We start from the raw sequence: 57,671 nt of genomic DNA on the forward strand, positions 1-57,671 counted from the left end.
CTCGACCTTCGAGAACTCGAAGCTCGACTGGGACGAGGTGGGCGAGGGCGACCACGCGCAGCTGCTCGGTCTGTACCGCGAGCTCGCGAAGATCCGCCGCGAGCGCCCCGAGCTCACCGACCCCTCGCGCGAGGGTCTGTCGGCCGCAGCCCGCGAGGCCGAGGGCGGGCGCGTGTACGAGCTGCGTCGCGGCGACCTCCTCGTCGTCGTGAACCTGTCGGATGCCGAGGCGTCGGCCTCCGCGGCATCCGGTGCCCGTGTGCTGCTGGCCACCGCCGAGGGCGTCGTGCTCGACGGCACCACGCTGACGGTGCCTGCCGGAGCGAGCGCGATCGTCGCACCGGCTCTCTAAGCGAGGCGGTTCTCCGAGGCCTCCAGGTCAGTCTTCCCGCAGAAGCAGCTCTCCCGCATATATGGGGCAGGCGTCGAGAAGCTCTCCGACTCGGCTGTTCTCGGTAAGCCACGACGCGAGACCGTCGTCCAGGTACCTGGCGATCTCGATGACTGACGCGTGGGCTGTTTCGAGGTCCAGGCGCACCGGCTCATCGGAGTGGTGGCGTTCACCCACGAGAGGTATGCCCCAGATGATGTGTTCGTGGTGAGCAATCCGGTTGCGGAGGACCTGAACTCTCCGCGCGACATTCTCCACACGCTGGCGTTCGACATCTCCTACGCCGGGGAAGGCTCGACGAACGGCGGCCTTCCAGATAGTCGTGTCATAGATCCGACGCTCACGAATGCCGTTGCGTTCGGCGAACTGCCCGCGGCCGAGCAACTTCACCCAGAAACCGAACATCAGGGAAGCGACGAGCTTGCCGTGCCGCAGTGAGGGGTCATCAGGGAGCTTGCTGAGGCGGATGCGTCCTTTCGCCTCCTCGACAAGTTCGGTCCCGTCCTCGTCCGGAAGTGACCGGTCGTCGTACCACTCCAGCCCGTACCGGTCGGCGAGCTCCCTCGCCATGGCCGAGCGCATGGCGACCTCGACGTGACCGAGATCCTCGAAAACAGCGAGCGCCACAGAGTTGGCCCAGCGATAGAGATCGACACCGTCGACGTCCTGATCGTGTCGGCATGCGTCGTCGTAGCGTTGCATGCGAACCGCGGGGATCGTTGCGCGAAGACGATGCATGAGACCTCATTGCCGACGGGATCTGTTCGAAGTAAAATATCGAACAGCCCCCGACGCAGCGCACCTCGTGTGACGGTCGGGGTTTCTCTTTCGGCTGCCGCAGATTGGCGTAGTCGCGTGCGGGGAACGGCGTCGTTCAGTCGCTGAGCGAGATGCGGCCCATCGCTGCCTGGATCGCCACCGCCGCGGCTCCCCGCGCCCAGGCGGAGAAGCCCGAGCGGTCGGGGTGGATCGAGACGGCGGATGCCGAGCGCTCGCGGCCGCGCGCGAGAGACGCCTCGACCCGGTCGCGCACCAGATCGAACGCCTCCACGCCTTCTCCGGCGAGCACGATGTCGGACTGCAGCGACAGGTTGGCGGCGAGGGCGCACAGGGTTCCGAGGGCGTCGCCTGCGGCTTCCATGACGGTGCGGGCGGCGGGCTCGCCGGCGCGGGCGAGCGAGAGGGCCTCGTCGTACCCGACCTGTCGGCCGAGGGTGTCGGAGACCCGAGCCGAGATCGCGGTCGTCGTCAGCAGGGCGGCGGCGCAGCCGCGGTGCCCCTCGGGGCAGGCGGGGCCGTCGGCCATGAGCGGGAGGTGGCCGACGGTGCCGACCCCGGCATCGGGGGTGCGCACGGTACGTCCGTCGATCACGAGGCCGAAGCCCACTCCCGCGCCGACGGTCACGATCGCGAAGCCCGGGAGGTCGCGACCCACTCCGAACCAGCGCTCGGCCTCGGCGAGGGCGACGACGTCGTTCTCGAGGGCGACCGGCACGTCGAGGCGCGCCGCGAGCGCATCGGCGAGGGCGACGTCACGCCAGCCGAGGAAGGGGGCGTCGACGGCGACCCCGTCGCGCACGGCGCCGCCCAGGCTCACGCCGATCCCGCGCACATCGCTCAGCCCGAGCGCCGCGACCGCGGTGGCGATCTCGTCGATCACGGCCTCCGGCGTCGAACCCGACAGGCGACGGTCGGAGCGCTCGCGCACCTCGGCCCGGATGTCGGTCGCGACGAGGTAGAGGTGATCGCCGGTGAGCTTGACGCCGACGAACGTCCCGGCCGTGGGCGAGATGTCGAGCGGCCGCGAGGGGCGCCCGACCGAACCGTCGACGTCGTCGTCGAGCTCGATCAGGATGCCGGCGTCCACCAGGGGGCGGGTCAGGCGGGTGAGGCTCGGCGGCGAAAGGTGCAGGCGCGCGGCGAGGGCGGTGCGCGACAGGGGGCCGTGGGTCAGCACGGCGCGGGCGACGGCGGCTTCGCTCTCGGTGAGCATCGCGCCTCCGTCCCGTTCGCCCACAGCAGGCGGGCATTTGTTTCGTGGTAGAAATAATGCCATGTCGCACACCGTCGTCGCACCCGAGACCCCTCCGGCGGCGCACCTCCGCGCAGGCGGCACCAGCGTCGTCATCGACCTCACCGCGCTGCCCGCGCCCGCCATCATCCACTGGGGGCCCGACCTCGGCGCCCTCGACGGGGATGCGCTCTCGTCGATGGTCGTGGCCGCGCGTCCGCAACGCGTCTCGGGCGGCATCGACCAGACGCCCCGCCTCACGATCGTGCCGACGGCCGCGGCCGGCTGGCCCGGCGCTCCCGGATACGAGGGAGGGCGCGGCGGCGTCGTGCAGGGAACGGTCTTCTCCCTGGCATCCGTCGACTCCACCCCCGACGCCGTGACGCTGCACCTCGTCGACGCCCAGCGCGCTCTGCGTCTGCGCGCGGATCTTCGGGTGGATGCCGCGGGCCTGTTCTCGCAGACGCTCACGGTGGTCAACGACGGGACCGACGACCTCGTCGTCTCGACCCTGCAGCCGAGCTTCCCGCTGCCGTGGGAGGCCACCGAGATTCTCGACACCACCGGCCGCCACCTGCGCGAGCGCTCGTCGCAGCGCCACGCCTTCACCTTCGGCACGCACCTGCGCGAGAGTCGCCGCGGTCGCCCCGGTGCCGACGCGACCCTGCTGCTCGCCGCCGGACGACCGGGCTTCGGGTTCGAGACGGGTCTGGTGCACGGCATCCACGTCGCGTGGAGCGGCAACCAGCGCGTGTTCGCCGAGCGGCTGCCGCTGGGCGAGGCGCTGCTCGCGGGCGGCGAGATGGCCGCGTGGGGCGAGATCGTGCTCGCACCGGGCGCCGAGGTCTCGTCGCCGCTCGTCTACGGGTCGTGGGGCGACGGTCTCGACGAGCTCGCCGCGCGATTCCACGACACCTGGCGCGCCCGGCCGCAGCACCCGGAGCGCCCGCGCCCGATCACCCTCAACACGTGGGAGGCCGTCTACTTCGACCACCGCCTGCCGAAGCTGCTGCAGCTGGCCGACGTCGCCGCCGAGATCGGCGTGGAGAGGTTCGTGCTCGACGACGGCTGGTTCCGCGGCCGCCGCGACGACACCGCCGGTCTCGGCGACTGGTTCGTCGACGAGGGCGTCTGGCCCGACGGACTGAGCCCGCTCGCCGACCACGTCACGGGCCTCGGCATGGAGTTCGGCCTGTGGTTCGAGCCCGAGATGCTCAACCCCGACAGCGACGTCGCCCGCGCGCACCCCGAGTGGATCCTGCGTGGCCGTGAGGAGCTGCCGCCCTCGGCGCGCCAGCAGCAGGTGCTGAACCTCGCGCACCCCGGCGCGTACGCGTACATCCTCGAGCGGATGACCGAGGTGCTGCGGGCCTACCCGATCGCCTACGTGAAGTGGGACCACAACCGCGATCTCGTGGATGCCGCGACCGGGCCCGGCGGCGGCTCGGCCGTGCACGCCCACACGCTCGCCGTGTACCGGCTGCTCGACGAGCTGAAGGAGAGCTTCCCGGGCCTCGAGATCGAGAGCTGCGCCTCGGGCGGGGCGCGCGTCGACCTCGGCATCCTGGACCGGACCGACCGTATCTGGACGAGCGACTGCCTCGATCCGGTCGAGCGGCTCGAGACGCAGCGCTACACCGCCCTGGTCGTGCCGCCCGAGATGATGGGCATGCACCTGACCACCCCGCACGTGCACTCGACCGGCCGCACGGTGTCTCTCGCCTTCAGCGGAGCCGTCGCGTTGTTCGGTCACTTCGGCATCGAGTGGGACCTGACCACGCTCGACGAGCGCGACCGTGCCGTCGTGGGGGAGTGGGTCGCCCTCGCGCGGCGGGTGCGTCCGCTGGTGGCGACGGGGCGTCTCGTGAACGTCGATGTCGCCGACCCAGGGCTCGACGTGCGCGGAGTCGTCTCGGCCGATCGCGACCAGGCGTTCTTCACCATCGCGCAGACGCAGACCCTGATCGCCTCACCCGCGGGACGCGTGCGTCTGCCGGGCCTCGATCCCGACCGCACCTACCGCGTGCGCCTGGTGACCCCGGGCGGCCTCGTGCAGGAGCCCGCGCAGTCGCCCTTGCCGTGGGCCCACCTCGACACCGAGCTCACCGGGCGCCAGCTGGCCGTGGCCGGCATTCGTCCGCCCGTGCAGAACCCCCAGCAGGCGGTGGTGGTGGAGCTGACGGCTCGCTGAGCCCCTCAGGCCGAGATGGCGAACAGACCGCCGATGCCCACGGCGTAGAGCACGAGGACGACGAACGAGTCGATGCCCATGCCGATCAGCCGTCGCTGCGGGCGGAAGATCAGGCCCACGACGTATACGAGCGTCAGCAGGGCGGCGAGAGCCGTCAGGTAGATGTCGGCGGCGTTGGCGCTGGGGAGCACCGCCGTCCCCGAGATCACCGTCGCCACGAGGAAGAGCGCCGGCAGGAAGGCGTTGCCGCCGAAGATGTCGCTGATCGCGAGGTTGTCGTCACCCTGGCGGATGGCCTGCAGCCCGGTCGAGATCTCGGGCAGCGAGGTCGCGAGGGCGAGCACCGTCGCGCCGAAGAGCACCCCCGACAGTCCGATCTGCGACGACGCCGCATCTCCCGCGCGCTCGAGCACCACGCCCGCCACGAGGGTGGCGAGTGCCGAGATCGAGAACACGACCGCGGCTTTCTTCGTGCTCATCGCCTTCGCCGGATCCTTCTTGTGCGGCTTCGGCGTGGCATCCGGTGCCCGACCGTCCTCGTGCCACGGCAGGTGCGATCCGGCGCGCTGCACGAGGATCAATCCCACGATCCACAGGGCCGCGATCAGCACGACGTCGGGGGTGAGCCGCAGCACCTCGAGTCCGCTCGGCAGCTGGCTTCCCGCGATGACGACGGCCAGGACGGCGACGACGACGAGGCCCTCCAGGACGAGGGTGAGGGATGCCGCGCGGTAGGTCAACGGCTTCACCCCGCGGCCCCGCTTGCCGAAGGCGTCGAGGATGACGAGCACGACCGTCTGCAGGGCGATCCCACCCAGGATGTTGCCCACCGCGACCTCGAGGTTGCCCGAGACGGCCGCCGACACCGTGATGGCGATCTCGGGGAGGTTGGTCGCCACCGCGAGCACGATGAGGCCTCCGAGCGCACTGCCCAGGTGCAGTCGGGCGTCGAGGACGTCGGTTGCTTTCGACAGCTGGATTCCGGCGACCCACACCACCGCCGCTGCGGCGACGAAGATCACGACGAGCAGGAAGAACGGCAGCGAGTCCACCGCCCGATTACACTCCCCGCGCCGTGTGCATCCGCCCCTCTTGCGGGACGGATGCAACGGGTCTAGTCGTCAGTCGACGCTCGGGCGGATCAGACGCAGCACCCGGACGATCACCGGCGGAAGCAGGACGACCGCGGCCACGACGAGAGCGGTCGCGCCGATCGGGCCGCTCTGCGGCTCGCCGGTGAAGCGCTCCACGGCGAGCCAGCTGAGGCCCCAGGCGAGGGCGATCGCGGGCGTCACGCGCCACGAGCTGCGCCAGGCGATCGCGAGTCCGATGAGGGCCACCACGATCAGGACCGCGATGCCGATGGCATCCGCCCCCTGCTCCCAGCTCGGCGGGACGATCGTCGTCAGCCATGCCGCGGTATTCGCGACGGTCGCCAGGGTGACCCAACCGAGGTGGAGGCCGGTGACGCCGTCGATGAGCACCGAGTCCAGGACGCCGCCCCGCGGCTCGCGGGTGGCGACCGCGACGCGGAACGTCCAGCCGAGCGCCGCGAGAAGCAGCACGATCACGACGACGGTGAGGAAGAGCGTCCCGAAGCGTGCGGCGACCAACCACAGTCCGTTGAGGGTCATCGTCAGCGCGATCAGCCAGCCGAGGGCGCGCTGGCGCGGGTTCGTGCGCTGGCGGGGGAGCGCCTGCCAGATCGAGTACGCGATCAGGCCGAGGCAGATGACCGACCAGATCGAGAACGCGGGACCGGCGGGCGCGAGGTACGAGCCGTCGGTGTTGAGCGCGCCCCCCTGCTGGTCCTGCACGGCGGAGTTTCCGAAGGCACCCGCGCCGATGACGGCCGCGATCAGCATGAACGACACGGCGGAGAGGACGACGATCTGGCGCGCGAGGTCCGAGCCCCGCCACTGAGCTGTTCCGTTCATATCTAGAACACTAGAAAAGCTAGGTAAATGGGGTGGTCGGGGTTGACATTGCCCAGTCCGGGGTGCCGTCGTGCGGACGGGGGAGGGGACACGCCGTGTGGCGACTCGTCGGGGCGGCGTGTCGTCGTCGGGATCCGCAGGACGGCACCTGCCGCGGGTTCAGGCGCCGTCGTGCGGACGGGGACTGTGACACGCCGGGTGGCTGGGCGTCGGGGCGGCGTGTCGTGCTCGGGATCCGCAGGACGGCACCTGCGTGAGGCGCCGCGCTCGGCCTCCTGCCAGGGCGGGCTCAGGCGGCGACGGCGCGGGCGGCGAACGACCGCAGCAGAAGCGTCGGCTGCTCGACCGTGGCGATGCGCACCTGCGCCGACACCTCGTCGAAGGCATTGGCGTCGAAGTAGCCGGCCTCGCGGTACACGCGCATGCGGGCGACGAACGCGTCGGCGGTCGGCTCGGGGTGGAACTGCGTCGCCCACAGAGCCGTCCCGGCGCGGTAGGCCTGCACGGGGCACGCGTCGTTCCACGCCAGCAGGGTGGCGCCGGGCGGGACCGCCGCGGTGCCCTCCTTGTGCGCGGTGTACGCCTGGAAGCGGGGGTCCAGGATGCCGAAGAGCTCGTCATCCCGCCCGGCTTCGGTCAGCGCGATCTCGGCGGGCCCGGTGTCTTCGGGGTGCTCCAGCGTCACGACTCCGCCCAGCAGGCGCGTGACCACGCCGATGCCGAAGCAGGTGAACATGACGTTCGTGCGGCCCTCGATGCCGGCCGCGGCCAGACGCTCGAGGTCGCGCTCGAGGCGCAGTTGCTCGTCGGTCTTGTCGGTGGCGGTGACGTTGAACGGGCTGCCGCCCACGACCACCGCGGCGTAGCGCTCGAGGTCGGCAGGGAGGGGCTGGCGGACGAGGTCGTGGTGCACGAGGTCGTCGCCTCGCACCCCCAGCCCGTCGCGGAACGAGGCCCACTCCGCCACGGCCGCATCGCGCTGCGGGCGGGCGCAGACGTAGAGCAGGGGCAGCGGAGTCACCCAGGGATTCTATGCGGCTCGCGCCCCCGCCGAGCAGGGCTGGAAACGCGGCGACACGTGCCGCGCGGAACGGCCCGGCGTTCATGCGCGGGGTGCCCGAGCCGGCGGGGCGGCGAGGGGGCGGATGCCGAGGGCTCGGGGCGTCAGCCGGCGACGGGCCGCGTGAGCACGGCGATGTCGTCGAGGCGCACGCGCACGCGAGCCCCGACCGCCAGCCCGAGGTCGGCGCCGTGCTGCACGTGCACGTGGGAGCCCTCGGCGGTCGCCACCAGCGAGCGGCGGATGCTGCCGAGGAACGTGGTCTGCTCCACAACGGCATCCGTCCCCTCCTCGCCCGCGCCGACGAGCCGAACGTTCTCGGGGCGCACGAACACCTCGCAGGGTCCCTCGTCGGCCGCGGCGAGCAGCGGGAGGCGTCGACCCCACACCTCGACCGTGGCGCCCGTGACGACACCGGGCACGAGGCTCGACGACCCGACGAAGGCGGCGACCTCGGCGTTCGCGGGGCGCGTGTAGAGCTCTTCGGGGCTGCCGACCTGCAGGATGCGGCCGGCGCCCATCACGGCGACGCGGTCGGACACGGCCAGCGCCTCCTCCTGGTCGTGCGTGACGAAGACGGTCGTGGTGCCCAGGCGCTGCTGGATGCGGCGGATCTCGTCGCGCAGCTGCACGCGCACCTTGGCGTCGAGCGCCGACAGCGGTTCGTCGAGCAGCAGCACGCGCGGCTCGGTCACCAGGGCCCGCGCGAGCGCCACGCGCTGCTGCTGACCGCCCGACATCTGATGCGCGTACCGATCGGCGAGGTGGCCGAGGCCCACGAGGTCGAGCGCGTCGCCCGCGCGGCGGCGGGCTTCTGCCGTGCCCACGCCACGACGACGGAGGCCGAACGCCGTGTTCTCGAGCGCGCGCAGGTGGGGGAACAGCGAGTATGACTGGAACACCATGCCGATGTCGCGCTTGTTCGTCGGCACACCCGAGACATCGCGACCGCCGATGCGCACCTCGCCCGCGCTGGCCTGCTCGAGCCCCGCGAGCACCCGCAGGGCCGTCGTCTTGCCGCAGCCCGAGGGCCCGAGCAGCGACACGAACTCGCCGGGCGCGACGTCGAGGTCGACGCCGTGCAGCACGCGCGTGGAGCCGTAGTCCTTCACGACCCCGCGCAGCTCGACGCCCGAGCTCGCGCTCGGCGCAAGCGCGGTCGCTGCGGTGTCGGGGAGGGCGCGGGCGGGGGTGTCGGCGGTGGTCATGAGGTCTTCCTTCCGGCACCGGCGCCGATGCGTCCGACGCGGCCGATGATGAGCAGCAGCACGAACGCGAACGCCAGTGCGAGCAGGGTGAAGATCGCCGCGACGTAGCCGTCCTGCTTGTTGACCACGACGAGCGCGGTCTGCAGCGTCTGGCGGTTCAGCAGCGAGGCGATCGTGAACTCGCCCAGCACGACCGCGACCGAGATGAGAACGGCCGCGAGCAGACCCTGCCGCAGGTTGGGCACGATGACGCGCAGCAGCACCGAGCCCCAGCCGGCGCCCAGCGTGCGGGCCGCTTCGGACAGGGTCGTGATGTCGATCGCGTCGATCGACGCCTGGATCGAGCGGTAGGCGAAGGGCAGCACCAGGATGCCGTAGGCGAAGGCGAGCGTCCACGCTCCGGTGCCGAGCGTGCGTCCGATCTGCAGATAGATCGGCGTGAGCCCCACCACCAGCACGATGGCGGGGATCGAGATCGGCAGGAGGGCGACGAACTCGAACACCCGCCGGAGCCGCGGGAAGGCCAGCGCGACGAGCACGAGGGTCGGGGTGAAGAGCCCGAGCACGAGGGCGACCGTGACTGCGGCGAGGATCAGGGAGTTGCCCAGCCCCGTCCAGATCGGGCGGTACTTCGCGGCGTTGGCCGGATCGAAGATGCCCGCCCAGCGATCGAACGACAGTCCCGAACCGCCGGGCAGCGGCGTGAGGGTGAACAGCGCGGTCGCGGCGAAAGGCACGGCGAAGGCGAGGCCGACGACGACCGCGATGATCCAGCGCGCGGTGCGCGGGGGAGCGAGCGGGTTCACGCCTGCCACCTCGCCGCACGGCGCTGGATGAGCGCGTAGACCACCATGACCCCGGCCACCACGACGATCATGCCGAGCGCGAGCGCCCCCGCGAGGTTCTCGCGCCCGAGCACGGTCTCGCTGGTCAGGGCGGTGCGGATCTGCAGGGGCACGATCTGCGACCCCTGGCTCGCGAGGGCCGCGGCGGTCGCGTACGACGAGAACGCGTTCGCGAACAGCAGCAGCAGGCTCGCGAGGAACGATGGGGCGAGCACGGGGATGCCGACGTGGCGCCAGAACCCGCCCTTCGTGCCGCCCAGCGTCAGGTGCGCCTCGACCCACTGCGGCTTGAGGGCGGCGAGGGCGGGCATGAACGTCAGCACCATGAGCGGGATCTGGAACACGAGGTAGGCCACGACGACCCCGGGCAGGTCGTAGAGCCACACGCCGTTCTCGTACAGCGAGATGCCGGTGAGCTGACGCAGCATCACCGTCACCACCCCCTGCGCACCGATCGCCGCGATGAGCACGAAGGCGAGCATCACGCCGCCGAATTGCGCGAGGACTCCGGATGCCGCGTCGACGGCGGTCCGCACGGCACCGGTCTCGGCGAGCCCGAGCAGGGCCCAGCACACCAGGGCCCCGACGACGGAGCCGATCACCGCGGTCACGAGCGACACCCACGCGGAGTTGGCGAACGTCGACAGCACGAGCGGATCGCCGAGCGCGGCGACGCTGTCGAGGGTGAAGGCGCCGCCTCGACCGACGAAGCCCGAGCCCACCGCGAGCACGGTGGGCAGGGCGAGGAAGAGCAGCACGTACGCGGCGAAGGGGACGAGCCCGAGCCACGCCCAGCTCCGACGCGCCGCGCCGCGCGGCGACGGAGCGGGCTGCTCCGACACCGCGGGGACGACGACCTGGTCGAGAACGGTCACTGGACCGCCGTCGCCCACTTCTGTCCGAGGGTCTCGCCGGCGGTGGTCGACTGAGCCTCGGTCGGCACGACAGTGTCGCTCGGCGCCGTGGGCAGTGCCGCGGCGAGCGTCTTGTCGATCGTGCCCGCCGAGGTCATGGCCTCCATGCGCGCGGGGCGGGCGCCGCCCTTGAGCCACAGGTTCTGAACCTCGTCGCTGTAGAGGAACTCCTGCCACAGGCGCGCGGCGGCCGGGTGCGGGGCGTCCTTGTTGATCGCCTGGTTGTAGTAGCCGGCGTATCCGGTGCCCGGCAGGACCACGGTCTTCCACGTCGGCACGGCCGACGCCTGCGCGGCGTTCAGGTAGTCCCAGTCGAAGACCACGGGGGTCTCACCGCTGGCGATCGTGGCGTCGGTGGGGTCGACCTTGAGGAAGTTGCCGGCCTTGTTGAGCTCGCCGAAGAACTCGATCCCGGGGGTGAAGTCGTCGAGCGTGCCGTCGTTCTGCACGGTCGCAAGGCCCACCGCGGCGAAGGCCGAACCCGCCTGCGTCGGGTCGCCGTTGATCGCCACGGCGCCCTTGTAGGCCGGCTTCAGCAGGTCGCTGAGCTGGGTGGGCGCGGGGAAGCGTGCGGAGTCGTAGCCGATCGACATGTACCCGCCGTAGTCGCCGACGAACAGACCCGACGACTCCTTCAGCGCATCGGGGATCTCGTCGAAGGTCTGCACCTTGTACGCGGCGAATGTGTCGGTGTTCTGCAGGGCCACGGCGAGGCCGAGGTCGAACACGTCGGGCGCGGTGTCGAGACCCTCGTTGGCGGTCGCGGCCTGGATCTCCTCGGCGCTCGAGACGTCGGGCGACTGCTCGTTGATCGTGATCTCGGGGTAGCGCTGGGCGAACAGGTCGAGGATCTCGCCGTAGTTGGCCCACGTGCGCGGCAGCGCAATCACGTTGAGCTGGCCCTCGGCCTTGGCCGCGGTCTCGAGGTCGGCGAGGGTGCCGAAGGCGGCGACGCTGGTCGCGGCCTTCGCGTCGACGCCGCCGTCGGCGGAGGAGTCGGCGCTGCCGCCCGCACAGCCGGCGAGCGTGAGCGCCGCGGCCGTGACGAGGGCGAGTCCGGCGACGGTGCGGCCGGCGGAAAGGCTCGGGAATGACATGGTTTCCTCTCGGGTCTCTCGGGAGGGGTGACCGGAACGGCCGACGTGAGACGGAGGAAAGCTACGAGCGCGGCGTGACCGGCGGGGACGCGACGGGTGAATTCGATTCGTCCTGCGGGCGAACGAATCCCGCCCCGGGGCGTTTTTCTGCGCGCAGGCGAAGCGTCAGCGCGACGAGCGCGCGGTGCGCCCGCGCACGATGCCCACGAACTCCTCGACGTCGGGCGTCGTCCGCTCGCGCAGCCAGGCGAGGGCGACGGTCGAGACCGGTCCGTCGCGGAGCACGCGGTACTCCACGTCGCGCCGCTGGTGAGCCCGGGCGAGCGACATCGGCACCACCGCGATTCCGACCCCCGCGGCGACGGTCGCGATCGCCTCGGCGGTATCGGCCGGCGGCGCGAAGCTCGGGGCCACGGCATCCGGAATCTCGAGATGCAGCACATCGTCGGCCGGAGTGATCTGGATCTCACCGGCCAGGTCGGCCAGATCCACCTCGTCGGCCGCGGTCAGGTGCGATTCCGTCGACATGACGACCACCGGCTGCTCCTCGTAGAGCGCGATGACGTGAAGATCGTCGGATGCCGCCAGCGGCAGACGAACCAGAGCGGCGTCGACCTCGTCGAGGGCGGCCACCTGCGTCTCGACCGCGATCTCGCGCAGTTCGAGGGCGACCCGCGGCATCCGCTCGCGCCACAGACCGATCCACTTGCCGGGAGTGGCGCCCGGGATCGCGCCGAGCACGAAGGTGCGCGGTGCTTCGCGCGGAGGCCTCGGGGCGGGCTTCGGCTTCGCCTTCGGGGCGGAAACCCGCTTCGCGGGTGCGGCTTTCGAACCCGGTGCCCGACGGGGGGTTCCGCCGCGACCTCGTGACCCGCTGCCGTTCGCCATGTCCCCAGGCTATCCGCGACGCTAACGTGGGGGCATGATCGGCACCCTGGCACTCGTCTTCGCCGGCCTCGCGGCCTTGCTCCACGTGTACATCTTCGTGCTCGAGAGCGTTCGATGGACTCAGCCCAAGACGTGGCGCACCTTCGGGATCGCCGACCAGCAGGCGGCCGACATCACCAAGCCGATGGCCTACAACCAGGGCTTCTACAACCTGTTCCTCGCCATCGGCGCGTTCGTCGGAATCGTGTTCTGGCTGGTGAACGGCATCGGCGACGTGGCCGGACGCACGCTGCTGATCTTCTCGCTGGGCTCGATGGTGGCCGCCGCGCTCGTGCTCGTGACCTCGGGCCGTAAGTACCTGCGCCCCGCATCGATCCAGGGCACGCTGCCGCTGATCGGACTCGTGCTGGCGATCTTCGCCTGACGCTGCGGGGTACCGCCTGCGCTCGCAGACTCGAGCGGGCACGGCGGGATCGCCTCTCGCGGGATCCGGGCAGGCGGCGACCCCGAACAAACGAAAACCCGCACGCTCCGAAGAGTCGTGCGGGTCGTTTGTGCCCGACGGGCGGTGCTCACGCCGCCAGGCGCAGGCCCCGTCGGTCGGTGGCGACGGCTTCCCCGTCGTTGATGATCTCGTCGTCGCCGATGAGCGAACCCATCGCGATGCGAGCGTTGTGACCCACCTGGGTGCGGACGCCGATGTGCGCGCCTGCGCCGATCACGGCACCCGCGCAGATGTGGGCGTGAGGCTCGATGCGCGCTTCCGGGCCGATGACGGCGTCGGATTCGATCCACGCGCCGCGACCGACACGAACACCCGCGGCGATCTGCACGCCGGGTTCGACGTAGGCGCCGTTCTCGACCAGCGCCGACGGGTGGACCTTCGCGCCGTGCGCGACGAGTCCGCGACCATTGACGTGCTTGCGGTAACGCAGCATCTCGCCGTGGTCGTTTTCGATGTCGATGTAGTTCTTTCCCACGATCCCCTCCGGTCGGCTCTCGGGTCCGCCGACATGTATGACAACGGGTCGGGAATGCCCTTCATTCCCTCTGACGGTTGTTCGTCGCCCCCTAGCCGATCGGTTTCCTCGATGTCGAGAGAACGTCGGCGTGGCCCGTTCGTGTCGTTGTCCCTACGTTCTCGCACGTCGCGCCGAGCGCGATGGACGGGTTGACACGGAGAGGCGGAAGACTCGTCGGCACGGGTCGTCGGCGCGGGGGAGAGGGGCGGTGCTCAACCGGGCTGGCAGGTGGGACACCAGAAGACGTTGCGTTCGCTGGTGGCCGAGGCCCCGAGCGTCGTGGCGCGGATCGGTGTGCCGCACCGACGGCATGGCGCCCCCTCGCGCCCGTAGACCCAGAAGCGGCGCCCCGGCCGGCTGTCACCGGTGAAGGTGCGTTCGGGTCGCGGCAGGTTCGCGCGGATCATGCGCTCGCCGAGGGCGATCGTCGCCTGCGCGTCGATCTCGGTCGCGGGGGTCGTCGGTGCGATCCCTCGGACGAACAGCAGCTCGTTCGCGTAGACGTTTCCGAACCCGGCGACGTTGCGCTGGTCGAGCAGAGCGACGTGCGCGGCGCGGGTGTCGGCGGCGACGCGCCGCACGGCTTCCGCCTCATCCCAATCGTCGGCCAGGAGGTCGGGGCCCAGGTGTCCAATGACGGTGTGCTCGTCGCTGGTGCGCAGCACCTCGACCATGGCGAGGTCGAACCCGACGGCGTCGGCGCCGGTGACGCCGACGATCGCGCGGGCCTTGAACGCCGGGCGACGCCAGCGTTCGCCCGGGCGGTAGACGTCCCACCGGCCCTCCATCTTCAGGTGCGAGTGAAGGGTGTATCCGCCGATGCGGTGCAGCAGATGCTTGCCCCGCGCGGCGACCTCGTGCACCGTCTCGCCGCGGAGGTCGGCCGTCGCACTCCCCGGAACGCGGATGTCGAAGCGGGTCACCACCTTGCCGGTGAGCGCGGCCGACAGTTTGGCCGCGGCGCGGTAGACGGTGTCACCCTCGGGCACAAGTGACTCCGTCGTTTCGGGGGGCGGGGGCCGCAGGCGACTGCTCAGGCACGCGCGGCCTCTCGCAGGGTGTCTCCCGCGGTGACCTTACGCAGCGTCAGGCCCTTGGGCGACTCGACGAAGCCCGCCTCGCGCAGGGCTCGGCCGACGGCGGTGCCGTAGACGAACTCGCCGTTGACCTGCTCGACGGTCAGGGTGTCGAGGCGCCGCTTCTTCGCCGTCTCGGCGAGGTGGCGCCCGGCCGCCTGGAGTCGCGCTTCGTCATCGGTGAAGGCGAGGGCGCTGCGGCCTCCGCGTTCGAGGTACAGCGTCAACTCGCCGTCGACGAGCACCACGAGGCCTCCGGCCTTGCGCCCGGGTCGATGAGTGACACCTTCGATCGCGGGCCATCCGAGGGCGGCACCGTAGGGGTTGGCCGGATCGGTGGCGGCGAGCGTGACCGCCCGGAGCGGGGGCGGATCGGCGACGGCCGCGAACTCGCGCAGACGATCGACGGTCGCCGACGCGGCGAACTGCGCGGCGCCGAGCTTCTCGATGACGTAGCCGCGGCGGCAGTGACCGGCCTCTTCGAACCCGGCGAGGATGCGGTACACCTGCGCGAACCCGCCGGGCACGCCCTCCGACTGCACGGCCCCGCGCGTGACGACGCCGTAGCGGTCGAGCAGCAGGCTCGCCGTCGCGGTCGCGCGGGCTGCGGCATCCGCCTCCCGCTCCGGGAGGAGCGACCAGCGCCCGCCGAGCGAGGGAGGACGGGGAGCGGAGGTCGCGCGCGGGATGGACGCGCCGCGGTACATGCGGGCGCGCGGGGGACGGCGGGCCACCCGGTGCGACTGCCCTCCACCGCTGAGCAGGGTGCGGACGGGGGCGAAGGTGTCGTTGGTGACGCGTCCGGCCCACGTGAGCGCCCACAGCGCGTCGTTGACCGACTGCTCGTTCTCGGCTCCCGCCAGCTGCCGCAGCTGTGCCGAGAAGTACGCGCCTCCGCCCGCGAGCGCCGCGAGCACGCGCGTCTCGAGCGAGTCGGGCGCCGGGTCGTCGGCGTCTTCGGGGTCTTGCAGAGTGAAGGGCGCCGCTTCGGCGGGATGCAGCGCGATCCACCCGTCGCGGCCGGGAAGGGTGCCGTGCCCCGACCACACGACCTCACCCGTCGCGGTCAGTTCGTCGAGCATCGCGGGGGTGTAGTCGGCCACGCGTGACGGCAGGACGAGCGACTCCCACGCGCTGGCGGGGATGGGAACGCCGGCCAGTTGCTCGACCACGGCGAGCACCCCGTCCACTCCTTCGAGAGGGCGGCCCAGGTGCTGCCACACCGGGAGGAAGCGGGCGTACGCCGCCGGTGAGACGGGCTCGACGCTGCCGCGGATCGCCGCGAGGGAGCGCATGCGCAACCGACGCAGCACCTCGGCGTCGCACCACTCCATCTCGTCGCCGCGTCCGGAATCACCGGCCCCCGAGCCCGCCGAGGAGGCGGGAAGGAAGAACCCGCTCGAGAGGCGTCCCTGCGATTCGAGGCGCTGCAGAGTGAGTCGCGCGACCGCGATGCCGACGCCCAGGCGCTGCGCGACGGCATCCGTCGTGAAGGGGGCGTGCGTGCGCGCGAAGCGGGCGACCAGGTCGCCGAGCGGATCGGCGAGCGGCTCGAGGAAGGCGTTCGGGATGCCGACGGGAAGGGCGGCACCGAGCGCGTCGCGCAGTCGACCGGCGTCTTCGATCCCCGCGACCCGGGGGATGCCTGCGATGGTCACGCGGATCGCGCGACGGTCGTCGACCAAGGCCGCGAGATGGCTCTCGGCCTCGGCGAGGGCGTCGCCCTCGGTGTCGAGGCGGTGCGCGACCTCGCTCGCATCGAGCGGGCCGAGGATACGGAGCAGGTCGGCGACGCCCTCGACGCCCCGGGCCTTGCGGTCGGGGTCGAGGCGCTGGGCCTCGCGCTCGAACTGCGCGATGACGTCGGGGTCGAGCAGCTCGCGCATCTCGACCTTGCCGAGCAGTTCGCTCAGCAGCGCCGGGTCGACCGACAGCGCCGCGGCGCGACGCTCGGCGAGCGGGGAGTCGCCCTCGTACATGAAGGCCCCGACGTAGCCGAAGAGCAGATCGCGGGCGTAGGGCGAGGGCTGCGACGTGGTGATCTCGACGAGGCGGATGCGGCGTTCGCCGATCTGCCGGGTCAGTCGCAGCAGGGAGGGCAGGTCGTAGACGTCTTGCAGGACTTCGCGCAGCGTCTCGAGGATGATCGGGAACGCGGGGTGCCGCTTCGCCACCTCGAGCAGCTGGGCGGAGCGCTGCCGCTGCTGCCAGAGCGGCGACCGCCGGTTGGGGTTGAGTCGCGGCAGCAGAAGGGCGCGCGCGGCGCACTCGCGGAACCGCGAAGCGAACAGCGCGGAACCGCCCACCTCGTCGGTGACGATCTGCTCGAGCTCGTCGGCCTCGAAGACGAACAGGTCGGCGCCGGGTGGCTCGGCCGCGGCATCGGGCACCCGGGCGATGATGCCGTCGTCGCTCGCGACGGCTGCGCCCTCGACGCCGAGGCGCTCGCGGATACGCGCGTTGACGGCGAGAGCCCACGGGGCGTGCACCTGCATGCCGTACGGGGAATGCAGGATGATGCGCCAGTCGCCGACCTCGTCGCGGCTGCGCTCGACGGTCAGCGTCTTGTCGGTGGGGAGGCTCCCTGTGGCCTCGCGCTGCTCGGCCAGATACGCCAGCAGGTTGGTGATGGCGTTGTCGTCGAGGCCCGACTCGCGCAGGCGCTCTTCGGCTTTGCCTCGGTCGAGGCCCGCGACGTCGCGCGAGAACTTTCCGAGAGCCTCGCCGAGTTCGGCCGGCCGGCCGATGCCGTCACCGTGCCAGAACGGGAGCTTGCCGGGCTGGCCGAAGGCGGGCAGCACGTTGACGCGGTCGTGGGTGATCTCGACGATGCGCCAGCTCGTGGTGCCGAGGGTGAAGACGTCGTTGACGCGCGATTCGTAGACCATCTCTTCGTCGAGCTCGCCGACGCGCGCGTTCTGCGACTCTCCCGCGACGAAGACGCCGAACAGGCCGCGGTCGGGGATGGTGCCGCCGCTGGTGACAGCGACGCGCTGCGCTCCGGGTCGACCCGTGAGGGTGCCGGCGTCGCGGTCCCAGACCAGGCGGGGGCGCAGCTCGGCGAACTCGTCGGAGGGGTAGCGGCCGGCCAGGAGATCGAGGGTGGCCTCGTACGCCGAGCGGGGGAGCGAGCGGAACGGCGCGCTGCGCTTGACCGTGTCGAACCACTCCTCGACGTCGATCGCACCGAGCGCCGAGGCGGCGACGGTCTGCTGGGCGAGGATGTCGAGCGGGTTCTGGGGCACCGAGATCGCCTCGATCTGCCCGGCGAGCATGCGCTCGGTGACCACGGCGGTGTGCAGCACGTCGCTGCGGTGCTTGGGGAAGAGCGCCGCCCGGCTGACCTCGCCGACCTGGTGGCCGGCACGTCCGATGCGCTGCAGGCCGGAGGCAGCGCTCGGCGGCGACTCGACCTGGATCACGAGGTCGACCGCGCCCATGTCGATGCCGAGCTCGAGGCTGCTGGTCGCGACGACGCACCGCAGCACGCCCGACTTCAATTCGTCTTCGACCTGGGCGCGCTGTTCTTTGGACACCGAGCCGTGGTGCGCCTTGGCGAGGATCGCGGCGACGCCGGCCGACGAGCCCGCCTGCGCCATCATCGCCGCGGGAACGGTCGGGTCGGGCACGTCGATGCCCTGCCGTTCGGCGTAGATCTCGTTCAGTCGACCCGTCAGGCGCTCGGCCAGGCGACGCGAGTTGGCGAACACGATCGTCGAGCGTCGTTGGAGGATACGGTCGACGATCGCTTCTTCGACGTGCGGCCAGACCGACCCGGCCATCTCGGTGCTCTCGGGGCGCTCCGAGAACCACTCACCGTCGACGGCCTCGTCGGGGGCCGGCGAGCCCGGGGGTGGCGGCGGGTTGAGCATGTCGTCGATCGGCACCACGACCGAGAGGTCGTAGGCCTTGGTCGCCCGCGGGGCGACGATGTCGACCGGCTGCGCCCCACCCAGGAAACGCGCTACCTCATCGATGGGACGCACGGTGGCCGAGAGGCCGATGCGCTGGGCGGGCTTGTCGAGCAGGGCGTCGAGGCGCTCGAGGCTCACCGCCAGGTGCGCGCCGCGCTTGGTGGCCGCGACCGCGTGCACCTCGTCGATGATCACCGTGTGCACGCCGCGCAGCGTCTCGGCCGCCTGGCTCGTGAGCATCAGGTAGAGCGACTCGGGCGTGGTGATGAGGATGTCGGGAGGCGCGGTCACGAGCTTGCGGCGGTCGCTCGAACTCGTGTCGCCCGAGCGCACGCCCACCGTCACCGAGGGCACCTCGATGCCGAGACGGCGCGCCGACTGCCCGATCCCGACGAGCGGTGAGCGGAGGTTGCGCTCGACGTCGACGCCCAGGGCCTTCAGCGGTGAGATGTAGAGGATGCGCGTGGTGGTCGGCGGCGCTTTCGGGGCAGCGCTCTTGCCGCGGCGTGCGGGAGCGGCATCCGGAACCTCGGGGCCCTTCTCGCGGAACACCCGGTCGATCGCGAAGAGGAAGGCCGACAGCGTCTTGCCGGAACCCGTGGGCGCGACCACGAGCGCGTTGCGGCCGGACGACACGGATTCCCACGCGCCCTTCTGCGCATTGGTCGGCGCCGAGAAGGCGCCACGGAACCAGTCCTGCGTCGCAGGACCGAATCTCTCCAACACGTCGGCCATGCCGACATCCTCTCCCGGACCTCCGACATCGGGTCGGGGTTGACGTTCGCCCGCCGCGGAAACGCCCGCTTAGACCGGCTCCTCGCGGAGCCTCCCCTCCCGCAGCTCGAGCCGCAGGTCGAGTCCGAGCCGCGCGAGGAAGGCGTCGTCGTGACTCACGACGAGCACGACCCCGCGATACGCCTGCAGAGCGGCGAGGAGCTGCTCGACGGTGTCGAGGTCGAGGTTGTTCGTCGGTTCGTCGAGCACGAGTATCTGCGGGGGCGGATCCGCCAGCAGCACGCGGGCGAGAGCGACGCGGAAGCGCTCGCCGCCCGACAGCGATCCGAGCGGTCGGCTGACCGCGTCGCCGCGCACGAGGAACCGCGCCAGTCGATCGCGCACGAGCGGAACGGGAACGCTCGGCGCCGCCGCGCACACCGTATCGAGGACGGATGCCGTGTCATCGAGGCCGTCGAGGCGCTGCGGCAGGTAGCCGATGTGCTCGACGCTCGCGCGCGCGCGGACCGGTCCCTCCGGCGCCGCGGAGTCGAGGAGGTTCTCGAGGAGGGTCGTCTTGCCCGCGCCGTTGCGCCCCACGAGGGCGACGCGCTCGCGGCCCGTGACGATCCACTCCCTCTCCCCGTCGCCGAGCGACATGACCCGCCGCCCGGCCGCGTTGCCCGGATCGGGCAGGTCGATGCGCACCACGTCGTCATCGCGCACACGGGCGGACGCCTCGCTCAGCGCCGCGCGCGCGGCATCCTCCTTCCCCTTCATCTCGGTGCTCAACCGGCCCGCGCTCACCTGGGCCGCGTCGGCTCGGGCTCCCGCGAGGATCTTGGGGACCCGCTTCTCGACCCGCGCCTTGTGCGCGACGCGCGATCGCGTGGCGAGCTTGTCGTACGACTCGATGCGCTGCCGGCGCTCACGCCGCAGGGACTGGGCCGCGTCGCGCTCGGCGCGGACGGCGGCCTCCTGCTCCGCGTCGCGGTGGGCGCGCCAGGCGCTGTACGGACCGCCGACCACATCGAGAGTGTGGTCGTACAGCTCGGCGGTGGCATCCATCAGCTCCAGCAGGCCGATGTCGTGACTGACGACGATCAGCGTGCCGGACCACCCCCGTACGAGGCCGCTCACGCGCGCCCGCGCATCGCGGTCGAGATCGTTCGTCGGCTCGTCGAGGAGTGTGATGTCGGCCGCGCGGGCGCGGAGCCCGACGAGGGCGGCCATCATCGTCTCGCCGCCCGAGAGCTCGCCGACCGTTCGATCGAGGGCTTCGGGCGGCAGACCCGCCTCGGCGAGCAGGGCCTGGGCGCGCGCCTCCACGTCCCAGTCGTCGCCGACGGCGTCGAAGCGGTGCGGTGCGACATCGCCCGACTCGATCGCGCGGAGTGCGGTGAGAGCCGTTTCGACGCCGAGAAGGGCGGCGACGGGGCGATGCGGGTCGGCGGCGAGGCGTTGAGGGAGCATCGCGACCTCACCGGACGTCGAGACCGTGCCGGACGTGGGGGCGAGCTGCCCCGCAGCCACCCGGAGGAGTGTGGATTTGCCGGCGCCGTTGCGACCGACGAGTCCGGTACGGCCGACCCCGATCACCCCCGAGATCTCGTCGAGGGCGACGGTTCCGTCGGGCCACACGAGGCGCACGCGGTCGAAAACGAGGGAAGAAGGAAGAGATGACAAGACGGAACTCCGATGACGCGGGGTGCGCGGACACCGGACCCGTCCGCATCAGCGGAGGGATGCCGAGAAGACGGCGGGTCGACGGATCAGCGCGCGGACAGGGGCGCGGAAGCGTCGACGTTCTTCACCGGAGGAGACCTCGTTCTCGGGGACAGGAGCATTCGCGATAGCCCACACTCGGGCTGCGCGTCACCCCTGGGATCAGCTCGCGTCGGTACCGGCGCGGTCGGCCAGCCGTTCGTCGAGGAAAGCGCGCACGTCGTCGAGCTCGTCCTGCGAGATCGAATGCGTGAGACCCGGGTACACCCGGCCGCGGAGGTCGCTGTGAGCGGGCAGCCACTGCGATGTCGCGTCGACCAGAGGCGTCGGGATGACGTCGTCGGCGGCCCCGCGGCCCCAGAACACCGGTGGGCGTCGTTCGCCGAGCACGGCGTCGCCGGGCAGCTCACCGCCCGCGGCGTACCCCGCCAGCACGACCGCGAACTGCACGGCATCCGGATCCGCCCGGAGGGTCTGCAGGGCGACGGCACCGCCCTGCGAGAAACCGAGGAGTCCGACGGGGGCGTCACCCACGGCGTCGCGGATCCAGGCGAGCACCGCCTCGGCGGCGCGGGTGACCGCGTCGGGATCACGACCGTCGAGACCCTCGATCGGGTACCACGACGCGCCCGGCATGGGCCAGGGTGGCGAGAGCGGTGCGCGCAGGCTCGCGATCACGAAGGCCTCGGGCAGATACGGCACCAGACCGAACAGGTCGTGTTCGTCGGACCCGTAACCGTGCAGCAACAGCAGGACCGGCCGGCGGCCGCGCTCTTCGGGCGGCACCGACCACCGCACGACGGACGGGTCGAGGGGGGACTCAACGCTCATGCGGCCATTGTGGCAAGGGCCTCCGACATCGCCCGCATCGCGGTCGAAGATCTGCTCCGGCGCGCGGCCCGCGGACGGTACCGTTCCGGTCTCCGTGGGCCGGACACGCGGCACCCGGGCCGGTCGGTTGATATACAGGGAGCATGCCCGTGCGCACTCCCGATCCCGAACCCGGTGACAACGGCGATGAGCGCGAGTCGCTCGGAGCCTCCTTCTCGGGTGCCCCCGCGGCGCCCAACTCCAATCCGGGGTGGCTGAGCGAGGTCGAACTCGCCGAGGCGCGGCGACGCCTGCCGATGCTCTACGTCGAGGCGCTGCCTGTGCGCACCGACGGCATGGGCGCCGTCACCCAGGTCGGCATCCTGCTGCGGGCGACGCCTCTCGGCGAGATGACCCGCACCCTCGTCTCGGGCCGCGTCCGCTACGGCGAGACGGTCCGCGACGCACTCTTCCGCCACCTCGAGAACGACCTCGGACCGATGGCGTTCCCGCTGCTCCCGCCTTCGCCGACCCCCTTCACGGTCGCCGAGTACTTCCCCCTCCCCGGGGTCAGCGCGTTCCACGACGACCGCCAGCACGCCGTGGCGCTCGCCTTCGTCGTCCCCGTCACGGGCACGTGCGAACCGCGCCAGGACGCGCTCGAGGTCACCTGGCTCTCGCCCGAGGAAGCGGCATCCGACGCCCTGTCCGATGAGATGGAGGGCGGCCGCGGCACCCTCATCCGTCAGGCGCTCGCCTCGGTCGGCGCCCTGCGCTGACCCCGGGCCGGGCTCGCGCGCCCGGATCATTGCCTGTGTCGGAGGCCCTGCCTAGGGTCGAAGCATGCCGCATCCTCCCCTGGAACCCCTGACCCTCCCGCGCGATCTCGACGGCTGGCGAGCGTTCGCCGAAGACCGTCCGACCGAGCGCCTCGCGCGCGTGGCCGAGATCGACGCCCGACTCACCGCCGAGTCCGACCTGCCGCTGCGCGAGCGTCTCGCGCTGTGGAACGAGGCCGAGATCGCCCTGAGCGAAGCCGCCGCGCCCTCGCACCTGGTGAGCGAGTCGCACCCCGACGCCGAGGTGCGAGACGCCGCCGAGAAGCAGGCGCAGGCGGTCGACGCCGTGCAGTCGCGCCGGTTGCTCGACCGCGCGCTGTGGGGCGTCTTCGCCGATGCCGCCGCCGACGGACTCGACGCCGACGAGCAGCGCCTGCTCGCCCAGATCCAGCGCGACTTCCGTCGCGGCGGGGTCGACCTCGACGACGCCGACCGCGAGCGCGTGCGCGAGCTCACCGACCGCGACACCGAGCTCTCGCTGACCTTCTCGCGCAACATCCGCGAAGGCCGTCGCGAGATCCGGGTGCCCGCGTCGTCGCTCGACGGGCTCCCCGCCGACTTCATCTCCGAGCACCCGGTCGACGCCGACGGGATGGTCACGCTCACGACCGAGTACACCGACCTCATGCCGGTGCGCGAGTACGCGCGCGACCGCGCGGTGCGGCACGAGCTCATGGGGGCCTACAACGACCTCGCGTGGCCGGTGAACGAGCCCGTGCTCGCCGAGCTGCTCGCGGTGCGCGCCGAGCGCGCGGCGCTGCTCGGGTACGGCGACTGGGCCGACTACGAGACCGAGACCCGCATGATCGGGTCGTCGGCCGCGGTGAAGGCGTTCCTCGAGAAGGTGGCGGATGCCGTGGCTCCCGCCGCCGCCGTCGAGTACGACCGCGTGCTCGAGCGTCTCCGCCGCGACGAGCCCACCGCCGACGCCGTCACGATCGCCGACTTCTGGTACGTCCTCAGCGCCCTCAAGCGCGAGGAGTACGACGTCGACTCGCAGCTCGTTCGCTCGTACTTCCGCTTCGACCGTGTGCTCGAGGGAGTCCTCGCGACCACCGCTCGCCTGCTCGATGTGGAGTACGTCCCCGTCGACGCACCCTCGTGGCACGACGACGTGCGCACCTACGACGTCGTGCGCGGAGCGGAGCGCTTGGGGCGCATCCATCTCGACCTGCACCCGCGTGACGGCAAGTACAACCACGCGGCGTGCTTCGGCCTGGCGCCGGGCATCACCGACCGGTCGCTGCCCGAGTCGGTGCTGCTGTGCAACTTCTCGCGCGGCCTGCTCGAGCACGACGAGGTGGTGACGTTCTTCCACGAGTTCGGTCACCTCGTGCACGACATCCTCGGCGGCCACCAGAAGTGGGCGCGGTGGACGGGCGTGGCGACCGAGTGGGACTTCGTCGAGGCCCCCAGTCAGCTGCTCGAGGAGTGGGCGTGGGACGCCGAGGCGCTCGCCGCTTTCGCGGTGAACGACGAGGGCGAGCCGATCCCGGCCGATCTGGTCGCGCGCATGCGCACGGCCGACGCCTTCGGCCGGGCCCTGGAGGTCACGCGTCAGCTCGGGCACGCCACCACCTCGTACCGCCTGCACGTCGACCGCCCCGCCGACCTCGCCGAGGCCGTCGACGGCTACTACCGCGCCGCGAGCCCCGTCACCCCGCTCGACGGCTCCCACTCGTACGCCGGCTTCGGGCACCTGACCGGCTACGGCGCCTGCTACTACACGTACCAGTGGAGCCTCGTGATCGCCCGCGACCTGCTGTCGGCCTTCGGCGACGACCTGTTCGACGTCGACACGGCCACACGGTACCGGCGCGAGATCCTCGAGCCGGGCGGCACCCGCGACGCCCGCGACCTCGTGCAGTCGTTCCTCGGTCGCGAGTCGACCTTCGACGCCTACCGGGCCTGGCTTGCCGGAGCGTGAACGACGAGGGCCGCGGCATCCCTTTCCGGATGCCGCGGCCCTGGGCGCGACGCGAGTGCGTGGTGGCGCGAGCTCAGGCCGTCGTCTCGCGCGAGATCGCCGCGATGAAGGCGTCGATGTCGGCCTCGGTCGTGTCGAACGAGCACATCCAGCGCACTTCGCGGCGCAGCTCGTCCCAGTCGTAGAAGCGGAAGCTCTGGCGCAGGCGGTCGGCGACGCCGGCCGGGAGGATCGCGAACACGCCATTGGCCTGCGTCGGCTGGGTGAACTCCACGCCCTGGATCGAGCCGTCGGCGAGACCGGCCTCGATGCCCTGGCGCAGCCGCTGCGCCATCGCGTTGGAGTGTCGCGCGTTCGTCAGCCACAGGTCGTTCTCGAGCAGGGCGACCAGCTGCGCCGACACGAACCGCATCTTGCTCGACAGCTGCATGTCGAGCTTGCGCAGGTAGGTGAGGCCGGTGGAGGCCTCGGGGTCGAGCACGACGATGGCCTCGCCGATCATCGCGCCGTTCTTCGTTCCTCCGAAGCTCAGCACGTCGACGCCGGCGTCGCGCGTGAAGGCCCGCAGCGGAACGTCGAGGGCCGCGGCGGCGTTCGAGATGCGCGCACCGTCCATGTGCAGGCGCATGCCGTGGCCGTGGGCGTGGGCCGCGAGCTCGCGGATCTCGTCGACCGTGTAGAGCGTGCCGAGTTCGGTCGACTGCGTGATCGAGACGACCAGCGGCTGCGCGCGGTGCTCGTCGCCCCAGCCCCAGGCTTCGCGGTCGACGAGTTCGGGGGTCAGCTTGCCGTCGTCGGTCGGAACGGTCAGCAGCTTGATGCCGCCGACGCGCTCGGGGGCGCCGCCCTCGTCGACGTTGATGTGCGCGGTGGATGCCGAGATCACGGCGCCCCAGCGGGGGAGCATCGACTGCAGGCCGACGACGTTGGCGCCCGTGCCGTTGAAGACCGGGTAGGCCTCGACGCCGTCGCCGAGGAGCGAGACGAACAGCTCCTGGAGGCGGGCGGTGTAGACGTCTTCGCCGTAGGCGACCTGATGGCCTTCGTTGGCGGCAGAGATCGCGGCGAGGACATCGGGGTGGATGCCGGAGTAGTTGTCGGAGGCGAAACCGCGCACCGAGGAGTCGTGGAGGGTGGTCACTTCTCCAGCGTAACGACCGCCGAGCCCACCCCTCCTCCCCATCGGGAGATGTGGTCGGACTATCCACTTCTCCGCCGGTGCGGCGGCCCGATGTCGTCCGCCCCGGAGAGAATGACGGGATGCACATGGACCCCGAGGCGATCAGCATCGCCGGCGAGATGTTCTCGTCGGGCGCGATGACCCGGGCCGACCGGCTGCTCATCTACGGCTCGGTCGAGGTGGGCGACGCCAAGGCGTACGACGGCGTGGTGGTGGCGACGGCGCAGTCGTTCGGGCCGACGGGATACGAGCACCTCGAACTGCGTGTGCCGACCGACTTCTCGCGTGTCTCGGGCTGGTGCTCGTGCGGGCGCGGGCCCGAGTGCGAGCACTCCTGCGCCGCGGCCCTGGTGCTCTTCGATCGCATGCTCGCGGTCGGCCGCCCACGCCGGCCCGCGTGGCAGCGGTCGCTCGACGAGCTCTTCGAGGTCGTCCCTCCGGCTCTCGAAGAGCCCTCCGCCGACCTCTGCCTGTTCCTCTCGATGCGCCGCACGGGCGGCTTCGGGCGCGGGGCGGCTCTCACCCCGGCCGTGCGCCCCGGAATCCGGGGCACCCGCGGCACGTGGATCAAGGGCCGGGCCGGGTGGTCGAGCTTGCCCGCGCTCCCGGCCGAACCGCGTGCCCGCGCGGCCCTCGACAGCCTCGGCCGCCTGGGCCGCTCCGCGAACGGCGTCTTCCTCTCCGACGAATGGATGCCGTTGTCGGCGGTCCCTCCGCACTCGCTCTGGCTGCAGCTCGAGGCCGTCATCGCGGCGGGGGTGCCGCTCGTCTCGGGCGGCGCAGCCCACCACCCCGTGCGCATCCCGGACGAGACCGTCACGGCCGCAGTGTCCGTCGAGCGCATCGGCGATGCGCTGGAGGTGCGCGGAGTGGTGCAGGGCCTCGCCGACGATGCTGCGGGCCTGCCGTCGTGGGTGATCGGCGACCCGGCGGTCGCCGTCGCCGTCGTCGACGACCGCGACGGCGTCGACGAACGCATCACGCTCGCGCGGTTCGCGTCCCCGGTCGCAGGCCCCGTCCGTGCCCTCCTGGCGCAGCCCGACGCCCTCTCGATCGACGCCGCCACCGACACCTTCGTGAGCGAGTACCTGCCCCGCCTGCAGCTCGAGGGCCCCGTCGTCTCGCCGAGCGGCTCCGTCGACCTCCCGCCGGCCCCGTGCAACCTGCTCGAGGTGCTCGTCGAGCACGGGGTCGGTCGGACGTCGGTCCGGCTGCGCTGGGATCGCACCCCCACGAGAGGGCGACGCGACGAGGATCACGAGGCCCGCGTCGGCGCCGCCGTTCGCGCCACGGCGGAGGAGTTCGGCCTCGAGCTCCCCGATCCGCGGGCGGTGGGGGAGTCGTCCCCCGCGATCCTGCCCGCCCCGGTCGCGGCGATCCTCGAGGGAGAGGCGCTGCCGCGACTTCGCGGTCTCGACGACGTCCGGGTCACGGTCTCCGGCGAAACCGTCCGCTATCGGCCGGCCGACGCCGAACCGTCCGTCCACCTCTCGACGGGTGATGACGACGGCAGCGACTGGTTCGACCTGCATGCGCGGGTCAGCGTGGGCGAGATCGAGGTCGACTTCGCCGATCTCTACACGGCCCTCGCGAACGGCGATCGCGCATTGTTCCTCGGCGACGGCTCGTACGTGCGACTCGACTCGGAGGCATTCGACCGGTTGCGGGAGGTGATCGACGAAGCGCGCGCCCTCGCCGATCGGCCCGGGGCCGATCTGTCGATCAACCGCTACAACGTCGGGTTGTGGGACGACCTCGCCGAGCTCGGCATGATCGCGGCGCAAGAGGCCGATTGGTGGTTGCGCGTGCGCGGGCTGACCGACGAGGCGGCGATCGTGCCGGTCGAACCGCCGCCGGGGCTGCGCGCGACGCTCCGCGATTACCAGCGCGCAGGGCTCGACTGGCTGTCCTTCCTGTGGTCGAACGGCCTCGGCGGGGTCCTCGCCGACGACATGGGACTCGGCAAGACGGTGCAGACGATCGCGCTGATGGAGACCGTGCGCACCGCCGACGCGGACGCGCCGCCGTTCCTGATCGTCGCGCCCACCAGCGTGGTGGGCAACTGGGCTCGCGAGTGCGCGACCTTCGCGCCCGGACTCCGAGTCGCCGTCGTCACCTCGACGCAGGCTCGTCGAGGCGCACCCATCGCCGAGGTGGCCGAGGGGGCGCATGTCGTGGTGACGAGCTACGCCCTCATGCGACTCGAGCAGGAGCAGTACGCCGCCGTCTCGTGGTCGGGCGTCGTGCTCGACGAGGCCCAGCAGATCAAGAACCCCGCCTCGCGCGGCTACCGCGCGGCGCGTGCGCTGGCGGTGCCGTTCACGCTCGTGGTCACCGGCACCCCGATGGAGAACAACCTGCAGGAGCTTTGGGCGCTGGTGTCGCTCGTGGCCCCTGGTCTCCTCGGGACGCGCGAATCCTTCTCCGCCCGGTACCGCGCGCCGATCGAGAAGAACTCCGACCCCTCACGCCTCGAGCTGCTGCGCAGCCGGATCCGTCCGTTCCTCCTGCGGCGCACGAAGGAGCTCGTCGCTTCGGAGCTGCCCCCCAAGCAGGAGCAGGTGATCGAGGTGACCCTCCACCCGGCGCACCGCAAAATCTACGATCGGCGTTTCCATCGCGAGCGCCAGCGCCTGCTCGGCCTGCTCGACGACGTCGACGGCAATCGTTTCGCGATCTTCCGGTCGCTCACCCTGCTGCGGCAACTCGCGCTCGATCCCGCGCTGACCGACGAGGGCGAGGCGCCGTCGGCCAAGCTCGACGCCCTCGTCGACCTCGTCACCGAGGCCGCCGCCGAGGGGCATCGCGTGCTCGTCCTGAGCCAGTTCACGCGGTTCCTCCGGGCGGCGCGGCAGCGGTGCGCCGATGCGGGACTCGGCTCGGCCTACCTCGACGGAGCGACGACGCACCGGCAGGCCGAGATCGATCGCTTCCGCGACGGCGACGACCCCGCATTCTTCATCTCGCTCAAGGCGGGAGGCGTGGGTCTGAACCTGGTCGAGGCCGACTACGTCGTGCTGCTCGACCCGTGGTGGAACCCCGCCGTCGAAGAGCAGGCGATCGACCGCGCTCACCGCATCGGTCAGACGCGCCCCGTGATCGTCTATCGACTCGTGGCATCCGACACGGTCGAAGAGAAGGTCGTGGCCCTGCGCGAGGCGAAGGCCGAGCTGTTCGCCAAGGTGCTCGACGGCACCGAGGGCGAGACCTTCGCGGGCGAGTCGATCGCGGGTGGGCCGCCCCTCACCGCCGCCGACATCCGCCGCCTCATCGACTGAGCGCACGCGGTTGGACGAGCGCGCCGGGATGTGGGAGTGCGCAGGGTTGCCCGAGCGCGCCGGGCCGCCGCAGCGCCCCGGGTCGCCCGAGCACACGCGACGCCCGGTGATGGTGCCGCCCGTGCGCGCGGGGCCACCCGAGCACGAGCGCGCGAGCGGTGACGGTGGTGCCCTGGTCGATGTCGGAGGTTCGGTCTAACGTGACCCCCATGTCCGAACCGCAGCCGTCCGCCGCCGTCGGCGCCGGTGCGATCGCCGCCCCGGCGGGAGGCAACCGCACCTTCCTCGCCGTGCTCATCAACACGGCCGCGGCCAACGTGACCACCAGCTTCCTGTGGTTCGCCCTGACCTTCTGGGTCTACCTCGAGACGCGGTCGGTGCTGGCCACGGGCATCGTCGGCGGTGCCTATATGCTGCTGCTCGCCGTGTTCGCGATGGTGTTCGGCTCGCTCGTCGACCGGCACCGCAAGCATCGCGTCATGGTGTTCTCGGGCGTGATCACGCTCACGGCGTTCCTCTTGGCGGGCGCGCTCTGGCTCGCGTTCCCCGAGGCCGTGCTGCTCGATCTGGGCGAACCGTGGTTCTGGCTGTTCTCCGGCATCATCCTCGCCGGATCGGTCGTCGAGAACATGCGCAACATCGCGCTCTCGACCACCGTGACGCTCCTCGTCCCCGTCGAACGGCACGCCAACGCCAACGGACTGGTGGGCACGGTGCAGGGCCTCGCCTTCGTCGTCACCAGCGTCTTCAGCGGCCTGTCGGTCGGTTTCCTCGGCATGGGGTGGACGCTCGCGATCGCCCTGGTGTGCACGGCCTTGGCGCTCGTGCACCTTCTGACCATCCGCATCCCCGAAGACCGCCCCGCAGCCGCCGACGAGCCCGGGCCCCTGGTCGATCTGCGCGGGGCCACCCGCGCGGTCCGCTCCGCGCCGGGCCTGTTCGCACTGATCATCTTCTCGACGTTCAACAACCTCATCGGCGGCGTCTACATGGCGCTGATGGACCCCTACGGACTCGAGCTGTTCGACGTGAAGATCTGGGGCATCGTGCTCGGTGTCACGGCGACCGGGTTCATCATCGGCGGCGGGCTGGTGGCGAAGTTCGGCCTCGGCAAGAACCCCATCCGCACGATGCTGTGGATCGTCATCGGCATGGGCGTGCTCGGCGCGGTGTTCACGCTGCGCGACTGGTGGTGGCTCTACGCCCTCGGCATCTGGGTCTACATGGCGCTCATCCCGCCCGTCGAGGCGGCCGAGCAGACGGTCATCCAGAAGGTCGTGCCCTTCGCGACGCAGGGGCGCGTCTTCGGCTTCGCGGCGGCGTTCGAGTCGGCGGCCGCGCCGGTGACGTCGTTCCTCATCGCCCCGATCGCGCAGTTCCTGATCATCCCCTATATGAACGACGACAGCGGCCGGGCCACGTGGGGCTGGCTGCTCGGCGAGGGGCAGTCGCGGGGGATCGCCCTCGTCTTCCTCATCGCTGGCCTCGTCATGGTGGTGATCGGCGCGCTCGCGTTCCTGACCCGCTCGTACCGGATCCTTTCGCGCCAGTACAGCGAGGCGACGGTCAACGCCGAGGTGGCCGACCCGGGCGAGACGGATGCCGCCGGGGCCAAGCGATCCGCCGAACGAAAGGCCCCCGCCGAACGCCAGGCCGCAGCCCAGCCGTCCGACCCCGACCGGTCCGCGTCCTAGCCGCCGGCGCCGATCTCGATCACGACGTCGTTCCAGGCATCGGCCGCGTCGTCCCACAACGCGACGAAGGCCGAGGCCACGGCGGACTCGAGTCCTTCGAGACTCCGCACCCGCAGGATCACCGCGGCTGACGACACCTCACGTGCGTCGTCTCGCGCGGCCTTCGCGTACCCCTGCGCGACAGCGCGCACCCACGCTTCGCTGGCCGCCTTGACCGCCGCGTAGTTCGCTCCGCCCGCGAGGGGGCGGGCGACCGCGGTCGACGAGACGATCGCGAGGCGACCCGCGGGGGAGGAGCGCAGGTCGGCGTCGAACGCGCGGGTGATCAGCCGCAACGCCGTGAACGAACGCATCAGGAAGGCGAGGTCGTCGTCGTTCTGACCGGCCAGTCCGCCCCCGCCGCGCCAGCCGCCGACGAGGGGGAACAGGCCGTCGACACTGGCGTGCGCGGCGTGCACGCGATCACGCAGGGCGGTCACGGCATCCGGATCCGTCAGATCGCACACCTCGGTGAACGCCCCCGGCGCCTCGGCCGCCGCAGCGGCCACCCGTTCGGCATCGGAGCCGACGATCATCACCCGCGCCCCGGCGTCGACGAGCGCGCGGGCGCTCGCGCGACCCACCGCGCTCGTTCCGCCGGCGAGCAGCACCAGCCGCCCGTTCACTCCTTCGTCGGTGCGATCGGTCATGTCGGCCCCTTCGTCAGTCCGTGCCGCGGATGCCCTCGGTCGAGGCGATCACGGGGCGCATCTTCTTCTCGAGCGCTTCGAAGAACATCGACAGCGGGAACTCGTCGTCGAGCACCGCGTCGGTGTACCCCTTCGGCAGTCCCGCGAGCACCTCGTCGGACAGTCCGCGCGCCCACACCGAGGCGGGGTGGGGCGTGACGACCCCGCGCACGAGGTCGTAGGCCGCGAGCCAGTGGGCGACCTTCGGGCGGTCGATCGAGCGCCAGTACAGCTCGTCGATCGCGTCGGCGAGGGCAATGACCGCGGCGGGCACCTCGTCCCAGTCGAACGCGAGCGAGGTGTCGGTCCAGTGCAGCACGCGGTGCTGGTGCAGCCACGCGAACAGCAGCTGTCCGCCGAGGCCGTCGTAGTTGCGCACGCGCGAGCCGGTGATGGCGAAGCGGAAGATGCGATCGAAGATCACGGCGTACTGCACGAGCTCGGCGTGCTCGAGCATCGTCTTCTCGGTGGCGTCCAGCTCCGCTCCCTCAGCCTGTCGAAGGGACAGGCGCGCCTGCAGCGAGACGCACTCGCGGAACGCGGTGAGGTCGCAACGCAGCTCCTCGAGCGAGTAGAGGAAGAACGGCATCCGCTGCTTGATCATGAACGGGTCGAACGGCAGGTCGCCGCGCATGTGCGTGCGGTCGTGGATGAGGTCCCACATCACGAACGTCTGCTCGGTGAGCGCCTGGTCGTCGAGCATGCGGGCGGCGGCGGCGGGCAGCTCGAGCTTGGTGATGTCGGCGGCGGCGCGGGTCACCCGGCGGTACCGCGCGGCCTCGCGGTCCTGGAAGATCGCGCCCCACGTGAAGGTCGGGATCTCGCGCATCGCCACGGTCTCGGGGAAGAGCACGGCCGAGTTCGTGTCGTAGCCCGAGGTGAAGTCGACCAGACGCAGCGAGACGAACAGGCGGTTGGTGTACTCGGTCTCGAGCCGCGCGATGAACTCGGGCCAGATCGCCTCGACGATGAGGGCTTCGACGTGGCGGTCGCTCGAGCCGTTCTGGGTGTACATCGGGAAGACGACGAGGTGGCGGATGCCGTCGACCCGGTGCTCCTGGGGCTGGAACGCCACGAGGGAGTCGAGGAAGTCGGGCACGCCGAGCCCCTCGTCGCGCCAGCGGCGGAAGTCGACGACCGACGCGGCGAGGTACGCCTCATCGTGCGGGAAGAGCGGCGCGAGCGCGTCGAGGGACTGGATGACCTCGTCGATGAGGGGGGAGGCGGCAGCGGTGTCCTCGATCGAGCCGTCCTTCGCCTGCAGTGCCTGCAGGGCGGTGGCGGCGGTCTTCAGCCGCGTCCATGCGGGGGTCCGTTCGACCGTGTCGACGGTGTGTCCGTCGAGCAGCTCGTGGCCGGCACGGGTGGGCGTCGCGATGGTCATGGCATCCTCCGATCGAGGGTGGAAATATTCCTGTCAAAACGCCATGCTAACGGAAAACTTACGGCATGCGCCAGAGCGCCGTTTTCCCGCACTGCTACTGTCGAGCGCATGACCGAGGCACCCTCCCGCGCAGCGCGACTGGAGGATTCCGTCGATGCCGCGATCGTGCGCGAGATCTCGATCGACGCGCGCGCCACCCTGTCGCATCTCTCCGATCGCGTCGGCCTGTCGGTCTCGGCCGTGCAGTCGCGGCTGCGGCGCCTCGAGGCCCGGGGGATCGTGCAGGGTTACCGGCCGATCCTCGACGCCGAGGCCCTCGGGCGCCCCCTCGCCGCGTTCGTCGAGATCACCCCGCTCGATCCCGCTCAACCCGACAACGCCCCCGAACTGCTCGCGCACCTGAGCGCGATCGAGGCGTGCCACTCGATCGCCGGTGAGGCGGCGTACATGCTCTTCGTCCGCGTGCCCACCCCGCGCGACCTCGAGGCGCTCATCCGCGACATCCGCGCCGCCGCCCAGGTGAACACGCGCACCACGGTGGTGCTGCAGACCTTCTTCGAGGCGCGGCCCATCGAACCCGCCGAGTTCCCCGCCTGATCCCCGCGAGGTACACGCGGATACATCCTGCGGCGGATGCCGTGTCGGAGGCCCCCGCGTAGCGTTGCGGTGATGTTCGTCCTCCGCTCTCTCACTCGCGCGCAGCTGATCACCGATCTCTCGGTCGCCGCGGCGTTCTTCCTCATCGCGCTGGCGATCGAGACCTCGGGCGCCACGAGCTTCGGTGGAATCGCCGGCGCCGTGTTCGTCACGCTCGCCTTCACCGGCGCGGTCGCCTTCCGACGCCTCCACCCCGCGCTGGGGCTGTCCCTCGCGTGGGCGGGCGCGCTGCTGCAGATGGGTTTCGGTCGCGAACCCTCGCCCACCGACGTGGCGATCTTCGCGGTGTTGTACACCACCGCCGCCTACGGCTCCCGGCGCGTGTTCTGGAGCGGCTTCGCGTCGGGCATCGCGGGAGCGGTCATCGTGCCGCTGTATCTCGTGGGTCGCGGGATGACCGCGCTTCCCTCGCCGAACGAGTGGTTCGCGCTGGTCGCTCTGCTGCTGGCATCCGGATTCGCCCTGATGCTGTCGTGGGTGTCGGGCGCGCTCGTGCGCACGGCGATGCGCGCGGCCGACACCAGTCGGGCCCAGCGCGCGGCCGAGGCGCAGACCATCGCCGAGCAGGAGCGCGTGCGCATCGCCCGCGACATGCACGACGTCGTGGCTCACTCGCTCGCGGTGGTCATCGCGCAGGCCGACGGGGCGCGCTACGCCGCGGCGTCGGATCCGGCCGCGACGGCGGAGGCGCTCACGACGATCTCGTCGACCGCGCGCGCGGCGCTCACCGACGTGCGTCTCCTGCTCACTCAGCTCCGCCACAGTCAGGGCGAGGGTCCCCAACCGACGCTCGCCGACCTGCACGCGCTGTTCGATCGCATGCGCGCCGCGGGACTCGCCCTCGACGTGCACGTCGACCCGCAGCCGCCCGGAGAGCCGCCCGCGGCCATCCAGCTGGCGGTCTACCGGATCATGCAGGAGGCCCTGACCAACGCGCTCCGACACGGTGCCGGGGGAGAGGTGCGCGTGCACCTGGGCTGGTGGCCCGACCGCGTCGACCTCTCGGTGCGCAACGCCCGGGGCACGGCATCCGCCCCCTCCACGGCCCCGGTCGCGTCGGGTGGACATGGACTCATCGGCATGCGCGAGCGCGCGCAACTCGTGGGCGGGTGGCTCACGGCCGGGCCCGAGTACGGCGAGTTCGCCGTGCGGGCGAGCCTGCCGATCGGCGCGCGGGCGTGAGCGCGGCGTCGACGCGGCGAGCGTCGGCGGGGCAGAGTGGATGCCGACCCCTTCGCGATTCCAGAGAGGTGGCGCCGTCATGACCGCCCCCGTCCGCATCGTCCTCGTCGACGATCAGTCCCTGTTCCGCGCGGGTATCCGCATGGTGATCGACTCGCAGAACGACCTCGAGGTCGTCGGCGAGGCCTCCGACGGGCGCGAGGCGATCGAGGTGGTGCGCCAGGTGCGGCCCGACATCGTGCTCATGGACGTGCGGATGCCGGTGATGGACGGCCTGACCGCCACTGCCGAGATCCTGCGCGAGCCCGAGCCGCCGCGCGTGATCGTGCTGACCACCTTCGACCTCGACGAGGCGGCGGCGCGCGCGATCCAGGGCGGTGCCAGCGGCTTCCTCTTGAAGGACTCCGAACCGGAATTCCTCCTGTCGGCGGTGCGCACCGTGCACGCGGGATCCGCGGTGATCGCGGCCCAGGCCACGCGGGAGCTCTTCGCCCACATCGCCGACGCCGGGTCGACCGAGCCCGTGCCTGCGTCGTTCGGCGCGCTCACCGAGCGCGAGCGCGAGATCTTCGCCCTCGCCGCTGCGGGGTTGAGCAACGCCGAGATCGCGGAGCGCGAGTTCTTGTCGGAGGCGACGGTGAAGACCCACATCAGCCGGATCCTCACCAAGCTCGCTCTGCGCGACCGCGTGCAGCTCGTGGTCTTCGCCTATCGGCACGGGTTGGCCTGAGCCGCACCGCCTGTCAGGAGCGCGAGAGGCGTACCTGGTGAAGGGGGTCTCCCCAGCGGTCGTCGTCGCGACGGGCACCGTCGGGGCGGAAGCCGTGCTTGAGGTAGAACGCGACGGCACGGTCGTTGCCGTCGAGCACCCACAGGCTTGCGGGTTCGCCTCCCAGCGCGGCCTCGAGCAGCGCGGGCCCGACCCCCGTGCCGTGGTGCTGCGCGAGCACATAGAGCGCGTAGAGCTCGCGCTGGTCCGCGGGGAGGTCGGGATCGCGGGTGGGGCCGGCCGAGGCGAACCCGACGACGCGCCCGTCGACGTCGGCGACCCAGGCGTCACCCAGTCGTTCGGCGCCGGCAGGGGTGCCTCCGGCCAGGCGTACTTCCCAGCGCCAGGCCGACAGGTCCTCATCGAGAGCGTCCGAAAGCGATTGCGGCATGGTCCCGGCGTGCGCCTCCGTCCAGCTCCGCACGTGCACCTGAGCGATGCGCCGACCGTCGGCGGGCCTCGCGGAGCGCACCGACAGCACGGTCATGACGAGGCGGGGCTCTCGGGCTCGGGCTCGGACTCCGGGTCGTGCGCCCAGGTCGGGGCGAGGGCCTTGATGCGCGTCGCGCGCCACTGCCAGGTCGCCCACAGTCCCGGCCACAGCGCGGGCGCCGCGGCGCCGCCGATGGTCAGCCGTTCGCGCCAGAGGGTCTTCGACGGATCGCCCGGAGCCGCAGACACCGCCATCTGGTGGTCCCACACGTCGAGCGCCGCGAGCGGACCGGTCAGCGGCACGCCCCAGTCGCGGAACACGCGCACCCGGCCGTTTCCGTCGCGCGTCTCCCGATCGGCCACCGAGATGAGCTGGCGTCCGACCGGCACGAGTCCTGCCACGCTCATCTGCACGGGCACGTCATCGCCTGATTCGAACGACGTGGGCATCGTGCCGAGCGCCTCCACATCGAGCAGGGGACCGTAGAGCTCCGCCACGGCGCGCGGCGAGTGCAGGGCGCGCCAGGCGGCATCCGGGTCGCAGTCGACGACGAACTTCAGCAGAATGCGCATGCGGCCCATGCTGCACGACGACCGTCGGTATCGACCCCGGCTTGACGCGGCGGAGCCGGAGCCTGGCGTTCTAGGCTCGAAGGATGCCGAGCAGTGATCCCCACGCGCAGTCCGACTACCAGGTCCGCTTCGACTGGGGGCGGCGGGGCTTCGACCGCCTCGCTCCGGCGCACGTCGTCGTGGTCGTGCAGACCCTCGGCCTGACCGCCCACGCCCTCTCGGCGGTGGAGCACGGCGCTGCCCTCGACCTGGCGGGCGACGACGACCCCGCGGCGGCTCTCGCGCTCGCCGCAGAGGCCGCGGGAGCCCACGTCGTCGTCGGCGGTCTGCGCAATGCCGCCGCGGTCGCCGACCACGTGCTCGCGGTGCAGCGAGCGCGCGGAGAGCGTACGAGCATCTCGATCGTCGCGGCCGGGTACCCCGACGGCGACGAGGCTGTCCGCTTCGCGGTCGACGACCTGCTCGGGGCGGGAGCGGTGATCGCGGCGCTCGGCGACCTCGGCATCGACCACGCGTCGCCCGATGCCGCGGTCGCGGGAGAAGGGTTCCGCGCCCTCGGGGGCGCCGTGCGGCATCTGCTCACCGCGAGCGGCACGGGGCGGGCGCTGGCGGCCGACGGCGGTCGCGACGGCGTGCTGCACGCGGCGGCCCGCGACGCGGCATCCGTCGTCCCCGTGCTGCGCGACGGGGTGTTCGGCCCCGCCTGAGCAGGTACGCCGCGCAGAACCCGGCTCAGCGCGGCGTCGCCGCCGCCAGACGTGTCGCGGTGCTGATCTCGCGGTGCTCCCACGTCAGCGCGAAGCGCGGGTCGAACGACGGGGCGCAGCGCGCGCACGAGGTCGGCCGGGTGGCCCGGCGGTGTCGATAGGCGATGTGACCGGCCGGGCAGGTGCCCACCCACGGGGCGAGCTCGTTGGCGGTCTCGCCCGCGTGCGTCGTGCCGCCGACGTAACCGAGGTCGAGAGCGACCCGCTTCCAGCCCGGGCCGTGGCCCGCGGCCGGGCCCGCCAGGGCGTGCGCCACCTCGTGCAGCAGCGTCTGGTGGTTGGTGTCGTCGTCGTAGCGGGCGGTGAGGTAGCGCGACACGCTGATGCGCTTGCGGGTGTAGTCGCACAGCCCCGCGCGGCGCTTGGCGTTGTCGAAGGCGAACGTCCACGACGCATCGAGGTGGAGGGCGATCAGCGCCTCGGCCCAGATGCGCACACGCTGCAGGTCGGACATGAGCGGAAGACTAAGCCGAAGCTCCGACACTCAACTCGCGACGACCTCGCGAGCGCGGCGACGGTCGGCGGCGTCGATCGCGAGCAGGGTCGATTCGAGCTGTTTGTCGGTCGCGCCGGAGTTCTGGCGCAGGAAGAGTGCCTGCTTGAAGTCGCGGCGGGCGCCTTCGTAATCGCCCTCGTCGTAGTGCACCTTGCCGCGGTGCTGCAGCGCGAAGGCGGCGATGCTCGCCCAGCCCTGGCCCTCGGCCTCTTCGGCGCACATGGTGAGCTCCTGCTCGGCGGCGGCGTAGGCGCCGCGGCACTGCATGATCGTGGCGTGCAGGATGCGCGCGCGCAGCAGGTCGCGACGGGTGCCGGCCATGCGGGCGACGCGCACGGACTGCTCGGAGATGTCGAGGGCCTCGTCGAAGCGGTCCAGCACTTTCAGCAACCACACGCGCTCGAGCAGCGCGTGCAGACTGCGCTGCGAACCGATCTCCTCGAGACGGTCCGCGCACTCACGAGAGTCGGTGATCTCACGCAACGTGTCGGGGTCGTACCCGTGGATAAAGCTCACCGTCGCTCCTCTCGGTCAGGCAGGGTTCCAGTCTGCGATGCCCGCGCCCCGCGGGCGGGCGCGCCACGCGGTCACCTCTCGAAGATGGATGCCGAGGGCTTGGGCGACGGCGTCGCGTCGGCGTCGGTGGCCGGTCGGGCGTCGCGGATGAACTCGTCGATCTCGGCGCCCTGTGCGACCTTCGCGGGGTGGGGGCCGGCGGCCATGAGCCGGGGGAGCCACTCGACGGGGAGCGCCGCGGCGGAGGCGGCCACCACGAGGTTGCCGAAGCGGCGCCCCTTGAGCACCTGCACCTCGGCGAGCACGATCACCTCGGGCAGGACGGCGCGCACCGTCGCGACCTGTCGACGGGCGAAGGCGAGGCCGGGCCCGTCCGACACGTTGACCAACAGCACCCCGTCGGGGGCGAGCAGTCGCGCGGCGTCGCGGTAGAACTCCACGGTCGTCAGGTGGGCCGGCGTCTGCGCGCCGGAGTAGACGTCGCTCACGAGGAGGTCGACCGCGCCGGTGAGCCCGGCGGGCAACCGCGAGACGCCCGCGCGGGCGTCGCCGATGCGCACGCGCACGGCGGCGCCGCGGGGGAGGGGGAGGTTCTCCCGCACGAGGTCCCAGAGCGCCGGCTCGAGCTCGATGACCTGCTGGCGCGATCCGGGCCGCGTGGCCTCGACGTACCGCGGCAGGGTCAGCGCCCCCGCACCCAGGTGCACGGCGGTGAGGGGTTGCCCCGGCATCCGGAGTCTGTCGATGACGGCACCCATGCGCGCCACGTACTCGAAGTGCAGGTGCGTGGGATCGTCGAGGTCGACGTGCGACTGCGGCGTGCCGTCGACCACCAGTTCGAAGCCCGAGACGAAGCCCGAGGGCGTGACGCGGGCGAGGGATCCGTCCGACAGGCGCGCCGTCGGAGCATCGTCGGGTTCCACGCGCATCCGTGCCATGCGTCAACGCTAACCCGCGGCCCGCCCCGCGCCCGCCCGTGTCGGGCCGCCCGCCGGTACCGTGGCGGCATGCGGGTGGACCTGAACGCCGACCTCGGCGAGACCGTCGACGGTGTGCCCACGGCCGACGACGAGGCGATGTTCGCCGTCATCTCGAGCGCGAACGTCGCGTGCGGTGGGCACGCGGGAGATGCCGCGTCGATGCGGGCGTCGGTCGAGCGGGCCGCGCGCTTCGGCGTCGCCGTGGGGGCCCACCCGTCGTACGACGATCGCGCGAACTTCGGTCGGATCCGCCGCGACCCCGACCCCGCGGATCTGCGCGCGGGGGTCTCCCGCCAGCTCTCCGCTCTCGCCGCCGCCGGGGCGGACCTCCGCTACGTCAAGCCGCACGGCGCCCTCTATCACGCGGTCACCGTCGACCACCGGCAGGCGGAGGCCGTCGTCGCCGCCGTCGCCGACCTCTCCGCGCGGCTCGGCCGCGCCCTGCCCGTGCTGGGCATGCCCGGTGCGATCGCCGGGGCCGCGGCATCCGCGGACCTTCCCTTCGTGCACGAGGCCTTCCTCGACCGCGGCTACACCCGTGTCGGGGGCCTCGTCCCGCGCGACGAACCGGGGGCGTTGGTCGACGATCCCGCGGTCGTGGCGGAACGCGCGGTGCGCCTCGTGCGCGACGGCCTCGTCGAGACGGTCGAGGGGACGACGCTCGAGGTGCGCGCCGCGTCGCTCTGCCTGCACGGCGACACCCCCGCCGCGGTGGCGATGGCGCGGGCCGTGCGCTCGGCCCTCGACGACGCCGGTGTCGAGGTGCGCGCCCCGTGGTGATCCTGCGGCCGATGGGGGAGCGCGCCGTGCTCGCCGAGGTGGCCGACCTCGCGGCCGTCACGCGTCTGCACGCGGCGCTCGCCGCGGATCCTCTCCCCGGCGTCGACGATCTCGTGCCGGCCGCCCGCACGGTGCTGGTGTCCTTCGACCCGCGCCGCACCTCCGCGGCGGTCGTAGGCGCCTGGGTGCGTGCGGCCGAGACGGCGGTTCCGGATGCCGCGCCCCCCGGGCCCCGTGTCGAGGTGCCCGTGCGCTACGACGGCGTCGACCTGGTGGACACCGCCGAGCTCCTCGGCATCCGCCCCGACGACCTCGTCGCCCGCCACCGCGCCGCGGAGTGGACGGTGGCGTTCACCGGCTTCGCACCCGGCTTCGCCTATCTCGTGAGCCCGGACTGGCCCTTCGACGTGCCGCGTCTCGCCCGGCCGCGCACGCGGGTCCCCGCGGGAGCCGTCGGCCTCGCGGCCTCCTTCACCGGTGCGTATCCGCGCGACACCCCGGGAGGGTGGCGGCTGATCGCCTCGACCGACGCGGTGCTGTTCGATCCGGATGCCGCCGAGCCCGTGTTGCTGCCGCCCCGAGCCCGCGTGCGATTCGTGCCCGCGCGGGTGCGGGTGCGGGTCAAGGGAGACACCGGCCGGGTCCTTGCGCCACCCCCGGTGTCCGCCCGGCAGGCGACCCCCGCCCTGCGCATCCTCGCGCCCGGCCCGCTCGCCACCGTGCAGGACCTCGGGCGCCCCGGCCGCGCGTCCCTCGGGGTGGCACGCTCCGGCGCCCTCGACCGGGCAGCGCTGCGCATCGCGAACCGCCTCGTCGGCAACGCCGAGTCGGCCGCGGGCATCGAAATCACCCTCGGCGGCTTCCGCGCACGGGCCGAGGTCGACACCTGGGTCGCCGTGACGGGTGCGCTCGCCGACGTCTCCGTCGACGGCCGCGCCGCCGACGCCTACGCGCCCCTGCTGCTGCCCGCCGGCGCCGAGCTGTCGATCGCGCCCGCCCGCGCGGGCCTGCGGCTGTACCTCGCGATCCGCGGGGGAGTCGACGCGCCCACCGCCCTCGGCTCCCGTGCGACCGATGTGCTCGCCGGTCTCGGCCCCGCGCCGCTGCAGGCGGACGCCGTCGTGCACAGCGGAGCCGCGGTCGGCGAGATCCCCGCGATCGACGGGTTCCTCTGGTCGGTGCCGCCGTCGGTGCTCGAGGTGGGGCTCGGGCCCGGACCCCGGGCGGAGTGGTTCGCCCCCGCCGCCGTCGACGCCGTGATCGAGACGACCTGGACCGTCTCGCCCGACCTCGACCGCATCGGCATCCGCCTCGACGGCCCCGCCCTCGCGCGCGTGCGCCACGAGGAGCTGCCCAGCGAGGGCATGCGCCCCGGGGCGATCCAGGTCCCCCCGCACGGGCGCCCGGTGATCCTGCTGGCCGACGGTCCCGTGACCGGCGGCTACCCCGTGATGGGGGTGGTTCCGGATGCCGCGCTCGACGCGCTCGCGCAGGTGCGGCCGGGCGATCGGGTGCGATTCCGGCGCGGCTGAACGGTGCCCGCGAGGGGAATGCCGGACGGGCGCACGCGGTTATACCGCAGGTCCGCAGACGCGTCAAGAATTGGACTGGACACGGCGAGTCCTCCCGCGTATGCTTGGACTTTGCGCTCCTCGATTCCCCCTGCCCTCATATGGTGGTCGGCTGAGCCTGCCCGTCCCCGCTTCATCGCGGTGTGCGGCGAGCAGGTTATCGGGGCAGGAACGCACTCCACCTGACGACAAGGAATCACGAGCCCCTCGCCCGGGCTTCTGGAGGTTATTCCCTTGGCTGCTGCGAGCAACGCATCCACCACCACCACCCCCAAGAGCGGACGCGGAGCATCCCGCCTCTCGTTCGCGAAGATCTCCGACAAGCTGACCGTTCCCGATCTGCTCGCACTGCAGACCGAGTCGTTCGACTGGCTCGTCGGTAACGAAGCCTGGAAGGCGCGCGTCGCCGAGGCCCAGGAACAGGGACGCACCGACGTCCCCGAGATCAGCGGACTCGAGGAGATCTTCGAGGAGATCTCTCCCATCGAAGACCTGAGCGAGACGATGCAGCTCTCGTTCACGAACCCGTACCTCGAGCCCGAGAAGTACTCGATCGAAGAGTGCAAGGAGCGCGGCAAGACCTACGCCGCCCCGCTGTACGTCGAGGCCGAGTTCATGAACCACCAGACCGGTGAGATCAAGACCCAGACGGTCTTCATGGGCGACTTCCCGCTCCAGACCGACAAGGGCACGTTCATCATCAACGGCACCGAGCGTGTCGTCGTGTCGCAGCTCGTGCGGTCGCCCGGTGTCTACTTCGACAAGACGCCCGACAAGACCTCCGACAAGGACATCGTGTCGGCGCGCGTCATCCCCTCGCGCGGAGCCTGGCTCGAGTTCGAGATCGACAAGCGCGACCAGGTCGGCGTGCGCATCGACCGCAAGCGCAAGCAGTCGGTCACCGTCTTCCTCAAGGCCCTCGGCCTGACCAGCGAAGACATCCTCGCCGAGTTCTCCGGCTTCGACTCCATCGAAGAGACGCTGTCCAAGGACACGATCCTCACGAAGGAAGACGCCCTCCGCGACATCTACCGCAAGCTCCGTCCGGGCGAGCAGGTCGCCGCCGAGGCCGCCCGTGCGCTGCTGGACAACTTCTACTTCAACTCCAAGCGCTACGACCTGGCCAAGGTGGGTCGCTACAAGATCAACCAGAAGCTCGGTCTCGACAAGCCGCTGAGCGACTCGGTGCTGACCGTCGACGACATCGTCGCCACGATCAAGTACCTCGTGCGCCTGCACCGCGGTGACGTCACGTTCGACGGTGTCCGCGGTGGCCAGGCCGCCGAGATCCGTCTCGACACCGACGACATCGACAACTTCGGCAACCGTCGCATCCGCGCCGTCGGCGAGCTCATCCAGAACCAGGTCCGCACCGGTCTGTCGCGCATGGAGCGCGTCGTCCGCGAGCGCATGACCACGCAGGACATCGAGGCGATCACGCCGCAGACCCTGATCAACGTGCGCCCCGTCGTCGCCGCGATCAAGGAGTTCTTCGGAACCTCGCAGCTGTCGCAGTTCATGGACCAGAACAACCCGCTCGCGGGTCTGACCCACAAGCGCCGCCTGTCGGCCCTGGGCCCCGGCGGTCTGTCGCGTGAGCGCGCCGGCGTCGAGGTCCGCGACGTCCACCCGTCGCACTACGGCCGCATGTGCCCCATCGAGACCCCTGAAGGCCCGAACATCGGTCTGATCGGCTCGCTGGCCTCGTTCGCCCGCATCAACGCCTTCGGTTTCATCGAGACCCCGTACCGTCGCGTCGTCGACGGCCGGGTGACCGACCAGATCGACTACCTCACCGCCAGCGAAGAGAGCGACCACATCGTCGCTCAGGCCGGTGTCGCCCTGCAGGCCGACGGACACTTCGTCGAGGACCGCATCCTCGCCCGTCGTGGCCAGGGTGGCGAGGTCGACCTCTTCCCGAACGACGAGATCGGCTACATGGACGTCTCGCCGCGCCAGATGGTGTCGGTGGCGACCTCGCTCATCCCGTTCCTCGAGCACGACGACGCCAACCGCGCCCTCATGGGTGCGAACATGCAGCGCCAGGCCGTGCCGCTCGTGCGCAGCGAGTCGCCCGTCGTGGGTACCGGTATGGAGGGCTTCGCAGCCATCGACGCCGGTGACGTGGTCACCGCCGACAAGGCCGGTGTGGTCCTGGAGGTCTCGGCCGACGTCGTGACCATCCAGCTCGACGAGGGCGGCACGCAGGACTACTTCCTGCGCAAGTTCGACCGTTCCAACCAGGGCACGTCGTACAACCAGCGCGTGGTCGTCTCGGCCGGCGAGCGCATCGAGGCCGGCGAGGTCATCGCCGACGGTCCTGCGACCGAGAACGGCGAGCTCGCCCTCGGCAAGAACCTCCTCGTGGCGTTCATGACCTGGGAAGGCCACAACTTCGAGGACGCGATCATCCTCAGCCAGGACCTCGTGAAGGACGACACGCTGTCGTCGATCCACATCGAGGAGTACGAGGTCGACGCGCGCGACACCAAGCTCGGCAAGGAGGAGATCACCCGTGACCTCCCCAACGTCAGCCCCGATCTGCTGAAGGACCTCGACGACCGCGGCATCATCCGCATCGGTGCCGAGGTGCGTCCCGGCGACATCCTCGTCGGCAAGGTCACGCCCAAGGGCGAGACCGAGCTGAGCGCCGAGGAGCGCCTGCTCCGCGCGATCTTCAACGAGAAGAGCCGCGAAGTCCGTGACACCTCGCTGAAGGTGCCCCACGGCGAGCAGGGCACGATCATCGCCGTCAAGGAGTTCAACGCCGAAGACGGTGACGACGAGCTCGGCTCGGGCGTCAACCGCCGCGTCGTGGTCTACATCGCCCAGAAGCGCAAGATCACCGAGGGCGACAAGCTCGCCGGCCGCCACGGCAACAAGGGTGTCATCGCCAAGATCCTCCCGATCGAGGACATGCCCTTCCTGTCCGACGGCACGCCGGTCGACATCATCCTCAACCCGCTCGGCATCCCGGGTCGAATGAACTTCGGCCAGGTCCTCGAGCTCCACCTCGGCTGGATCGCCCAGCAGGGTTGGAAGGTCGAGGGCACGCCCGAGTGGGCCGCCCAGCTGCCCGAGGTCGCCCGCGAGGCGGCTCCCGGCACGAAGGTCGCCACCCCGGTGTTCGACGGTGCGTTCGAGGCCGAGATCGCGGGTCTGCTCGACTCGACGATCCCGAACCGCGACGGCGACCGCCTGGTCGACTCCACGGGTAAGACGCTGCTGTTCGACGGTCGCTCCGGCGAGCCGTTCCCGGCGCCCATCTCGGTCGGCTACATGTACATCCTGAAGCTGCACCACCTCGTCGACGACAAGATCCACGCGCGTTCGACGGGCCCGTACTCGATGATCACCCAGCAGCCGCTCGGTGGTAAGGCGCAGTTCGGTGGTCAGCGCTTCGGTGAGATGGAAGTGTGGGCGCTCGAGGCCTACGGTGCCGCGTACGCGCTGCAGGAGCTCCTCACGATCAAGTCCGACGACATCCTCGGCCGCGTCAAGGTGTACGAGGCCATCGTCAAGGGCGAGAACATCCAGGAGCCCGGCATCCCCGAGTCCTTCAAGGTGCTCATGAAGGAGATGCAGTCGCTCTGCCTGAACGTCGAGGTCCTCTCGGCCGACGGCACGGCTGTCAACCTGCGCGACACGGATGACGACGCCTTCCGCGCTGCGGAAGAGCTCGGCATCAACATCTCCAGCCGCTTCGAGTCCTCGTCGATCGACGAGATCTGAGCTTCCAGCTCAGCGACCCAGCTCAGATTTCAGAGAATTCCGACACAGGAGAACCAGTGCTCGAATCAACCACTTTCGATCAGATCCGTATCGGTCTGGCCACCGCCGACGACATCCGTCGTTGGTCCTTCGGTGAGGTCAAGAAGCCCGAGACGATCAACTACCGCACGCTGAAGCCCGAGAAGGACGGCCTCTTCGGCGAGCAGATCTTCGGACCCTCCCGCGACTGGGAGTGTGCCTGCGGAAAGTACAAGCGCGTCCGCTTCAAGGGCATCGTCTGCGAGCGCTGCGGCGTCGAGGTCACCAAGAGCTCGGTCCGTCGCGAGCGTATGGGCCACATCGAGCTCGCCGCGCCCGTCACGCACATCTGGTACTTCAAGGGCGTGCCCTCGCGCCTCGGCTACCTGCTCGACATGGCGCCGAAGGACCTCGAGAAGGTCATCTACTTCGCCGCCTACATGGTCATCTCGGTCGACGAGGATGCTCGTCACCGCGACCTGGCGACGCAGGAGAACAACATCCGTCTCGAGCTCAAGACGCTCGGCGACCGTCGTGACGCCCGCATCGCGGCGCGCATGGCCAAGCTGGAGGAGGAGCTCGCGGCTCTCGAGGCCGAGGGTGCCAAGGCCGACCAGAAGAAGAAGGTCAAGGACGCCGCCGAGAAGGACATGACGGCGGCCCGCAAGAACGCCGACGAGCAGATCGCCAAGCTCGAGCGCGTGTGGGAGGACTTCCGCACGCTCGAGGTGGGCGCCCTGAAGCCCGAAGACGACGTCTTCCACGAGCTCCAGGACCGCTTCGGTCAGTACTTCGAGGCCCACATGGGCGCGGAGTCCATCAAGCGCCGTCTCGAGGCCTTCGACCTGCAGGCCGAGGCCGACAACCTGCACCTGCAGATCTCCGAGGGCAAGGGTCAGCGCAAGATCCGCGCGATCAAGCGCCTGAAGGTCGTCAACTCGTTCCTGCAGACCGGCATGAGCCCGGCCTCGATGGTGCTCGACGTCGTCCCGGTCATCCCGCCGGAGCTTCGTCCGATGGTCCAGCTCGACGGTGGCCGTTTCGCCACCTCCGACCTGAACGACCTCTACCGTCGCGTGATCAACCGCAACAACCGCCTTCGTCGCCTGATCGACCTCGGTGCCCCCGAGATCATCGTCAACAACGAGAAGCGCATGCTGCAGGAGGCCGTCGACGCACTGTTCGACAACGGTCGCCGTGGTCGCCCCGTCACCGGTACCGGCAACCGCGCCTTGAAGTCCCTGAGCGACATGCTCAAGGGAAAGCAGGGTCGCTTCCGCCAGAACCTGCTCGGAAAGCGCGTGGACTACTCGGGCCGTTCCGTCATCATCGTCGGACCCCAGCTCAAGCTCCACCAGTGCGGTCTGCCCAAGCAGATGGCTCTCGAGCTGTTCAAGCCCTTCGTGATCAAGCGCCTGATCGACCTCGGTCACTCGCAGAACATCAAGGCCGCCAAGCGCGCCGTCGAGCGCTACCGTCCCGAGGTCTGGGACGTGCTCGAGGAGATCATCCGCGAGCGCCCCGTGCTGCTGAACCGTGCACCCACCCTGCACCGTCTCGGCATCCAGGCGTTCGAGCCCCAGCTCGTCGAGGGCAAGGCGATCCAGCTGCACCCGCTCGTGTGCGCGGCGTTCAACGCCGACTTCGACGGTGACCAGATGGCCGTCCACCTTCCCCTGTCGGTCGAGGCCCAGGCCGAGGCGCGCGTGCTGATGCTCGCCTCGAACAACATCCTCAAGCCGTCGGACGGTCGTCCGGTGACCCTGCCCTCGCAGGACATGATCATCGGTCTGCACCACCTGACCACCCTCAAGGAGGGTGCGAAGGGCGAAGGCCGTGCGTTCGGTTCGGTGGGCGAGGCGATCCTGGCCAAGGACGAGGGCACCCTCGACCTGCAGGCCAAGGCGCGCATCCGCATCCCCGGCCTCACGTTCCTCGAGGGCCAGGCGCCCGAGGGCTACGAGAAGCACGGTCTGGTCGACGCGTCGCTCGGACAGGCGATCTTCAACGACACGCTCCCCAAGGGCTACCCGTTCGTCCGCGAGCAGGCCGACAAGGGCAAGCTGTCGCAGATCGTCAACAAGCTCGCCGAGGAGTACCCGAAGGTGGAGGTCGCTGCTTCGCTCGACCGCATCAAGGACGCCGGCTTCTACTGGGCCACCCGTTCGGGTGTCACGGTGGCGCTGAGCGACATCCTCACCCCGCCGAACAAGGCGGAGATCGTCGCGGGCTACGAGAAGCAGGCCGCGAAGGTCCAGGGCCAGTACGAGAAGGGTCTCACCACCGACGCCGAGCGTCGTCAGGAGCTCATCAAGATCTGGACCGAGGCCACCGACGAGGTCCAGAAGGCGATGCGGGACAACTTCCCCGCCGACAACACCATCAACCGCATGGTCTCGTCGGGCGCCCGTGGTAACTGGCTGCAGATCCGCAACATCGCGGGTATGCGAGGCCTGGTGAACAACCCCAAGGGTGAGATCATCCCGCGTCCGATCATCTCCTCGTACCGCGAGGGTCTGTCGGTCGCCGAGTACTTCATCGCGACGCACGGTGCCCGTAAGGGTCTGGCCGACACGGCCCTCCGTACGGCCGACTCGGGGTACCTGACGCGTCGTCTCGTCGACGTCTCGCAGGACGTCATCATCCGCGAAGAGGACTGCGGCACGTCGAAGGGCCTCGAGCTCCCGATCGCCGCCGCCGACTCGACCGGTTCGCTGGTCAAGGACGCCAACGTCGAGAACTCGGTGTTCGCTCGCACGCTCGCCACGGCGGTCGTCGACGCGCAGGGCACCGTGCTGGCCGAGGCCGGCGACGACGTGGGTGACGTGCTCATCAACAAGCTGGTCGAGGGTGGCGTGGAGTCGATCAAGGTCCGCTCCGTGCTGACCTGCGACTCGGCCGTGGGTGTCTGCGCGAAGTGCTACGGCCGTTCGCTGGCCACCGGCAAGATCGTCGACATCGGCGAGGCCGTCGGCATCATCGCGGCCCAGTCGATCGGTGAGCCCGGTACCCAGCTGACGATGCGTACCTTCCACACCGGTGGTTCGGCGTCGGCGGATGACATCACGCAGGGTCTTCCCCGTGTGCAGGAGCTGTTCGAGGCCCGTACCCCCAAGGGTGCGTCGCCGATCGCCGAGGCCGACGGCCGCATCACGATCGACGAGACCGACAAGGCCAAGAAGGTCATCCTCACGCCCGACAACGGCGACGAGCCCGTGGTCTACCCCGTCCTGAAGCGCGCGACGCTCCTGGTCGAGGACGGCCAGCACGTCTCGGTCGGCGAGCCGATCCTGGTCGGAACGCTCGACCCCAAGGAGGTCATGCGCGTGCAGGGTGCCCGCGAGGTGCAGAAGTACCTCGTCAACGGCGTCCAGGGCGTGTACCGCTCGCAGGGTGTGCCGATCCACGACAAGCACATCGAGGTCATCGTCCGACAGATGCTCCGCAAGGTCACCGTCGTCGACCACGGCGACACCGACCTGCTGCCCGGTGAGCTGGTGGACTTCAAGCGCTACCAGACCATCAACCGCGAGACGGTCGGCGAGGGCAAGCGCCCCGCGTCGGGTCGTCCCGAGCTGATGGGTATCACCAAGGCGTCGCTCGCGACCGAGTCGTGGCTGTCGGCCGCGTCGTTCCAGGAGACCACCCGCGTCCTGACGCAGGCGGCCATGGAGGGCAAGAGCGACCCGCTGGTCGGCCTCAAGGAGAACGTCATCATCGGAAAGCTCATCCCCGCCGGAACCGGACTTGCGAAGTACCGCAACGTCACGGTCGAGGCGACGGAAGAGGCCAAGAGCGAGCGGTACCCCAACCGCATCTTCGCCTCGGACGGCGCGTACAGCGACGCCGACCTGAGCTACGTCGACTTCGACAGCTTCTCGACGGACGACTTCACGCCCGGCACGTACAACTGATTGAGGCGAGAGGAGAGCGAGCTCGCTCGCTCGACCGAGCCGATTGAAGTTGCCGAGCGACGAAGTCGCAAAGACAACTGATTCAGGGATGCCGCGTCCTCGACGCGGCATCCTGATCACCCCGAAGGCCCCCGGCTCGCGCCGGGGGCCTTCGTCGTGTCAGGGCGGTGTCGACGGCGTGTCGGGGCGGGGTCGCGGCGTGTCGGGGACCCGCTCCCGCGGGGTGGTGCGCCTACCGTGGATGCGGAGGAACGCATGGCCCGGATCGGTGGACGCAGCCTGTGGCTGGCCTGGCCGGCGGGGTTGTTGTGCGCAGCCGCCGTCGGCGGCCTCGTCGTGCTCGCGATGCCCGGCGTGCCGGTCGCGGTCGATTTCGTCGGTGAGACCCTGCGCGCCGCATCGACGGTCTCGTCCGACACGGCGGAGACGCCCCCGACCCCGGCCTCGGATTGCCGGCACCTCTACTCCCAGCCGCTCTGGTCGTCGCTCGTGTGGTCGCCGGGTGCCCTGCTCTCGCAGCGGCACACGGCCGCCGCCTCGACGCCGGAGGCCGTCGCGGCCGCCGGAGCCACGGTGGTCGTCACGTGTCACTGGCGCGGAGAGGGGGATCGCTCCCTCGAGACAACGGTCTCCACGGTGTCCGCGCAGGGGTCCGCGGCCGTGCAGGCGACGCTGGCCGGTCAGGGCTTCGCGTGCACGACGGAAGCCGACACCGTCCACTGCGAACGCGAGGCGGGCGGGGTGGTCGAGATCCACGACCTGCGCGCCGACCGATGGGTGTCGTCGACCCTGGTCGACTGGCAGCCCCCGGACTACGCCGCGATCGTGGCGTCGCACGCCTTCTTCGGCGAGTGAGGAGTCCCGCGGACCCGCGGCGGGATTACGACCCGAAGATCGACGAGATGATGCTGGCCGTGTACCCCGTGGGCGCCAGGTTCGAGTACTGCGTGTCGATCAGCACGTCGTCGCGCCAGTAGAGCGTGCGCCCGTCGTTGACGGGGTAGGTGTCGTTGATCCACGTCTTCTCGCAGCGCGTGCCCGCGTCGGGGGTGTAGCAGCTGAACCCCTGCGTCGAGACGAGGTCGTTGAGCATGTCGAGGGCCGGTCCGCGGTCCATGCGCGTGATGTGGGTGACGAGTCCGGTGGTGTCGGCGGCGGGGTCGCGCCAGATGCAGGTCAGCGAGCCGTCGGGCTGTGCACCCGAGGGGCCCATCGCGGGATCGTTCAGGGGAGTGTCGCCCAGCTGCGCCAGCACGTCCGCCGTGAGCATGGATCGGCAGTCCGCGGGGATGCGCACGGCCGTCGCCGTCTGGGTGATCGTCGGGATGGGGGTCGGCGACGAGGAGACGGTCGCCGACGGCGCTGGTGCGGACTCGTCGGCGGCGGGCGCGCACGCGGTGAGAGCGAGCATCGCCGCGCCGAGCGCGACGGCGGTCAGGGCCGGGCGGAGCGGTCGACGAGGCATGCTGACACCCTAAGCGCCCCCGCCGACACGGTCGAGACGACAATGCCCGGCACGCCTGCGCGGTGGCCCGCAGGTCCCGGGATAGCCTTGCGCGGCAAGCATCGCGTGAGGAGACCCCATGAGCGACCATCAGTCGTACGGCGACCCCGTCGCTGAACCCAAGGACGAAGGGCACGACGTCGTCGGCCGAGCCCACGAGGGACTCGCCGACGCCGAGGCGGCGCGCCGCGATGCGGTCGACCCGCAGGAGGCGCAGGCCGCCTGGGACGAGCGCGAAGACCACGAGCGCGAGACCGCGGCTCCGCTCGCCGCGCGCAGCGAGCACACGGCTCCCGTCGTGCACGACGCCTCGCCGGTGCCGCCGCAGTCCACCTCGCAGACGGATCTCGACGACGAAGACGCTCGCTGGGCCGCCTACGCCGCCTCCGCCGAGTCCGAGAACGCGGCGCCGCGCACCACCGCGTACGACGCCCCCGTGGCGCAGACCGACCACGTCGACCGGACGGCAGCGACCACCGCCGCTCCCGCGGTCGCCGGAGCCGCGGCCGGTGCGGCCGCCGGGACCGGTGCCGCCACCGCATCCACCGCGCCCGTCTACGACGAGCCCGCCCGCGTCGGCGGCGGTGCGCAGCCCATCTTCGTGCAGGCGCCCGAGGCGCCCCGTCCGCGCGGCAACCGCGGCGCGGCCGGCGCCATCGGTCTGCTCGCCGCCCTCGTCTTCGCCGTGCTGTACCTCGCGGCCACGCTCGGTCTGGGCCTGCTCTCCGGAGACTTCGTCGCGGCCGACCTCGGTCGCGAGGCGCTCGCAACCCTCGCCACGGCGGGCCTCTGGGTTCCGACGGTGGCCTTCTACCTCGGCTTCTGGTTCCTCGGCGCGCTGATCAACCGCGGACGGTGGGGCCACTGGGTGGTCTGGGGCCTGCTCGTGGGCGTCGTCGCCTGGGCCGGTCACCTGCTGGGCGTGCTCCTGGGCGCTCCGTTCTGGATGATCACCGCGCGTCAGTCGTTCGAGCTGCTGCAGGACAACCTCCTCGCGCCGCTCGGAATCGTGGCCTTCGTCCTCGGCCGTGAGCTCACCATCTGGTTCGGCGCGTGGGTGTCGGCCCGCGGTCGCCGCGTCACCGAGATCAACGCCGAGGCGCAGCGCGAGTACGAGCGCACCCTCGAGGCCGGCCCTCAGCTCTCTCAGCGCTGAGACCGGATGCCATGACGAACGAGCCGCGACCGGCGGGGGTCACCCCGCCGGTCGCCGTCGTCTTCGCGACCGTCGTCTGCGTCGCGCTGTCGATCGGCGGGCTCGGGGTGGCGAGTCTCGTGCTCGACGCCGACGTCATCCCGGTGCGCGGCCTGGGGGTCGTCCCGGGTGTCATCGGGCAGGTGTTCGCCTTCGCCGCCTTCGCGGGCGTGCTGCTGTGGGGTGTGCGGGCCGACCCGCCGTCGTACCGGACGGCGGTGCCGTGTGCCATCGGCGCCTATGTGGGCGAGATCCTCGGCATCGTCGTCGGAGCGCTCGTCAGCGGAGCCGATCCGGCGCGCGGGCTCTCGGCGGCGGGGAGTGTGGCCATCGGATTCGCCGGCCCCGTCGTCGCCCTCGCGGCGCTCCTGGCAGCGTTCTTCGGTGTCTTCCTCGTGCGCGCCCGCAGTAGCGGCCCGCGCTGGCGCTGGGAGGACGACGACGACGACGCGCCCTGATCTCCGCGTGCGAAGGTGGCTCCGACGCGGCGCGCAGCACGGCATCCGCGTGCTTCCGGGCGTGTCGCACTAGCCTTAGGGCCGTGGAGCGCTCCCTCGAGTCGCAGGTGAGCCAGGCGGTCGACGCCTGGCTGCGCTGGCTGCCGCGCTGGGAGCCCGCCAACCACCGCGGCCGCATCGCCCCGTGCCGGCGGTGCTTCGGCTCGCCGGTCCTGTCGGCGGCAGGGCTCGGAGCCGACGTGCCCCACGGCGTGCAGCACGGTCTGTCGACCCGGGTGAAGAGCATCGTCGACCACGCCGTCGCCGAGTACACCTCGCGCAACCTGCCGATGCTGCAGGCCGAGCTCGACCAGCAGGCCGAGCGCAATCGCCGCCGCACCTATCGCCCCGCCGAAGACCTCGAGCCGGAGTTCGAGGGCATGCCGCTCGACCCCGACCCCGAGCCCGGTTCGCCGTTCCTGTTCACCCTGTCGGGTCTCGCCGCCGAGGAGGACGCGGCGCTCCCCGCCCTTCCTCCCCTGTCGGATGCCGCCAAGGCCGCGCTCCGGCAGGAGGTGGGTCTCGCCGACGACTACGCCAACATGATCGGTCGAGAGGTGTGCACGGTTCTGCTGCACCACCGACTCCGCATCCAGGCCGCGGTCGCCGAGTACGTCGAGCCGCAGATCGCTGCCCTCCTCGACGAACTGACGCGCTCTCTCGACGCTCCGTTCGATCCGCGCGAACCGGGGCCGTCGGCCACCTGACCCCTGTGGATGAGCGCGCGGGTCTCATCGGCTGCTTTGTTAGCATCGACGGGTTGTCCGCCGCGTCGGTGCGGGCGTGTCGTGCGGGGGAGGGGGCTCGATGCCGCAGCGCCTTCCGTCGTCGCCGCCCATCCTGCCCGGGCTGGCCTACATCCGTCCCCTCGGCTCCGGCGGGTTCGCCGATGTGTTCCTGTACGGCCAGGACATGCCGCGTCGCGACGTCGCGGTGAAGGTGCTGCCGAGCGACGTGCGCGACCCCGATCTTCTGCGCATGTTCAACGCCGAGGCCGACGTGCTCGCCCACCTGTCGGCGCACCCGTCGATCGTCACCGTCTATCAGGCGGGGATCTCCGCCGACGGTCGGCCCTACATCGTCATGGAGTTCTGCCCCGGCTCGCTCTCGCAGCGCTATCGCGTCGAGCGCATGCCGGTGGCCGAGGTGCTGTCGATCGGGGTGCGCATGGCGGGCGCGCTCGAGTCCGCGCACCACGCGGGCCTCATCCACCGCGATGTGAAGCCCAGCAACATCCTCGTCACGACCTTCGGGGCGCCGGTTCTCGCCGACTTCGGCATCTCGTCGTCGCTCGTGCGCCAGGGGGCCGACGAGATGCTCGCGATGTCGGTTCCGTGGAGCGCCCCCGAGGTCGTCGCCGAGCAGACCGCCGGCACCGTCGCCAGCGAGGTGTGGAGCCTCGGCGCGACGGTGTACTCGCTGCTCGCGGGCCGGAGCCCGTTCGAGCGGCGCGAGAAGGGTCAGAACTCCCGCGAGCAGTTGCGCCGTCGCATCGCCCGCGCCTCGTACACCGACATCGGCCGCGGCGACGTCCCGGCTTCGCTGCAGGCGGTGCTGGCCCGATCGATGTCGCGCGACCCAGCCGATCGCCACGCGAGCGCCCGCGCCTTCGGTGAGGCGCTCCAGGCCGTGCAGACCGAGCTGGGGCTGCCGGCGACCCCGCTCGAGGTGCCCGCCGCGGAATGGACGGCCACGGCGCGCGCCGTCGATTTCGCCGACGGCACCCTGCGCGGCCCCGCCCGCTCGCGCATCGAGCGAGAGGGCTCGCGCAAGCTGCGCAGCTCGTCCGGCATCACCGGCTATGCCCGCGACGAAGACACCGACATCGCCTCGGGAAGCGCGGGCGCATCGCGCGCGCTGCCGTGGATCCTGGCATCCGCCACCCTCGTCACCGCCGGAGCGGTCGTCGTCGCCGCGCTGTACGCCACGGGAGTGCTGCGATGAAGCGCCGCACGATCGCCGGCCTCGGGGCCACCATCGCGGCCGCCGCGCTCGTGGTGACGGCGAGCATCGTCTGGCCCGGGCTCGACGCGCAGCAGACGCCCGAGGTCGACACCTCGGTGTGGGCCCTGCAGACCGGAGACGGGCAGCGCTACGCGCGGGTGAACACCGCCGTGGGCGAGCTCGACACCGTGCGCAGCGCCGGCAACCCGAGTCAGGTCGCGCAGTCGCCCGAGGGCGCGTTCCTCTTCACCGACAGCTTCAGCAAACTCACCCGCATCGACGAGGCCCAGCCCGTCGACCTACAGGACGACCAGCTCGAGGCCGCCCCCGACACCCCTCCGGGAACGACCTCGGTCGTCACCGCGGGCGACTACGTCGTCTACCGCACCGATGCGGGGACGCTGTTCGCCAGCCGACTCAGCCGTGCTGGGCAGGCGGCCACCGAGCTCGACCCGTTCGGCACGTCGTCGGACGACGACGCGCCGGCGTACACGGCCGATGCCGTGGCGCTCGATGCGCGGGGCATGCTGTTCGCCTATTCGTCCGCCGACGGCTCCGTCATCCGCTACGACATCGAGGCCGACGAACTCCGCGGCCGCGATGCGCTCGACGCGCAGGTGACGACGCCGCTGCTCTCGGCGGCGGGCGACACCTGGGTGCTCGTGGACGCGGACTCCGGCCGCACCTGGAGACGCGGCGCGGATCCCGTCGACATCGACGCCGGCGAGCAGCTCGTCGTTTCCGATGCGGATGCCGATGCCCGGGCCGTCTACGTCGCCGATGACCAGTCGCTGTGGAGCATCCCCGCCGACGGCTCGGAGCCGCGGCGCGAGGTCGGCGGCGGCGGCAACGTGCTGGGTCAGCCTGCGCGGCCGCTGTCGCACGAGGGTGTCGCGTACGCCGCCTGGCTCCTGCCCGGCGATGCGCGCGGCACGCTGTGGCGCTCGGATCAGGGCGAGACCGAACTCGACTACGCCGGCCAGACCATGCCCGATCAGCGTCGCCCGGTGTTCGTCGCCACCGATCACGCGGTCATCCTCAACGAGACCCGCACGGGCTGGGTGTGGACGGTGCCCGACGGTGCGCTCGTCGCCTCGAGCCAGAACTGGTCGCTCGACGACCGCACCGAGCAGACCGCCGTGCAGAGCGACGAACAGCTGAGCGTGGTGCTCGATCCCAAGCCGCCGATCGCCGAGCCCGACGTCTTCGGTGTGCGCGCCGGACGCCTCACCACTCTCCCCGTGCTCCTGAACGACCATGATCCGAACGAAGACGTCCTGAGCATCGTCGCCGAGAGCGTCACCGGCCTCGACCCCGGCTTCGGCACGCTCACCGTCACCGACTCCGGCCAACGCCTCGCAGTCCGCGTGGCCGCCGGCGCCACCGGCAGCGCGACCTTCAGCTACACCGTTACCGACGGCACCGCCGTCGACGGGCTCACGTCGGCGCCCACCACCGTCACCCTCACCGTCTCGCCCCCCGAGACGAACGCGGCGCCCGCCTGGTGCGGCGTCGAGGGGTGCCTGCAGCAGTGGCCCACGCCCGAGGTGCAGCGCGGCGGAACCATCACGGTGCCCGTGCTCCCCGGGTGGGTCGACCCCGACGGCGACCCCCTGCTGCTGCTGTCCGTCGACAACCCGGGTGACGTCGGCACCGTGGCCTCGACCCCCGGCGGCGACGTGGTCTACCAGCACGCCGACGACGGCTCGGGCGCGGAGCAGAACGTGCAGCTCGACGTGACCGTCGCCGACACCGACGGCGCCGTGACGACGAAGCCCCTCGTGATCCGCGTCCTGCCCGACCCGGCGCTGGCCGTGCAGTCGTTCGCGCGGATCGACACCGTGGGCACCTCGCTCGCGGTCGACGTCGGCCCGCACGTCACGGGGACCGCCGGCGACGTCTCGCTCACCTCCGTTCGCGTGCTCGACGACGCCGCCGCCACCGCGACGGTCGTCGGGGGGAGCACGACCTTCGACTTCACGGCATCCGCCCCCGGGGTCTACCGCGTCGACTTCACCGTCAACGGCGGGGGGCGCGATGCGACCGGCACCGCGCGCATCACGCTTCTGCCCGCTGATGCGCCGGCGCAGTTGTCGACCTCTCCGGTCGTGGCCTTCGTGCGCCCGCAAGAAGATGCGACCCTCGACGTCTTCAGCGCGGTGTCCAATCCCACCGGTCGCGTGCTGCTGCTCAGCGACGTGACCCCTGCGGCCTCCGACGGGGCGTCGCTCACCGTCGACACGGTCGCCCAGAACGACCTGCGCGTCTCGGGCAGCACCGCCGACGGAAGCGCGGGTCTCCTGGGCACCGTCGGCTACACCGTCAGCGACGGCACCGACGACGAGGGTTCGAGCGTGGTCGGCGAGGCGACGGTGTACCTGCTCCCTCCGGCCCCCGAGATTGCCCCCATCGCCGTCGACGACACCGTGACCGTGCGCGCGGGGGCGCAGATCGACATCCCCGTGCTCGACAACGACATCTCGCCCGCCGGCGGTCGACCGACGCTCGACCCCGCGAGCATCCAGGCCCAGCCCGCCAGCGACGCGCTCGCCTTCGCCTCGGGCGGCGTGTTGCGCTACCTCGCGCCGACCGCACCCGGCTCGTACGAGGTGACCTACCGCGTTTACACGACCGGCACCCCGGCGCTGTGGGACGAGGCGACGGTGCGCATCACCGTGCTCGGCGACGAGGCCAACCGCGCCCCACTCCCCGACACCCTCGAGGGGCGCGTGCTCAGCGGGGGCACCACCACGATCGACTTCTCGGCGTTCGGCGTCGACCCCGACGGCGACGGCGTCACCCTCGACCGCATCGTCGCCCAGCCCGACCGTGGCACCGCCACCGTCGCGCCCGACGGATCGTCGATCGTCTACTCCTCGATCCCCGGCGATCGCGGGCAGGTGTCGTTCCGCTACCGGGTGTCCGACTCGGCGGGCGCGACCGGCGAAGGCACCGTGCGCATCGGCATCCTGAACGCCGAGGCGAACCCCAGCCCGGTCACCTTCACCGACTACGTGCAGGTGCAGGCCGGGGCCGACCGCACGATCCGGGTGAGCCCCCTGGCCAACGACATCGACCCGACGCAGGGGCGACTGACGCTCACGGGCGTGCGCCCCGACCTGCCCGAGACCCTCGTCGACGACAGCGCCAACCCCGAATACGCGCGCACCGCGGGCTTCATCGACACCGTGACCGACACCGGCGTCGTGCTCCGTGCGGGCGAGCAGCCCGGCACGATGTCGTTCCTCTACGACGTCGCCAGCGACTCCGGCAACACCGGTCGAGGCCTGATCGTCGTGAAGGTGGTCCGC

Annotated in this window: 45 protein-coding genes (2 of these 45 running past the window's edge); 21 read left to right on the plus strand and 24 right to left on the minus strand. The window is 71.2% G+C overall.

Annotation, left to right across the window (positions count from 1 at the left end; genetic code table 11):
* On the plus strand, positions 1–352 hold the final stretch of the coding sequence (gene treZ, locus LPW41_RS03535; protein ID WP_230704130.1) for a malto-oligosyltrehalose trehalohydrolase. Its footprint begins 1,400 nt before the window's first position; 352 of the gene's 1,752 nt are visible here — the last part of the coding sequence; the start codon falls outside the window, past its left edge; the stop codon is at positions 350–352.
* Positions 353–379: 27 nt separating this feature from the next.
* Here the strand turns inward: treZ and LPW41_RS03540 are convergent, their stop codons facing one another.
* Positions 380–1,093: a hypothetical protein gene (locus LPW41_RS03540; protein ID WP_230704131.1), complete on the minus strand. Its 714-nt coding sequence runs from the start codon at positions 1,091–1,093 to the stop codon at positions 380–382.
* A gap of 172 nt (positions 1,094–1,265) precedes the next feature.
* Positions 1,266–2,384: an ROK family transcriptional regulator gene (locus LPW41_RS03545; protein ID WP_230704132.1), complete on the minus strand. Its 1,119-nt coding sequence runs from the start codon at positions 2,382–2,384 to the stop codon at positions 1,266–1,268.
* A gap of 61 nt (positions 2,385–2,445) precedes the next feature.
* On the opposite strand from LPW41_RS03545, the gene LPW41_RS03550 reads away from it, so the two are divergent.
* Positions 2,446–4,593 carry an alpha-galactosidase gene (locus LPW41_RS03550; protein ID WP_230704133.1) on the plus strand — a complete coding sequence of 716 codons (2,148 nt, stop codon included), beginning with the start codon at positions 2,446–2,448 and terminating at the stop codon, positions 4,591–4,593.
* Between the two features lie 5 nt (positions 4,594–4,598).
* On the opposite strand, the gene LPW41_RS03555 is transcribed toward LPW41_RS03550, so the two are convergent.
* The 8 genes from LPW41_RS03555 to LPW41_RS03590 form a co-directional block, all read right to left on the minus strand.
* Positions 4,599–5,645 carry a sodium:calcium antiporter gene (locus LPW41_RS03555; RefSeq protein ID WP_230704134.1) on the minus strand — a complete coding sequence of 349 codons (1,047 nt, stop codon included), beginning with the start codon at positions 5,643–5,645 and terminating at the stop codon, positions 4,599–4,601.
* 69 nt (positions 5,646–5,714) lie between these two features.
* A complete protein-coding gene (locus LPW41_RS03560) occupies positions 5,715–6,530 on the minus strand; it encodes a tryptophan-rich sensory protein (RefSeq protein WP_230704135.1) in 816 nt (271 codons plus the stop codon).
* 289 nt (positions 6,531–6,819) lie between these two features.
* Entirely contained in the window at positions 6,820–7,551 is a 732-nt protein-coding gene (locus tag LPW41_RS03565; protein WP_230704136.1) for a GMP synthase, read from the minus strand.
* A 143-nt stretch (positions 7,552–7,694) separates the two neighbouring features.
* A complete protein-coding gene (locus LPW41_RS03570; RefSeq protein ID WP_144829893.1) occupies positions 7,695–8,798 on the minus strand; it encodes an ABC transporter ATP-binding protein in 1,104 nt (367 codons plus the stop codon).
* Positions 8,795–9,604 carry an ABC transporter permease gene (locus LPW41_RS03575; protein ID WP_230704137.1) on the minus strand — a complete coding sequence of 270 codons (810 nt, stop codon included), beginning with the start codon at positions 9,602–9,604 and terminating at the stop codon, positions 8,795–8,797. Before LPW41_RS03575 ends, LPW41_RS03570 begins: the two co-directional genes overlap by 4 nt.
* Complete coding sequence (locus tag LPW41_RS03580; protein ID WP_230704515.1) at positions 9,601–10,485, minus strand: ABC transporter permease subunit; 885 nt, start codon at positions 10,483–10,485, stop codon at positions 9,601–9,603. Before LPW41_RS03580 ends, LPW41_RS03575 begins: the two co-directional genes overlap by 4 nt.
* 29 nt (positions 10,486–10,514) lie before the next feature.
* Positions 10,515–11,654 (minus strand): ABC transporter substrate-binding protein, encoded by a 1,140-nt coding sequence (locus tag LPW41_RS03585; protein WP_230704138.1) that lies wholly within the window; start codon positions 11,652–11,654, stop codon positions 10,515–10,517.
* 165 nt (positions 11,655–11,819) lie between these two features.
* Complete coding sequence (locus LPW41_RS03590) at positions 11,820–12,542, minus strand: LysR family substrate-binding domain-containing protein (protein WP_230704139.1); 723 nt, start codon at positions 12,540–12,542, stop codon at positions 11,820–11,822.
* A 34-nt stretch (positions 12,543–12,576) separates the two neighbouring features.
* On the opposite strand from LPW41_RS03590, the gene LPW41_RS03595 reads away from it, so the two are divergent.
* A complete protein-coding gene (locus LPW41_RS03595; protein ID WP_144829881.1) occupies positions 12,577–12,966 on the plus strand; it encodes a DUF1304 domain-containing protein in 390 nt (129 codons plus the stop codon).
* 148 nt (positions 12,967–13,114) lie between these two features.
* Here the strand turns inward: LPW41_RS03595 and LPW41_RS03600 are convergent, their stop codons facing one another.
* From LPW41_RS03600 to LPW41_RS03620, 5 genes are all read right to left on the minus strand, one after another.
* A complete protein-coding gene (locus LPW41_RS03600; protein WP_230704140.1) occupies positions 13,115–13,522 on the minus strand; it encodes a transferase in 408 nt (135 codons plus the stop codon).
* 254 nt (positions 13,523–13,776) lie between these two features.
* On the minus strand, positions 13,777–14,553 hold the full coding sequence (locus tag LPW41_RS03605; protein WP_144829875.1) for a DNA-formamidopyrimidine glycosylase family protein: 777 nt from the start codon (positions 14,551–14,553) through the stop codon (positions 13,777–13,779).
* A gap of 44 nt (positions 14,554–14,597) precedes the next feature.
* Positions 14,598–19,289, minus strand: a complete 4,692-nt coding sequence (locus tag LPW41_RS03610; protein WP_230704141.1) for an ATP-dependent helicase — start codon at positions 19,287–19,289, stop codon at positions 14,598–14,600.
* Positions 19,290–19,358: 69 nt separating this feature from the next.
* Complete coding sequence (locus tag LPW41_RS03615) at positions 19,359–20,954, minus strand: ABC-F family ATP-binding cassette domain-containing protein (RefSeq protein WP_230704142.1); 1,596 nt, start codon at positions 20,952–20,954, stop codon at positions 19,359–19,361.
* A 201-nt stretch (positions 20,955–21,155) separates the two neighbouring features.
* Positions 21,156–21,824, minus strand: coding sequence for an alpha/beta hydrolase (locus LPW41_RS03620; protein ID WP_230704143.1), 669 nt, complete (start codon positions 21,822–21,824; stop codon positions 21,156–21,158).
* A gap of 143 nt (positions 21,825–21,967) precedes the next feature.
* Between LPW41_RS03620 and LPW41_RS03625 the strand changes: the two genes are divergently transcribed.
* Positions 21,968–22,582, plus strand: a complete 615-nt coding sequence (locus LPW41_RS03625) for an NUDIX hydrolase family protein (protein WP_144829862.1) — start codon at positions 21,968–21,970, stop codon at positions 22,580–22,582.
* A 64-nt stretch (positions 22,583–22,646) separates the two neighbouring features.
* The gene (locus tag LPW41_RS03630; RefSeq protein WP_230704144.1) at positions 22,647–24,569 is read left to right on the plus strand and encodes a M3 family metallopeptidase; all 1,923 of its coding nucleotides are present in this window, start codon (positions 22,647–22,649) and stop codon (positions 24,567–24,569) included.
* A 73-nt stretch (positions 24,570–24,642) separates the two neighbouring features.
* Here LPW41_RS03630 and LPW41_RS03635 read toward each other — a convergent pair whose 3' ends face one another.
* Positions 24,643–25,710 (minus strand): low specificity L-threonine aldolase, encoded by a 1,068-nt coding sequence (locus LPW41_RS03635; protein ID WP_230704145.1) that lies wholly within the window; start codon positions 25,708–25,710, stop codon positions 24,643–24,645.
* Between the two features lie 119 nt (positions 25,711–25,829).
* Here LPW41_RS03635 and LPW41_RS03640 point away from each other — a divergent pair, with 119 nt between their 5' ends.
* Positions 25,830–29,027, plus strand: coding sequence for a DEAD/DEAH box helicase (locus LPW41_RS03640; protein WP_230704146.1), 3,198 nt, complete (start codon positions 25,830–25,832; stop codon positions 29,025–29,027).
* Positions 29,028–29,236: 209 nt separating this feature from the next.
* On the plus strand, positions 29,237–30,721 hold the full coding sequence (locus tag LPW41_RS03645) for an MFS transporter (protein WP_230704147.1): 1,485 nt from the start codon (positions 29,237–29,239) through the stop codon (positions 30,719–30,721).
* Here LPW41_RS03645 and LPW41_RS03650 read toward each other — a convergent pair.
* Positions 30,718–31,410 carry an SDR family oxidoreductase gene (locus tag LPW41_RS03650; protein WP_230704148.1) on the minus strand — a complete coding sequence of 231 codons (693 nt, stop codon included), beginning with the start codon at positions 31,408–31,410 and terminating at the stop codon, positions 30,718–30,720. The genes LPW41_RS03645 and LPW41_RS03650 overlap by 4 nt on opposite strands.
* Positions 31,411–31,423: 13 nt before the next feature.
* Positions 31,424–32,833, minus strand: coding sequence for a DUF6421 family protein (locus LPW41_RS03655; RefSeq protein ID WP_230704149.1), 1,410 nt, complete (start codon positions 32,831–32,833; stop codon positions 31,424–31,426).
* Between the two features lie 108 nt (positions 32,834–32,941).
* Here LPW41_RS03655 and LPW41_RS03660 point away from each other — a divergent pair, with 108 nt between their 5' ends.
* The 3 genes from LPW41_RS03660 to LPW41_RS03670 all read left to right on the plus strand — a co-directional run bounded on the left by LPW41_RS03660 (position 32,942) and on the right by LPW41_RS03670 (position 35,402).
* Positions 32,942–33,430, plus strand: a complete 489-nt coding sequence (locus tag LPW41_RS03660; protein ID WP_230704150.1) for an Lrp/AsnC family transcriptional regulator — start codon at positions 32,942–32,944, stop codon at positions 33,428–33,430.
* 72 nt (positions 33,431–33,502) lie between these two features.
* Positions 33,503–34,672: a sensor histidine kinase gene (locus LPW41_RS03665; protein WP_230704152.1), complete on the plus strand. Its 1,170-nt coding sequence runs from the start codon at positions 33,503–33,505 to the stop codon at positions 34,670–34,672.
* Positions 34,673–34,751: 79 nt separating this feature from the next.
* Positions 34,752–35,402, plus strand: coding sequence for a response regulator transcription factor (locus LPW41_RS03670; RefSeq protein ID WP_154096205.1), 651 nt, complete (start codon positions 34,752–34,754; stop codon positions 35,400–35,402).
* Between the two features lie 13 nt (positions 35,403–35,415).
* On the opposite strand, the gene LPW41_RS03675 is transcribed toward LPW41_RS03670, so the two are convergent.
* Together LPW41_RS03675 and LPW41_RS03680 are read right to left on the minus strand one after the other, a co-directional pair.
* On the minus strand, positions 35,416–35,832 hold the full coding sequence (locus LPW41_RS03675) for a GNAT family N-acetyltransferase (protein ID WP_230704153.1): 417 nt from the start codon (positions 35,830–35,832) through the stop codon (positions 35,416–35,418).
* Between the two features lie 92 nt (positions 35,833–35,924).
* Positions 35,925–36,446 carry a hypothetical protein gene (locus LPW41_RS03680; protein WP_144829835.1) on the minus strand — a complete coding sequence of 174 codons (522 nt, stop codon included), beginning with the start codon at positions 36,444–36,446 and terminating at the stop codon, positions 35,925–35,927.
* An 83-nt stretch (positions 36,447–36,529) separates the two neighbouring features.
* Here LPW41_RS03680 and LPW41_RS03685 point away from each other — a divergent pair, with 83 nt between their 5' ends.
* Positions 36,530–37,153, plus strand: coding sequence for a 2-phosphosulfolactate phosphatase (locus tag LPW41_RS03685; protein ID WP_230704154.1), 624 nt, complete (start codon positions 36,530–36,532; stop codon positions 37,151–37,153).
* Positions 37,154–37,178: 25 nt separating this feature from the next.
* Here the strand turns inward: LPW41_RS03685 and LPW41_RS03690 are convergent, their stop codons facing one another.
* The 3 genes from LPW41_RS03690 to LPW41_RS03700 all read right to left on the minus strand — a co-directional run bounded on the left by LPW41_RS03690 (position 37,179) and on the right by LPW41_RS03700 (position 39,163).
* Complete coding sequence (locus tag LPW41_RS03690; RefSeq protein ID WP_230704155.1) at positions 37,179–37,667, minus strand: SprT-like domain-containing protein; 489 nt, start codon at positions 37,665–37,667, stop codon at positions 37,179–37,181.
* A gap of 30 nt (positions 37,668–37,697) precedes the next feature.
* Positions 37,698–38,225 (minus strand): tetratricopeptide repeat protein, encoded by a 528-nt coding sequence (locus LPW41_RS03695; protein ID WP_144829826.1) that lies wholly within the window; start codon positions 38,223–38,225, stop codon positions 37,698–37,700.
* Positions 38,226–38,296: 71 nt separating this feature from the next.
* Positions 38,297–39,163 (minus strand): spermidine synthase, encoded by an 867-nt coding sequence (locus LPW41_RS03700; protein WP_144829823.1) that lies wholly within the window; start codon positions 39,161–39,163, stop codon positions 38,297–38,299.
* 69 nt (positions 39,164–39,232) lie between these two features.
* Between LPW41_RS03700 and pxpA the strand changes: the two genes are divergently transcribed.
* From pxpA to LPW41_RS03725, 5 genes are all read left to right on the plus strand, one after another.
* Positions 39,233–39,985 (plus strand): 5-oxoprolinase subunit PxpA, encoded by a 753-nt coding sequence (gene pxpA, locus LPW41_RS03705; RefSeq protein ID WP_230704156.1) that lies wholly within the window; start codon positions 39,233–39,235, stop codon positions 39,983–39,985.
* Complete coding sequence (locus LPW41_RS03710; RefSeq protein WP_230704157.1) at positions 39,979–41,517, plus strand: urea amidolyase family protein; 1,539 nt, start codon at positions 39,979–39,981, stop codon at positions 41,515–41,517. Before pxpA ends, LPW41_RS03710 begins: the two co-directional genes overlap by 7 nt.
* Positions 41,518–41,790: 273 nt before the next feature.
* Complete coding sequence (locus LPW41_RS03715) at positions 41,791–45,288, plus strand: DNA-directed RNA polymerase subunit beta (RefSeq protein ID WP_154096198.1); 3,498 nt, start codon at positions 41,791–41,793, stop codon at positions 45,286–45,288.
* Between the two features lie 56 nt (positions 45,289–45,344).
* A complete protein-coding gene (gene rpoC / locus LPW41_RS03720; RefSeq protein ID WP_144829814.1) occupies positions 45,345–49,220 on the plus strand; it encodes a DNA-directed RNA polymerase subunit beta' in 3,876 nt (1,291 codons plus the stop codon).
* Positions 49,221–49,475: 255 nt separating this feature from the next.
* Complete coding sequence (locus LPW41_RS03725) at positions 49,476–50,075, plus strand: hypothetical protein (RefSeq protein WP_144829811.1); 600 nt, start codon at positions 49,476–49,478, stop codon at positions 50,073–50,075.
* Positions 50,076–50,100: 25 nt separating this feature from the next.
* On the opposite strand, the gene LPW41_RS03730 is transcribed toward LPW41_RS03725, so the two are convergent.
* Positions 50,101–50,685: a hypothetical protein gene (locus LPW41_RS03730; RefSeq protein ID WP_144829808.1), complete on the minus strand. Its 585-nt coding sequence runs from the start codon at positions 50,683–50,685 to the stop codon at positions 50,101–50,103.
* A 118-nt stretch (positions 50,686–50,803) separates the two neighbouring features.
* Between LPW41_RS03730 and LPW41_RS03735 the strand changes: the two genes are divergently transcribed.
* From LPW41_RS03735 to LPW41_RS03755, 5 genes are all read left to right on the plus strand, one after another.
* Positions 50,804–51,880: an ABC transporter gene (locus tag LPW41_RS03735; RefSeq protein WP_144829805.1), complete on the plus strand. Its 1,077-nt coding sequence runs from the start codon at positions 50,804–50,806 to the stop codon at positions 51,878–51,880.
* Positions 51,881–51,891: 11 nt separating this feature from the next.
* Positions 51,892–52,377, plus strand: coding sequence for a hypothetical protein (locus tag LPW41_RS03740; RefSeq protein ID WP_230704158.1), 486 nt, complete (start codon positions 51,892–51,894; stop codon positions 52,375–52,377).
* A gap of 83 nt (positions 52,378–52,460) precedes the next feature.
* Positions 52,461–53,123 (plus strand): spermidine/putrescine ABC transporter substrate-binding protein, encoded by a 663-nt coding sequence (locus LPW41_RS03745; RefSeq protein ID WP_144829799.1) that lies wholly within the window; start codon positions 52,461–52,463, stop codon positions 53,121–53,123.
* A gap of 100 nt (positions 53,124–53,223) precedes the next feature.
* Complete coding sequence (locus LPW41_RS03750; protein ID WP_230704159.1) at positions 53,224–54,360, plus strand: serine/threonine-protein kinase; 1,137 nt, start codon at positions 53,224–53,226, stop codon at positions 54,358–54,360.
* Positions 54,357–57,671: the 5' portion of an Ig-like domain-containing protein gene (locus tag LPW41_RS03755; RefSeq protein WP_230704160.1), read on the plus strand. The gene runs 2,637 nt beyond the window's last position; the window shows 3,315 of its 5,952 coding nt (coding positions 1–3,315); the start codon lies at positions 54,357–54,359; the stop codon falls past the right edge of the window. The genes LPW41_RS03750 and LPW41_RS03755 overlap by 4 nt, the downstream gene beginning before the upstream one ends.

The sequence above is a fragment of the Microbacterium sp. JC 701 genome (assembly GCF_021026215.1).
Lineage (GTDB): Bacteria > Actinomycetota > Actinomycetes > Actinomycetales > Microbacteriaceae > Microbacterium > Microbacterium algihabitans.

Bases quoted from the DNA above. Each gene is read 5' to 3' on its own strand.
- LPW41_RS03645 (WP_230704147.1), top strand. From the start codon at position 29,237: ATGTCCGAACCGCAGCCGTCCGCCGCCGTCGGCGCCGGTGCGATCGCC.
- LPW41_RS03620 (WP_230704143.1), bottom strand. From the start codon at position 21,824: ATGAGCGTTGAGTCCCCCCTCGACCCGTCCGTCGTGCGGTGGTCGGTG.
- LPW41_RS03655 (WP_230704149.1), bottom strand. From the start codon at position 32,833: ATGACCATCGCGACGCCCACCCGTGCCGGCCACGAGCTGCTCGACGGA.
- LPW41_RS03640 (WP_230704146.1), top strand. From the start codon at position 25,830: ATGCACATGGACCCCGAGGCGATCAGCATCGCCGGCGAGATGTTCTCG.
- LPW41_RS03685 (WP_230704154.1), top strand. From the start codon at position 36,530: ATGCCGAGCAGTGATCCCCACGCGCAGTCCGACTACCAGGTCCGCTTC.
- LPW41_RS03650 (WP_230704148.1), bottom strand. From the start codon at position 31,410: ATGACCGATCGCACCGACGAAGGAGTGAACGGGCGGCTGGTGCTGCTC.
- LPW41_RS03540 (WP_230704131.1), bottom strand. From the start codon at position 1,093: ATGCAACGCTACGACGACGCATGCCGACACGATCAGGACGTCGACGGT.
- LPW41_RS03545 (WP_230704132.1), bottom strand. From the start codon at position 2,384: ATGCTCACCGAGAGCGAAGCCGCCGTCGCCCGCGCCGTGCTGACCCAC.
- LPW41_RS03725 (WP_144829811.1), top strand. From the start codon at position 49,476: ATGGCCCGGATCGGTGGACGCAGCCTGTGGCTGGCCTGGCCGGCGGGG.
- LPW41_RS03680 (WP_144829835.1), bottom strand. From the start codon at position 36,446: ATGCGCATTCTGCTGAAGTTCGTCGTCGACTGCGACCCGGATGCCGCC.
- LPW41_RS03570 (WP_144829893.1), bottom strand. From the start codon at position 8,798: ATGACCACCGCCGACACCCCCGCCCGCGCCCTCCCCGACACCGCAGCG.
- LPW41_RS03730 (WP_144829808.1), bottom strand. From the start codon at position 50,685: ATGCCTCGTCGACCGCTCCGCCCGGCCCTGACCGCCGTCGCGCTCGGC.
- LPW41_RS03585 (WP_230704138.1), bottom strand. From the start codon at position 11,654: ATGTCATTCCCGAGCCTTTCCGCCGGCCGCACCGTCGCCGGACTCGCC.
- LPW41_RS03595 (WP_144829881.1), top strand. From the start codon at position 12,577: ATGATCGGCACCCTGGCACTCGTCTTCGCCGGCCTCGCGGCCTTGCTC.
- LPW41_RS03660 (WP_230704150.1), top strand. From the start codon at position 32,942: ATGACCGAGGCACCCTCCCGCGCAGCGCGACTGGAGGATTCCGTCGAT.
- LPW41_RS03735 (WP_144829805.1), top strand. From the start codon at position 50,804: ATGAGCGACCATCAGTCGTACGGCGACCCCGTCGCTGAACCCAAGGAC.
- LPW41_RS03700 (WP_144829823.1), bottom strand. From the start codon at position 39,163: ATGGCACGGATGCGCGTGGAACCCGACGATGCTCCGACGGCGCGCCTG.
- pxpA (WP_230704156.1), top strand. From the start codon at position 39,233: ATGCGGGTGGACCTGAACGCCGACCTCGGCGAGACCGTCGACGGTGTG.
- LPW41_RS03675 (WP_230704153.1), bottom strand. From the start codon at position 35,832: ATGCCGCAATCGCTTTCGGACGCTCTCGATGAGGACCTGTCGGCCTGG.
- LPW41_RS03610 (WP_230704141.1), bottom strand. From the start codon at position 19,289: ATGGCCGACGTGTTGGAGAGATTCGGTCCTGCGACGCAGGACTGGTTC.
- LPW41_RS03590 (WP_230704139.1), bottom strand. From the start codon at position 12,542: ATGGCGAACGGCAGCGGGTCACGAGGTCGCGGCGGAACCCCCCGTCGG.
- LPW41_RS03740 (WP_230704158.1), top strand. From the start codon at position 51,892: ATGACGAACGAGCCGCGACCGGCGGGGGTCACCCCGCCGGTCGCCGTC.
- LPW41_RS03625 (WP_144829862.1), top strand. From the start codon at position 21,968: ATGCCCGTGCGCACTCCCGATCCCGAACCCGGTGACAACGGCGATGAG.
- LPW41_RS03630 (WP_230704144.1), top strand. From the start codon at position 22,647: ATGCCGCATCCTCCCCTGGAACCCCTGACCCTCCCGCGCGATCTCGAC.
- LPW41_RS03665 (WP_230704152.1), top strand. From the start codon at position 33,503: ATGTTCGTCCTCCGCTCTCTCACTCGCGCGCAGCTGATCACCGATCTC.
- LPW41_RS03750 (WP_230704159.1), top strand. From the start codon at position 53,224: ATGCCGCAGCGCCTTCCGTCGTCGCCGCCCATCCTGCCCGGGCTGGCC.
- LPW41_RS03670 (WP_154096205.1), top strand. From the start codon at position 34,752: ATGACCGCCCCCGTCCGCATCGTCCTCGTCGACGATCAGTCCCTGTTC.
- LPW41_RS03690 (WP_230704155.1), bottom strand. From the start codon at position 37,667: ATGTCCGACCTGCAGCGTGTGCGCATCTGGGCCGAGGCGCTGATCGCC.
- LPW41_RS03550 (WP_230704133.1), top strand. From the start codon at position 2,446: ATGTCGCACACCGTCGTCGCACCCGAGACCCCTCCGGCGGCGCACCTC.
- LPW41_RS03560 (WP_230704135.1), bottom strand. From the start codon at position 6,530: ATGAACGGAACAGCTCAGTGGCGGGGCTCGGACCTCGCGCGCCAGATC.